Genomic DNA, 57,671 nt, shown 5'->3' with positions numbered 1-57,671 from the left:
ATCTGGTCGCTGGTAAAACTGACGAAATTTTCCCGCTGCAAATCCCCTTCGGCGACGTCCTGTCGACCGAACAACAAATGGTGCTTGCCGCAGAAAAACGCATAGCGCTGACGCAGGAACAATCGCTGTTCCAGGCGCGGTTGCGGACGGCGATTGAGGCTCAGGCCGAGGGTCGCGGTTTTTTCCTGGAGGGCGCTGACGATGTCGGAACTGCGCATCACCTCGACCTCCAGATCCACTCGCGGGTGCTGTCGGTGAAACTCCGCCAGAAAGTCGTCGAAGCGCTCGGAGAAGATCCGGCTGATGATCAGCAAGCGCACTTTGCCGATCACCTCATCGGCTGGCTGCTCCAGCACGCTGCTGACCTGAGACATTTGCCCATAGATTTCACCAGCCAGTTCAAAGATCTGTTCGCCGATTTCCGTCAGGGCAAAACGCGGCCCGCGCCGGGCGATCAATTGTCGGCCCAGTTGTTCTTCCAGACGCTTGAGCGCCTGGCTCACCGCTGGCTGCGTCAAGTGCAGGCGGGCAGCGGCGCGGCTGATGCTCAGCTCCTGGCCGATCACCCGAAAGGTGCGCAGCAGGTTCCAGTCCAGTCGGTCGTTGAGCAGGCGTTGCACATCGCGTTCGGCCATGTCGGCTCTCGATTATAAGTTGGCGTAATACTTCGCATAATAAATAGAAAATTGACTAATCATAGCCACCAGACGAAAAATCACCCTCAGACCGGCGCCGCCAGAGCGCCCCGGATTTGCCGTTTTCCTCCTGCCAAAAAAATAACCAAAGGAGCCCGACCCCATGAAGCCTCAAGCTTCGAATCAGCCGCGTCGTGCGGCAGCCGCTGCCTTCATCGGCACCATGATCGAGTGGTACGACTTTTACATCTACGCCACCGCCGCTGCGCTGGTGTTCGGCGCGTTGTTCTTTCCCTCCGACGACAAACTGTTCAGCACCATGGCCGCCTTCGGCACGTTTGCCGTGGGCTTTTTTGCGCGGCCGTTGGGCGGGATTATCTTCGGCCATATCGGTGACCGCATCGGCCGCAAGAAATCGCTGATCATCACTTTGTTGATGATGGGCGTGGTGACGGTGTGTATTGGCTTGCTGCCTACCTATGCGCAAATCGGCGCCGCTGCTCCGGTGCTGCTGATTCTGCTGCGCATCGTCCAGGGCATCGCCGTGGGTGGCGAGTGGGGTGGGGCGGTGTTGATGGCCGGCGAGCATGCGCCGAAAGGTCGACGTAATTTCTTTGCCTCGTTTGCGCAATTGGGCAGCCCGGCGGGTTTGATCCTGTCACTGCTGGCCTTCAGCGCCGTGACCCGTTTGCCCGAAGAAGACTTGATGAGTTGGGGCTGGCGCCTGCCGTTTCTTGCCAGTTCGCTGTTGCTGCTGGTGGGCCTGGCGATTCGCCTGGGTGTGAATGAATCGCCGGAGTTCCTCGCCAGCCGCGAGCTGGCCAGCAAAAACAAACGCAAGGAACAAGCGCCCGTCATGGAAGTGCTGCGCACCGCGTGGCGTCCACTGTTGTTGTGCATTGGCGCCAACACGCTGGGGATTGCCGGGGTGTATTTCACCAACACCTTCATGATCGCCTACACCACCCAACAACTGGCGTTGCCGCGCTCGCTGATTCTGGAGTGCCTGTTCTTCGTCGCCATCATTCAGTTCTGCATTCAACCGCTGGCGGCATGGGTGGCCGAGAAAATCGGTGCCACCCGTTTCCTGTGCCTGGTGTCGCTGCTGGCGATGGCTTCGCCTTATCCGATGTTCGTGCTGGTCAGCTCGGCACAAGCGCCGTTGATCATCCTCGGCATCGCCTTGGCGGTGGTGTGCATGGCGTCGTTCTACGCGGTGATTGCCGGGTACGTCAGCGGCATGTTCGAGACCCGCGTGCGCTACACCGCGATCTCTCTGGCCTACCAAATCTGCGGCGCTGTGGCCGGTGGCCTGACGCCGCTGATCGGCACGATGCTGGCGCACAAGTTCGCCGGCCAATGGTGGCCGATGGCGGTGTTCTACAGCCTGATCGCCGCGACTTCTCTGGTCTGCGTGCTGTCCCTTGCCCGTCGCCATGCCAACGCTGAACGCGTTGAGCTAGCCACCCCTTGAACCTGTAGGAGCCGACTTGCTGGCGATAGTGGTGCATCAGTCAGCGTGTCCGTTGATTGTACGGGTGCATCGCCAGCACGCCGGCTCCTACAGAGAGCGTCGTTTTGAATTTGCAGGAGAAACCCATGTTGAAGATTAAGGGCGAACGCCTTTGGGCGAGCCTGATGGCAATGGCCGAAATCGGCGCCACCGCCCGCGGCGGTAGCTGCCGCCTGGCCTTGACCGATGAGGACAAAGCCGGTCGCGAACTGTTTGCCCACTGGTGCCGTGAAGCCGGCATGACCCTGAGCGTGGATGCCATCGGTAACCTGTTCGCTCGCCGCGCCGGCACTGATCCCGACGCTGCCCCGGTGATGATGGGCAGCCACCTCGACACCCAACCCGAGGGCGGGCGTTTCGATGGCGTGTACGGCGTGCTCGCCGGTCTGGAAGTGGTGCGTTGCCTCAACGATTTGGGTATTCAAACCCGCAAGCCGTTGGAAGTGGCGGTGTGGACCAACGAAGAAGGCGCACGCTTCACCCCGGCGATGTTCGGCTCGGCGGTGTTCACCGGCATCATGCCGCTGGACTCGGCGCTGGCGGTGCGTGATGTCGATGGCATCAGCGTCGCCGAAGAACTGCAGCGCACCGGTTATTCCGGTGAGCGCCCATTGGGTGGTGCAGTGGATGCCTACTTTGAGGCGCACATCGAGCAAGGGCCGATACTCGAAGACAACGCCAAGAGCATCGGCGTGGTCAGCGGCGGTCAGGCGATTCGCTGGCTCGACGTGCGGGTCGAAGGCATGGCCGCCCACGCGGGCACCACGCCGATGCCGCTGCGCAAGGACGCCCTTTACGGCGTAGCGCGGATGATTCAGGCGATCGAAGGTCTGGCCGCTGATTTCGCCCCCGAAGGCCTGACCACGGTCGGCGAGTTGAGCATCAACAAGTCCTCGCGCAACACCATTCCGGGGCTGGTGAATTTCACCGTTGACCTGCGTCATCACCGCGATGAGGCCATTGAGGCCATGGAACAACAGGTCCGTGCGCGGTTGCAGGCGATTGCCGACGGTCGTGGCTTGAACCTGACCATCACCCCCCACTGGATCAGCCCGGCGACGCCGTTCGACGCTGACTGTGTGGCGGCGGTGCAACAGGCTGTCGATGCGCTGGGCTACGCTCAGCAATCGATTGTCAGCGGCGCCGGGCATGACGCGATTCACCTGGCTCGGTTCTGCCCGACGGCCATGGTGTTCATTCCGTGCGTCGGCGGCTTGAGCCATAACGAAGCCGAAGACGTGTTGCCGGAAGATGTGCGCCAAGGCACCGATGTGTTGCTCAACGCCGTACTGACCCGCGCCGAGAAAATCGACTGACCGCAGGCCCATGTGGGAGCGAGCAAGCCCGCTCCCTCAGTTTCAAGATCTTCGTTAACTGACAGGTATTCATTCCATGCGCAGTTTTTTCCACCCCGAACAATTGCTTCACCATCCACGCAGTTACTATTCCCGTGGCCAGATGCGCACACCGCAGGAAGTGCCGGAGCGGGCGCAGCGCCTGGTGCAGGCGTCTCATGCATTGGGTTTCAAGGTTGAACAACCGGCCGACGCCGGGCTCGATCCGTTGCTGGCGGTGCACGGTGCGCCGTACCTGACGTTCTTGCAGGAAGCCCATCAGCGCTGGAAAGAAATCCCCGAAGACTGGGGCGACGAGGTGATGTCGAACATCTTCGTGCGCGAGCCCAATGCCCTGCGCGGGATTCTCGCCCAAGCGGCGCGCTATCTGGCCGATGGCAGTTGCCCGGTCGGTGAACAGACCTGGCGTTCGGCCTACTGGTCGGCGCAAAGCGCGATTGCCGGCGCCCAGGCCTTGCTCGATGGCGAACCGGCGGCTTACGCCTTGTGCCGTCCACCGGGGCACCATGCCCGGGCCGAAGCGGCTGGCGGTTTCTGTTATGTGAACAACGCGGCGGTGGCGGCTCAGGTGTTGCGCGCCGGATTTGCCCGAGTCGCTGTGCTGGATACCGACATGCACCACGGCCAGGGAATCCAGGAGATTTTCTACGACCGCGATGACGTGCTCTACGTTTCGGTGCATGGCGATCCGACCAACTTCTATCCCGGTGTCGCCGGTTTTGCCGATGAGCGCGGCGTCGGCGCGGGTGAGGGCTTCAACCTCAACTTGCCGATGGCCCATGGTGCGAGCGAGGCGGATTTCCTGGCGCAACTGGATGTAGCGTTGGACGCTGTGACGGCATTTGGTGCCGAGGTGCTGGTGCTGTCGCTGGGCTTTGATATTTTTGAACTGGACCCACAGAGCAAAGTGGCGGTGACCCGCGAGGGATTCGCCGTGCTCGGTGAGCGTATTCGCAGTCTGGGGTTGCCGTGCCTGATTGTGCAGGAAGGTGGATATCACTTGGAGAGTCTGGAGGATAATGCCAAGGCGTTTTTTGTGAGTGCCGAGGTGTGGCAGCTCTGATTTATTCGTTGTCCTGGATGCCGCCATCGCTGGCAAGCCAGCTCCCACAGTGTCCGAGTAAAACCGCAGATTTGTGGTCGACGAGAAACCTGTGGGAGCGGGCTTGCCCGCGATGAACGATAACGCGGTCCACCTGACGGAACACAAGCGCCCTACGGCACTTGCCATAGCCCTGACGTTAACGTAAAGATTGCTCCAGGGCGCCGATGTTTGAAGGCGCAGGGCGGATGACCCGGAGCGCTTGATGACGCTGATAAAAACAAATTCCCCCAAACTGCATCGCGAAGCCCGGCTGGCCCGGGAAAAGCTGCATCAGGAAGGCGAAGTGCCGGACGGCGTCCTGCGAGCGGAAATCGATGCTTCGTGGCGGCGCAGCCTCAGCCATGGCGTGCATTTCAATGCCAAGCACGAGCTGGCGCTGGAATCGAGCGCCAGCGTCGACGTCTTGCTGGCGAGCAATCGCTTGCTGATCGACGCGGCACTGCCGGCCATCGATTATCTGGCCGAGCGTCAGGGCAAGGAGGGCTTGATCATCCTCGCCAACTCTGACGCCACCATCCTCGCCGTCGAAGGTCGCGCCGACCGCCTCAAGGGCAGCGGCTTGCAGGACATCACTCTCGGCGCCTGCTGGAGCGAAGCCGCACGCGGCACCAACGCCCTCGGCACCGCGCTGGTGGAAGCCCGGCCCACCCTGATCGATTGCGGCGAACATTACCTGGATCGCCTCAGCGATTTTTCCTGCACGTCGGTGCCGATTCATTGCCCTCAGGGCGATATTCTTGGCGTCCTCGACCTGACCCGCGAAGGTCCGCTCGGCCGCGCCCACGACAGCACCGCGTTGCTGGCGATGGCGGTCAGCCAGATTGAGAGCCGGGTGTTCAACGCCAGTTATCCGGACGAAATCGTCCTCGCATTCCACAGCCGTCGCCAATACCTCGAATCCCCGTGGCAGGGTCTGTTGGCGGTCAGCCTCGGCGGGCAGATTCTCGCCGTCAGCGCCCAGGCCTGCCAGCTGCTGCATACCGAGCGTTCGGCGCTGGTAGGCCGGCGTTGCGAAGAGTTTTTGGGGGGCGACGGCCTGCAATTGCTGGCACGCCTGCATCAGGGCGGTGCCGGCAGCCTGCAAACCGCCAAAGGCGAGTTTTTCTACAAGACCCTGCGCGCGCCGCAACGCACGATCAACGTCAGCAGCCCGCCGCGCAGCGTGGCGAAAACCGCCAAAGCGCAGCCGGATCTTGAATCCCTGGCCGGCAGCAATACCCGTTACGCCCGCGCCCTGCGCATGGCCCGACAAGGTCTGGCCAACGAGTTACCGGTCTTGCTGTTGGGAGAAACCGGCACCGGTAAAGAAGTCATCGCCCGCGCCCTGCACATGGCTGGCGCGCGCTGCGAAAAACCCTTTGTCGCGGTGAACTGCGCAGCAATCCCCGAAGGCCTGATCGAGTCCGAACTGTTCGGTTATCGCGAGGGCGCGTTCACCGGCTCGCGCCGTGGCGGCATGGTCGGTCGCTTGCAACAGGCCCATGGCGGTACGCTGTTTCTCGATGAAATCGGCGACATGCCTTTGGCTTTGCAGGCTCGTCTGCTGCGCGTTTTGCAGGACCGCAAAGTCGCGCCGTTGGGGGCTGGCGAAGAGCAGGACATCGACGTCGCACTGATCTGCGCGACCCACCGCGACCTCAAGCGTCTGGTCGAAGAAAAGCATTTTCGTGAAGACTTGTTCTACCGGGTCAACGGCATCAGTGTGATGCTGCCGGCGCTGCGTGAACGCGAAGATTTCGCGGCGCTGGTCAGTCGCATGCTGAGCAAACTCGACGCGCCGAACGTGGTGCTGCATGACGACCTCAATCGCCTGCTTGGCGGTTATCACTGGCCGGGCAACATCCGTCAATTGGAGATGGTCTTGCGCACCGCGCTGGCCATGCGCGAACCGGGTGACACGGTGCTGACGCTCGACCACTTGCCCGACAGCATGCTCGACGAACTGACCGCGACCGAACGGCCGCAGGCCGGCAGCATCCGTGAAAACGAACTGGAGATGATTCGCCAGTCCCTGGACAGCCATCAGGGCAACGTCTCGGCCGCCGCCGACGCCTTGGGCATCAGTCGCGCGACTCTATATCGCAAGCTCAAACAGTTGCGTTCGTGATGCAGCGCCTGATCGTTCGGCTGATCGACAGCCAGAACCCCGAGACCCTGCAAGCGGCGTTGCGTTGGCTCTACAGCTTTGTGCGACCGCATCGGTTGGCGATTGCCGGGCTGCTGGGGTTGTCGGTGTGCGCTTCGGCGCTGGTGCTGGTGCAGCCATGGCTGACCAAACTGCTGATCGACGATGGTTTGCTGGCGCGCAACTTCCCGATGCTGGTGCTGATCGCCGGGTTGATGATCGTCGCCGGGTTACTGGGCACGGCGCTGTCGGGGATCAACCGCTACCTGCACACGCGGTTGTCCGGGCGCATGCTGTTTGCCCTGCGTGATGATTTGTATCGGCACTTGCAGACCCTGTCGCCGAGCTTCTATGGCCAGCGTCGCATCGGCGACCTGATGTCGCGTCTCGATGGCGACGTGGCGGAGATTCAGCGCTTTGCCGTGGACTCTTTGTTTTCGGCGGTGTCCAGCGTGATCGGTCTGGTGGTGGCCGTGGCGATGCTGCTGACCTTGTCGTGGAAACTGTCGCTGTTGGCGCTGGTGCTGATCCCGCTCGACGTGCTCTGGCTACGCTGGATGCGGCGCAAGGTCGAGCGCGATGTGCGGCAACTGCGTGAGCGTTCGGCGGACATGTCGTCGTTCATGGTCGAGACGCTGCCGGTGATGAAATTCATCCAGTCGGCGGGTCAGCAGCAGCGCGAAGCACGACGTCTGGAATCGCTGGGGCAGGGCTACATGAGCCAATTGCTGCGCCTGCAAATCACCGAGTTTTTCACCCAGGCCGTGCCGGGTACGCTGACTTCGTTGTCCCGGGCCTGTGCGTTTTTGATCGGCGGATATTGGGTGGTGCAGGGCACCTGGCAACTGGGTGCATTGATCGCGTTTTCCACTTATCTGGGTATGGCCGTGGGGCCGGTGCAGAGCCTGCTCGGACTGTACGTGGCGGTTCAACGCATGACCGTCAGCCTCGGTCGGGTGATGGAGTTGCGTGGCGAAGAGCCGACCGTGCTGACACCGCAAACGCCGAAGCCGATGCCGACCTCTGGCGAGCTGCGTTTCGAGGATGTGCACTTCACCCATCCCGGTCGGCCCAGCACCTTGCGCGGTATCGAGGCGCGGATTCCCTACGGCTTGAAAGTCGCCCTCAGCGGCGGCTCCGGCGTGGGTAAATCGACGCTGATCGATTTGCTGCAACGCCACCATGATCCGCAGTCTGGCCGCGTGCTGTTGGGCGAAGTGGATGTGCGTGAACTGGACCTGTTCCAGTTGCGTCGGCGCATTGCGGTGGTCAGTCAGGACATCGTGCTGTTTCGCGGCAGCCTGGCCGACAACCTGGCTTATGCAGTGCCCGATGCCACCCGTGAAGCGATTGCCGAAGTGGCGCGGTTGGCGCAACTCGACAGCCTGATCGCGTCCTTGCCTGAAGGTCTGGACAGTCCATTGGGCGAGCGCGGCCAGCAGTTGTCCGGCGGGCAGAAACAACGCATCGCCATTGCCCGCGCGCTGTTGCAGGACCCTTTGATCCTGGTGCTCGACGAAGCCACCTCGGCGGTGGATGAAACCACCGAGCGCGAAGTGATCGAAGCCATCGACTGCCTGTTTGCCGGGCGCACCCGCATTCTCATCAGCCATCGTCCCTCGACCTTGGCCGATGCCGATTTGCGCTTTGAATTGATCGACGGTGTACTGGTGTCGAAAACGGTGCTGCATGAAGTCTGAGTTGCTTATCGGTGTGGTGGACAGCGGACACTCGGCGGCGCAACGGGTACAGGTTGTGGCAGGGCGCAGGTTTTCCCTGGTGGAAGACGGGCTCGCCCAAAGCGACTTGCGCGACGATCCACTGGGCCACGGCAGCGCGGTGATCGAAGCCATCGACCGGCGTGCACCCTCGGCGCTGTTTTGCGTGGCACAGGTGTTTGATCAGCGCGGGGTCACCAGCGCGTTGCAGATCGCCACGGCCATCGACTGGCTGGTGGCGCAGGATGTGCGCTTGATCAACCTGAGCCTCGGTCTGCGTCAGGATCGCAGCCTGTTGCGTGCGGCCTGTGCGGCGGCGGTGGCGCGTGGGGTTTTGCTCTGTGCGTCGAGCCCGGCCCAGGGCGAGGGCGTGTATCCGGCGAATTATCCACAGGTGCTGCGGGTCACCGGCGACGCGCGGTGCGCCGAACTCGAGTGGTCGTGGCTCAACAGCGCACAGGCGGATTTCGCCGCGTGTGTGCACGGCACTTATCCGGGGCAATCGGGGGCCAGTCTTGGTTGTGCGGCGTTGAGCGGGCACATCGCCGGTTTCCTGGTGGAACACCCTGAGGCGAGTAACGAACAAGTCATCGAATGGCTGCGACACAACGCACGTTATCGCGGCCCTGAACGGCGGTTCGCGCCATGACGATGGTTGTGGTGCTGGGCGCCGGACCGGCGGGCGCAGCGGTGGCCTTGGGGCTGCGGCGACTGGGTTATGCCGTTACGCTGGTCAGTGAATGGCGCCGGTTTGCGGCGCTGGAAGGCGTTTCCATTCGGGTGCTGGAGGCTTTGCGCGCTGCGGGCCTGCATCAGGCGTTGGCGGATGCGACGTTGCCCTCTCAACGTCAGGTGAACTGGAATGGCCAGCAGCACGCACAAAACATCGAATATTTGCTGGATCGACCGTCCTTTGATCGCGGCCTGCGCGAGGATTTGCGTGCGGCGGGGGTGGTGTTGATCGAAGGCCGGGTGCTTGCCGTGCAGTTGTCGACCTCAGGACATCAAGTGCAGATCGAAGGGCATGAGGTGCTGACCGCAGACTTTTTGGTCGAGGCCCGTGGGCGCCAGGCGCCAGCCCTCGGCAAAGGCCTGCGCGGGCCGGAGACGGTCAGCCTGCTCAATCGCTGGCAAGGCGCGCCGGGTCATACAGCCAGTGCCGTGGAAAGCCTGGCGGACGGCTGGGCGTGGATGGCACGCCGGGCCGACGGTCAGTGTTACTGGCAATGGACGGTGGACGTGGCCAGCGCAGGATTGCCGGGCAAGGCGCAATTGCTGGAGTACTGTCGCCAGCGGCGTCAGGAGTCGGCGGTGGCCCGGGCATTTTTCGGTGATGACCCCGAGGTTGATTTACAACTGCACGCCCGCAGCAGCACGGCGATTCTGAGCCCGCAGGTGTGTGGCGAAAACTGGATTCGGGTCGGCGATGCCGCCATGGCGGTGGACCCGCTGTCGGGCAACGGGATCTTTCAATCCTTATCGTCCGCGTTGCAGGCGCCGACGGTGATCAACACCTTGCTGCGCAAACCTGAGCGCGCGGCGTTGGCCCAGCGTTTTCATCAGCAACGAGTGGAGCAATTGTTTTTGCGCTTCGCCCGCATCGGCCGGGACTTTTATGCCGATGAACAGCGTTGGCTTGATCAACCCTTCTGGCAGGCACGGTGGAACTGGCCGGATGCCGAGGTGGCGCATGCCGAGGCGGATTTCAATGCGTTGAGAATTGAGCGGGCGCCGGTGTTGCGTGATGGATTTGTCGACGAGGCCGAGGTGGTGATCACGGTGGATCAGCCGCTGGGGATCTGGCATGTGCAAGGGGTTGAGGTGGCGGTGTTGGTGCGGCGGTTGCGCAATGAACCGGCTGAACAGGTGTTGACCGGGTTGACGGTTGAACAAGGAAGGATGGTCAGGAGTTGGTTGTTGGGGCAGGGCTACAAACCCTGAAACTCGGGTTGATTGGGCTGCCGTCATCGCTAGCAGGCTAGCTCCCACATTGGAATGCATTCCCCTGTGGGAGCTAGCCTGCTAGCGATGACGGACCGAAAAACGCCGCGATTACAGCTTGATCAACACCGACTTCAACTCGGTGTAATGCTCAATCGCCGCATAGCCCATCTCACGGCCAACCCCGGACATTTTGTAGCCGCCAAACGGCAGCGCCGGGTCCAGGGCGCTGTGGCAGTTGACCCACACCGATCCTGACTTGATGCGCGGAATCATCCGGTGCACCGCCGCCAGATCATTCGACCAGATACTCGCGCCCAAACCATAGGGACTGTCATTGGCCATGCGCAGCGCATCGGCTTCGTCATCGAACGGAATCGCCACCAGCACCGGGCCGAAGATTTCTTCCTGCACCAGCGAATGCTTTTGATCGACGTCGACAATCACCGTCGGCTTGACGAAAAAACCCGGGCCGAACTGCTCGCCGCCGCAAGCAATGGTCGCGCCGCTTTCGCGACCCTTTTCGATGTAGCCGTAGACGCGCTCTTGTTGACGCGCCGAAATCAGCGGCCCCATTTCGACACTCGGGTCCAGGCCGTTGCCGAGCTTCATGGCATTGGCGATACCGGCGATGTCGGCGACCACATTGTCGAAATGCTTGCGCTGCACATACAGCCTGGAACCTGCGCAGCAGACCTGGCCCTGGTTGAAGAAAATCGCGCTGGCGGCACCGGCAGCGGCGGTTTTCAGGTCGGCGTCAGCCATGACGATGGTGGGTGATTTGCCGCCCAGTTCCAGGGTGACCCGGGTCATGGAATCCATGGCGATCTTGCCGATCTGCTTGCCCACGGCCGTGGAGCCGGTGAAGGTCAGCTTGTCCACCAGCGGGTTGTGGATCAGGGCCGAACCGGCGGTGATGCCGGTGCCGGTGACCACGTTAAACACGCCTTCGGGGTAGCCGGCTTCCAGTACCAGTTCAGCGAGTTTCAGAGCGGTCAGCGGGGTTTCGTCGGCGGGTTTGAGCACCACGGTGCAACCGGTGGCCAGTGCCGGGCCGAGTTTCCAGCAGGCGAGCAGCAGCGGGAAATTCCAGGCAACGATGGCGCCGACCACGCCCACGGCTTCGCGGCGGATGAAACTGTGGAATTGATCGTGGGGCATCAGCGGCGCCGACACATCGACCGTCGAGCCTTCAATCTTGGTTGCCCAACCGGCCATGTAGCGCAGGAAATCGATGGACAGTTGCACGTCCATCACCTGGGCGACGACGGCGCTTTTGCCGTTGTTCAGGCATTCCAGTTGCGCCAGTAGCTCCGCATCGCGTTGCATCAGGTCGGCAAGTTTCCACAACAGGTTCTGCCGCTCCCGGGGGCGGGTGCGGGTCCAGGCTGAATCATCAAACGCCTGGCGGGCGGCGAGTACGGCACGGTCGACATCGTCTGGCGTGGCCCGTGGCACTACGCACAGCACTTCACCGGTGGCCGGGTTGTGCAGCGGCATGGTCTGGCCGTCGGCGGCCTCGACCCATTCGCCGCCGATGAGCATGCGCGGTGCGCGCTGGATGAAGGCCGAAGTGGCCGGGAGCAGGTTTGGAAGCGACATGTTGAAACCTCGTCTTGTTCGTGTGGCGAGGTCTTTCGCAACGGTTGTGCCAGTTGTGTTTATTTGATTGAAACCCCGATCGGATGGGCCTTTTGAGCTATTTGCCCGTGGCAGAGAAACAAGTGAGCGTCGCAAATTGCGACAGCAAAGATCAAAAGATCGCAGCCTTCGGCAGCTCCTACGCGAAAATCACTGTTCACCTGTAGGAGTTGCCGAAGGCTGCGATCCTTTGATCTTGATCCTATGCTTGTCTCAGGTTGCAACAGGTGTCGCGAAATTAAACGAGGAACGCAGATCCAGTCATCGGCCAAACCCAGAGTTTTTCAGGCAAATCATTGATTCAACTAGATATTCATAAGCTGGCACGCTCCGTGTATTGCTCATCGCAGACGTTTCTCTTGCCTCCGTCAGCGGCTCGCCGCCGACGGCAGAAACCAAAAAAACGATAAGCCACAAAAATAAGAAAGCACCGTGCGAGGTTCGACGTTGATGAAGAGAAGACTCCGATCAGGCATGAGCGCCGGCCTGTTGGCCGTGGCCGCTTGCGTGGCCCTGCATTCGCCTTACAGCCTGGCAGCCCGCGACGCCCAGACCATCCTCAAGGAAACCTGTCAGGGCTGTCACACCCCCGAAGCCGATAACGCCCTGAGCCGCATCAGCCACCAGCGCAAGACGCCGGAAGGTTGGCTGATGAGCATCGCCCGGATGCAGACCATGCACGGTTTGCAGATCAGCGATGAAGACCGCCGGACGCTGGTCAAATACCTGGCCGACACTCAGGGTCTGGCGCCGAGCGAAACCGATGGCGTGCGGTATGCCATGGAGCGCCGGCTCAATACCGTCGAGCAGTTCGACGACCAGACCAGCCAGATGTGCGGCCGCTGCCACTCCGGTGCGCGGGTTGCGCTGCAACGGCGTCCGGCCCAGGAATGGGAACGACTGGTGAACTTCCACCTCGGCCAATGGCCGTCGTTGGAGTACCAGGCGCTGTCCCGCGACCGCGACTGGTTCGATCTGGCCCGCAAAGAAATGGTGCCGTTACTGGCCAAGCGTTATCCGCTGGACAATCCGGCCTGGAAAAAATGGCAGAGCAGCGCGCCGAAAAGCGAGGCGCTGGTGGGCGACTGGAGCTTCAGCGGGCACTTGCCCGGCAAGGGCGAACTGGCCGGTGTGATGAGCGTGACCGCCGACGGCAGTGACACTTTCAAGGTCAGCGTCAAAGGCCAATACGCCGACGGTACGCCGTTTAATGGCGATGGCAGTGCAATCCTCTACACCGGCTACGAATGGCGCGGCAACGTCACCATCGACGGCGTGACCATGCGCCAGGTGTTCGCTGCCCAGGGCAACGCCATGCAAGGCCGGATGTTCGAGGCCGAGCACGATGAGCGCGGCCTGGATTTCGTCGCCGCCAAACAGGGCTCCCAGCGCTTGCTGGCGGTTCAGCCGGGTTATGTGAAGGCCGGCAGCGAAACCGAAGTGACGTTGATCGGCAGCGGCCTGAGCGGCAAACCGAACTTCGGCAAAGGCGTGGAAGTGGTCGAAGTCGTCTCGCAGAGTCCAGAGCAGATCAAAGTCAAACTCAAGGCCGCCGCCAATGCCCAACCGGGCTTGCGCGCCGTCACAGTCGGCACGCTGAAAGGCCCGAGCCTGTCGGTGTACAGCAAGATCGCTTCGGTCAAAGTGGTACCGGAATTCTCGGTGGCGCGGATCGGCGAGGGCGGTGGTTCGACGCCGAAAGTCCAGGGCCGTTTCGATGCGGAAGCCTGGGGCAAGGGCGCTGACGGCAAGCCGTATCGCATTGGCGTGTTCCCGGCGCAGTGGAAGGTCGAGGCCTTCGACGAACGCGCCAAGGAAGACGAAGACGTCAAGTTTGCCGGCACCATGCACGCCGACACGGGCGTGTTCACCCCGGGCGATGCCGGGCCGAATCCGGCGCGCAAAATGTCCACCAACAATGCCGGCAACCTCAAGGTGATCGCCGCCGTCGACGACGCAGGGAAATCCCTGACCGGCGAAGGCCACATGATCGTGACCGTGCAACGCTGGAACAATCCACCCATTCCATGAGTTGGCTGACAGCACTGGCTTCAGACACTTTTCGGAATGACCGCAAGCTCCGCCAAGCGGGGCCTGCACAGGAGGTTTGCAATGGGCGCTATCTTGAATCTGGTCGAACGCAACCTGCACGAAGTGCACGTCGATGCCGACCGCATGCTGTTCCACATCCCCAGCAGTTCGCTGTTCGCCAGCGATGAACTGACCGGGACCATCATCGATACCTTGCGCGGTCCGGGTTGTTCTTCGGACGACCTGATCCAGCGCCTGGCCGCGCGTTTCAACGGCGAGGAAATCACTGAGACGCTGCGCGAGTTGATGGCCCTGGAACTGGTCAGCGACGGCTCGCCGCTGACCCCGGACATCGCGACCAAACGCGTCGAGCGCACCGCGATCAACACCGTGGTTTTGAACGTCAACACCGGCTGCAACCTGAGTTGCACCTACTGCTACAAGGAAGACCTCGACAAGCCTTCCGCCGGCAAGAAAATGGACGTGGAAACGGCCATCGCTTCGGTGGAAATGCTGCTGCGCGAATCCCCGGATGAAGAGCGATTCACCGTGGTGTTCTTCGGCGGCGAACCGCTGAGCAACCGCAAGCTGATCGAGTACATGGTCGACTACTGCGAGAAGCGCTTTGCCGAGGCGGGCAAGTTCGTCGAGTTCGTCATGACCACCAACGCCACGCTGCTCACTGAAGAAACCGTGGACTACCTCAACGCCCATCGCTTCGGTCTGTCAGTGAGTATCGACGGGCCGAAAACCGTGCACGACCGCAACCGCATCACTGTGGGCGGACAGGGCACGTATGACGTGGTGCGGCGCAAGGCCGAGATGCTGCTGTCGCGCTACAACAGCCGTCCGGTCGGTGCGCGGGTGACCCTGACCACCGGCGTGACCGACGTCGAAACCATCTGGGATCACCTGTTCAATGAACTGGGTTTTGCCGAAGTCGGCTTCGCCCCGGTGACCTCTGGTGACATCAGCAGCTTCAACCTCTCCAGCGATGAACTGGTGCAGGTATTCGCCAACATGAAGGCCCTCGGTCGTCGTTATCTGGAAGCGGCGCTGGAGCACCGCAACATCGGTTTCTCCAACCTGCACCAGCTCATCACCGACATCCATGAAGGCCACAAGAAAGCCCTGCCATGCGGCGCGGGTTTGAAGATGCTGGCGGTGGATCACAAGGGCGAGCTGAACCTGTGCCACCGCTTCACCGGTTCGAGTTTGCCGACCTTCGGCAACGTCCACAGCGGCGTGAAGCAGGTGGAGTTGAACGACTTCCTGTCCCAGCGCCTGGACCGGACCAACACCGGTTGCGAGGACTGCCAGATCCGCAACCTGTGCTCCGGTGGTTGCTATCACGAGAGCTACGCCCGTTACGGCGACCCGACGCACCCGACTTATCACTACTGCGAACTGATGCGTGACTGGGTCGACTTCGGCATCGAGGTCTACACCCGGATCATGGCTCACAACCCTGCGTTCATCAGCAGCTACATCACTCCGCGCAAGGCTCACTGATATGAAACATCTCAAGGCAATCAATAACAAAGCGTTGAAGCTGGATCAGGCCGCGGACGAGAACCGCATTGAAGAAGTGGTGGCGATGAGCTCGGTGGCGGGCTGTGCTTCAACCACTGACCCAGGCTGGGAAATTGATGCGTTTGGCGGTGTGTCGTCGTTGTGCCAGCCGATGGAAGCCGACCTCTACGGTTGCTCCGACCCGTGCTGGTGGCCGGCCCAGGTGCCCGACATGATGAGCACCTACCCGGACTGGAACAAGGATGCCCAGGCGTCCAACGACAACTGGCGCAACCTCGGCACTGTCTTCCCCAAAGACAAGTGATCACAGAAGAAGGATTCCAGCATGCGTAACATCAAAGCCTGCGGCCTGGCCGCGTTCGCCATTCTGAGCAGCTGTTCTGTCAGTGTTCTGGCCGATGAAAACACTGCGCTGCAAGTCGGTCACGAATACATGGTGACCACCAACTACCCGAACAACCTGCACGTGATCGACCTGGCCACCGACACCCTGTTCAAGACCTGCAAGATGCCCGACGCCTTCGGTCCCGGCTCCGTGCAGTTGTCGCCGGACCGCAAGACCGCCTACGTGCTGAACAATCACTATGCGGACGTCTACGGTGTCGAACTGGACAACTGCAAGCAGGTGTTCCACGCCAGCATCACCCAGAAGCCGGGGGAGAAGGCCAAGTCGATGTTCGCCTTCACGGTCAGCCACGACGGCAAAGAGCTGTACACCGTCGCCAACCCGACATTGATGATGAACGATCGCTACGAAGTGCAGCAGCCGCGGCTCGATGTGTACAGGACCGACGCTGGCATCGATGCCAAACCGGTGCGCAGTTTCCCGGCGCCGCGCCAGTTGACCATCATGCAGAGCGGCGACGACGGCACGCTGTACGTGGCCGGGGCGGACGTTTACAAGGTCAATGTGCAGACCGGCAAGTTCGACGTGCTGATCCCCAGTCGGCACTGGAAACGCGCGAACTACAGCGCGCCGGACGTGCTCTACGTGTGGAACCAGCAGACGTATCGGCATGACTTCTCGCTGCTCTACACCGCGGCGAAGTTCAAGGACAAGAAACAGGACCCGGCCACCGCCGAATACCTGTACGGCCTGTTCAGCGTGGACCTGAAGACCGGCAAGACCGAAACCACCGACTTCGGCCCCCTGACGGAAATCTACTTCAGCGGCATGCGCTCGCCCAAGGACCCGAACCTGATGTTCGGGGTGCTCAACCGGCTGGCCAAGTACGACATCAAGCAGAAGAAAATGCTTCAAGCGGCGACGCTTGATCACTCGTACTACTGTATTTCCTTCAACAAGGACGGCAGCAAAATCTACCTGGCCGGGACGTTCAATGACGTCGCGATTTTTGATGCCGACAGCCTGAAACAGACAGGCAGCATCAAGTTGCCGGGCGGGGACATGGCGATTACCACGGCGCAGATTTTTGTGCGGTAATTGCGGCGCCTAAACTGGCGCCATCGCTGGCAGGCCAGCTCCCACAGTGGATTTGCGGTGTGGTCACTATTGTGTGAACACCACCGAACCCTGTGGGAGCTGGCCTGCCAGCGATGGGGCCCTCAAAAACACTACAAAATAGCCGAAATCAAACCCCCGGCACCGGACAGCCCAAATCCCCCTCCTGGCATTTCAGGTAAGTCTTGAACGTCTCAACCCGCGCCTTGGTCAACTCGGTCACGCAATTGCCGTAGACCAGCGGATAAACACTCCCGCCTTCCACCCCGGACGCCGAGAATTTGCACTCGGCATCGCGAAACGCAATCCACGACCGCTGCGCGCCCACCAGCAGTTTCTTGCTGTCGGGATTGCCTTTCAGGCGCGTGGTGATTTGCTGATACAGCGCATTCAATTCTTTGTCGGCCGCCGCATGCTGCTGCGCCGCACACTGGTTCATCGTGGCCTGGTCGGTGGCGTTATCGCAGTCCACGGCGGCATGGGCCAGGGAGGTGAACAACAATGGCGTCAACGCCAGGAGAAAGCGTATTGGCATGGCAGAAACTCGCTGTGACGATGAAAGTTGCGGGCAGTGTAGCGAAGCCAGCGGCGATGTCAGTGACACGATTTCGACAACTGACATGCGTTCCATACAACTTTCGGGCTGGACATGTGGTCTTAGAGGCCTACTGTTGTTCAGTACAGGAGGTGACGTATGAAACCAGTACCCAATAGTTTTGAGCGCAAAATCACGCTCAAATCGCCGCGCTCCCACGTGTGGCGTGCATTGGTCGATGCCGAGGCGTTCGGTCAATGGTTCGGCGTTGCGCTCGAAGGCAGGCGTTTCATCGCCGGCGAGTGGACGCAAGGGCAGGTGACTTATCCCGGTTACGAACATGTGTTGTGGAATGTGCTGGTCGAGCGGGTTGAGCCGCAGACGTTGTTTTCCTTTCGATGGCATCCCTACGCGGTGAATCCTAAAATCGACTACTCCCAGGAGCCCACCACCCTGGTGAAATTCGAAATGCAAGATTTTGAGAACGGCACGTTGCTCAAGGTTTCCGAATCGGGCTTCGCTCACATTCCCGATGTACGCCAGAAAGAGGCGTATTACATGGACAGCCGTGGCTGGGAAGAGCAGTTGGGCCGACTCGAACAGTATCTTGTCGAAAGCGCCAAAGCCCGCGAGCGTGAGGGTGACTGAGGACAGTGTCTTCGGTCCTTGGCTGAAACGCTGGGCGCTGCTGCCGGACGGCCAGCCGGTCATCACGCCCGGCAGCCGTTTGCTGCCGGTGCGCCGTGGCGATACGCCGGCCATGTTGAAGATTGCCATCGACGATGAAGAAAAATTCGGCAATCTGTTGATGACCTGGTGGGACGGTGACGGCGCTGCGCGGGTTTACGCACAGCATGGCGACGCGTTGTTGATGGAGCGCGCCATGGGGCAGCGCTCGCTGATGCACATGGCCCTCAACGGCCAGGACGACGAGGCCAGCCGCGTTCTGTGTACAGCCTTGGCACGTTTGCATGCACCACGACCGACACCAGCGCCGCCACTTGTTGGCCTGGTGCCCTGGTTCGCTTCATTGCGGTCGACGGCGCAACTTCAGGGCGGTCGTTTTTCCCAGTGCCTGGCCACCGCTGAGGTTTTGCTGGCTGAACCGCAAGACGTGGTCGTGTTGCACGGTGACATGCATCACGACAATGTCCTCGATTTTGGCGCTCGAGGCTGGCTGGCCATCGATCCCAAGCGAGTGACCGGTGAACGCGGTTTCGATTACGCCAACTTGATCTGCAATCCCGAGTTGCCCACCGCAACGAACCCGCAACGTTTCGAACGGCAAGTCAAAGTAGTGGCCGAGGCGAGCGGGCTTGAGCAGCGGCGATTACTGCAATGGGTGTTGGCGTTTGCCGGATTGTCGGCAGCCTGGTTTCTTGAAGATGACGATGCCCAAGCGGCGCAAGGTCAGCTGCAGGTCGCAAAACTCGCGGCCTCAAAGCTTGATGCCTGAGGCGTCTAAGGGTTTTCGGAAGGGGTGTTATAGCGAATGTCTTACACGCCGTAACAACTATGTCGTCTATTGCAGATTGGATCCGATGCGTATTCTGGCCCCATCCACTGAAGCACAAGGAGTGCTCAGGATCATGGATGATCGGCCATTTGCAAGGATTGCTCACGACAGGGAGTCGTAATGGTCTTGGAAAAACCCGCTTCGGCGGGTTTTTTTATGGGCGTATGAAAAGCCTGGTTGCGGGAATTACATCCCGCAGCCGTGGTTTTTTATCGCAGGTCGAGTTTCGCCGCCGCACGTTCGGTGATTTCTGCGCGCAGTTTCAACGAGCTGGCAGCACGTTTGCGGGCCTCTTCCAATACGCTGGCCGGCGCAGTATCCGGGCTGCCTGACTGGAACGCTGGAGCCGGTGCGTATTCCAATTGCAACTGCACCAGCTCGGCGGTGGCTTGATCGAACAGCTCTGCCGCCAGGGTCAGGGCAAAATCGATGCCGGCAGTGATGCCGCCACCGGTCAGCAAATTCCCGTCGCGCACCACCCGGTCCTTCACCGCAATCGCCCCCAGCGGCGCCAGCAGTTCGTGATAGGCCCAGTGCGTGGTGGCGCGTTTGCCTTTCAGCAGTCCCGCTGCGCCGAGCACCAGCGCGCCAGTGCAGACTGACGTCACGTAACGCGCATTTGCGGCCTGGGCATTGATGAACGCCAGCGTTTGCTCATCTTCCATGAGCGGCCCGACGCCACCGCCACCGGGCACACAGATCACATCCAGCGCCGGGCAGTCGTCGAAGGTGACCGTCGGTTTCAGCATCAGGCCGGTACTGGCAGTGACGGGCATCAAGTCCTTCCAGATCAGATGCACTTTCACATCCGGCAACGAGGCCAGCACGTCGTAAGGACCGGTAAGGTCGAGTTGCTGCACCTGTGAAAACAACAGAAAACCGATCTGCAAGGTCATGGTGTTTTTCTCTGGAAGTGGGTGGACGACTTCACTGTAGGCGCCTAGGATTTGGCGTATGCGCCAATCACCCCACGAATTACGCCAAATGCCGAAAACCATTCATGTGCTCGCCTTCGCCAATGTGCAATTACTCGACGTCACCGGGCCTTTGCAGGTGTTCGCGTCCGCCAATGACATCGCCCGTCAACAAGGTGCACCTGCACCGTATGCGCCGTCAGTGATTGCCAGTGGCGGCGGGGCGGTGATGTCGTCGGCGGGTTTGGCATTGTTGGCCGAATCACTGCCCGAGCAGAGCAGCGACACGTTGATCATCGCCGGTGGCTGGGGCGTTTACGCGGCGGCCGAGGACCCATCACTGGTGGCGTGGGTGCGTGAGCACTCGGCGGGGTGTCGACGGGTTTCATCGGTGTGCACCGGGGCGTTTTTGCTGGCGGCCAGTGGCTGGCTTGATGGTCGGCGCGTGGTCACGCACTGGACCCGGTGCGAGCAGTTGGCGCAGCAGCATCCGCAACTTCAGGTCGAACCCAATCCGATTTTCATCAACGACGGCCCGGTCTGGACCTCGGCCGGGGTTACCGCTGGCATTGATCTGGCGCTGGCAATGGTCGAAGCCGATCTGGGCCGGACCATGGCCCTGGAAGTCGCCCGGCAATTGGTGGTGTTTCTCAAGCGCCCTGGTGGCCAGTCGCAATTCAGCGTCACCCTGTCTTTGCAAAAAGAAGGCAGCCGCTTCGACGACCTTCATGCCTGGATCAGCGAAAACCTCACCAAGGATCTTGGCGTTCCAACCCTGGCGCTTCAGGCCGGCATGAGCGAACGCAGCTTCGTGCGCCATTACCGCGCCGATACTGGCCAGACCCCGGCTCGGGCCATCGAGCTGATCCGGGTCGAAACCGCACGGCGCCTGCTCAGCGATACCGGCGTGCCGATCAAACGGGTCGCCGTGCAATGCGGCTTCGGCAGCGAGGAAACCCTGCGCCGCAGTTTCCTGCGGGCCATGGGCGTGACGCCTCAGGCCTATCGTGAGCGTTTTTCGGTCAGTGTTGCGGCAGAAGGACAGTCGGTCTATTCAACGGCTTCCACTTCCGCCACCTGATTGAAATACTTCGCTCGATCCGGGGTAAACGTCACCACCATTTTCGTGCGTGAACAAGTCAGGGCCCGTTCTTCGCTCAAGTTCACATCCAGGTCTTCCCCGCGTAAACCCTGCCATTGCGCCAGGTATTTGAGGGAACCGTATTTTTCGAGTTTTTTCAGGCTGCGGCTGACGCCACCTTTCCAGCCCAGTACCGGCAGTTCGCCGGCGAGGCATTGTTGGGCGAGGTCGGGGAAGCGGGCGGCGCGTTGGCGGCCGACTTCCCAGCATTTGATCAGGCCCTTGTCGGAGGCTTCCCACAGTTGGTCGCGGTTGAGGCCGGTGCGAAGGGGCAGGTCGATGCTGCGGTGGATGTGTTGGGACATTCTGATTCCTTGAATTCGGGTGGGTAGGACAGCTCCGCTGTACCCGTTGATCGGGGATGTTAGGTGGGGTTGTAACGACTGGCAACAGGGTATGTGCGGGTGTTGCTCGGCGTTTTTGTTTAAAGCATGTAGGGCATGGCGGCCGCCGAACCCGAAACAAAGCGCAGTAAACTGGTCGTTTAAAGTCCACTCAAGGTTGCCAAAAACTCTTCTCGCCACTCAATTTCCGATCCAGAAAACACGCCGCGCTGATCAGCGCCAAATGTGTCAGCGCTTGCGGGGTGTTGCCCATGTGTCGCGCGTGGCTGTCGAACTCTTCGGCGTACAGCCCCAGCGGGTTGGCATAGCGCAGCAATTGCTCGAACTCCAGATGAGCCTTTTCCACCCGGCCGGCGCGAGCCAGGCATTCGACGTACCAGAAGGAACACGCGGCGAAGGCGCCTTCGGTGCCCGGCAGGCCGTCGATGTGGGTGTGTTGGTTGTGGTAGCGATAAACCATGCCGTCGCGCACCAGGTTCTTTTCGATGGCGTCGAGGGTTGCCAGCCAGCGCGGATCCTTGGCGCTGACAAAGCGCACCAACGGCATCAGCAACATTGAACCGTCGAGGCCGGTGCCGCCGATGTGCTGGACGAAATGCCCGCGTTCTTCATCCCAGAAGTTGTCCCAGATATCGGTGTAAATGGCCTGGCGCGTCTGGTCCCAACGAGCGAACGGGGCGGGCAGTGAACGTTTCGAGGCGAGCCGGATTGCGCGGTCCAGTGCGACCCAGCACATCAGGCGCGAGTGCAGAAAGTGATGCTGCTCGCCGCGCATTTCCCAGATGCCGACGTCTTCCTGCTGCCAGGTTTCGCACACCTGATCGACCACTTCCACGGTGTGTTTCCAGCCCTCATGGGAAATGGCCTCACCGTATTTGTTGACCAGGTACACCGCGTCCATCAGTTCGCCGAAAATGTCGAGCTGGACCTGCGCGTAAGCCAGGTTGCCGATGCGCACCGGTTTCGCACCGCCGTGGCCGGACAGGTGCGTGAGTTCGATTTCCGGCAGTTCCTGTCGACCATCGATGCCATACAGAATGTTGAGTTTCATCGGCTGGCCTCGACAGTCGCTGACCCGTCCGCGCAACCAGCGCATGTAGGCGTTGGCTTCTTCGACGAAGCCCAAACGCATGAAGGCGTAAACGGTGAACGAGGCGTCGCGGATCCACGTGTAGCGGTAATCCCAATTGCGTTCACCGCCGGTGGTTTCGGGTAACCCAAAGGTGGCGGCGGCGAGGATCGCACCGTGTTTGCGCGAGGTCAGCAGCTTCATTGCCAGGGCCGAGCGGTTGACCATTTCTCGCCAGCGCCCGCGATAGTTGGATTGGCCGATCCAGTCGCGCCAGAATTTCAGTGTGCGTTCCAGGCACAATTGCGCAGCGCCTTCCTTAAAGCGCGGATCGTCGACGGCACCGAGCAGGAACTCGGCCGTCTGGTCCTGTTCGAGGGTGAATTCGGCGACGGCAGCATTGGCCTCAATCCGTAACGGCTGATCCGCCGCCAGGCGCAGGGACGGCTGATCGGCGGCCTCGAAAATCACGGTCTTTTTATCCACACGGGCGCGGGTCGTGGCGCGGGCATAGTCGTGCCGCACGGCGCAGTGCAGGTGAAAGGTGGCCTTGCCACTGACCACTCGGACCCGGCGCATCAGCACCGGCAGGTCGTCCTCGCTGTCGCCGATGGGCAGCAGGTCAGTGACTTCGACCACGGCGCGATCGCTGAGCCAGCGGGTTTGCAATACGTTGGTGTCCGGCAGGTAAATCTGTTCGCGGCGGGCGTCGGGTAAATCCGGCGACAACTGGAAAATACCGGCCTCGGGGCTGTCCAGCAGCGAGCAGAAAATCGACGGGCTATCGAATTCCGGCCAACAGAAAAAGTCTACGCTGCCCTTGTCATTGACCAGCGCGGCACTGCGCATGTCGCCGATGATGCCGTGGGCGTCGATGGGGCTTTGGCGTTCGGGGTGATCAGTCATTGGCACGGGGCTCTGGGAGTTGAGGGCCTAAGTAGCTGACTGGTTCTGGCGGGCTGGAGTTCATTTTGGGGTAACTGCTTTGCCCCCATCGCCAGCAGGCTGGCTCCCACATTGGATGGGTATACATCAGTCATTGTGGGAGCCAGCCTGCTGGCGATAGGGCCTTCACATTCAACCAACAATTCCCCGCTTTCCCGCCAATCAGCGTTTATGGCAACGTGCAGGCCCCTGACGAGACCTGCACCCATGGCCAACCCCTACCGCGAACTGTTCAAAGCCCCGGGCGCCCGTGCTTTTGTGCTGGCCGGGATGATCGCGCGCATGCCGATTTCCATGACCGGCATCGGCCTGATCACCATGCTTTCACAGCTGCAGGGTGGCTATGGGTTGGCTGGCGCGGTGGCCGCGACGTTTGCGTTGGCCACGGCGTTTTGTGCGCCGCAGGTGTCGCGGCTGGTGGACCGTTTTGGCCAGCGGCGAATTTTACCGGTGTCGGCGCTGATCGGTGGCGGGGCCTTGCTGTTGGTGTTGCTGTGCACACGATTGCAGGCGCCGAACTGGACGTTGTTCGTGTTCGCGGCAATCGCCGGTTGCATGCCGAGCATGTCGGCGATGGTGCGGGCGCGCTGGACCGAGCTGTATCGCGGCCAACCGCAACTGCAAACCGCCTATGCCCTGGAGTCGGTGCTGGACGAAGTCTGCTTTATTGTCGGGCCGCCGTTGTCGGTGGGGCTGTGCGTGGTGGCGTTTCCCGAGGCCGGGCCATTGGCTGCATTGCTGATGCTGGCGATCGGGGTCACGGCGTTTGTCTCGCAACGCAGCACCGAGCCGCCGGTGCATCCCCATGAAGAACATCACGCCAGGTCGATCATTCGCTCCGTGGACATCCAGTTGCTGATGCTGTTGATGGTCGCGATGGGCACCATCGTCGGCGTGGTGGACGTGGTCAGCGTGGCGTTCGCGCAACAACAGGGCCAACCGGCGGCGGCGAGCATTGTGCTGTCGGTGTATGCCATCGGTTCGTGCATGGCCGGTTTGGCGTTCGGTGCCTTGCGCTCGAAAGTGCCGCTGCCGCGTTTGTTTCTCTACGGCGGGATCGCTACGGCGGTGACGACGTTGCCGCTGTTGCTGGCGGTGAACATTCTCGGGTTGTCACTGGCGGTGTTCGTTGCCGGGCTGTTCTTTGCGCCGACGCTGATTGTGGCGATGGCGTTGGTGGAGCAGATCGTACCGGCGGCCAAACTCACTGAAGGCCTGACCTGGTTGGTCACCGGTTTGAGTATTGGCGTGGCGATTGGTGCGGCGGGGTCGGGCTGGATGGTGGATGCGTTCGGTGCCAGAAGCGGGTTTTGGCTGGCGATTGGCGCGGGGGCGGTGGTGCTTGGGTCTGCGGTACAGAGTTATCGCCACTTGAAAGCCTGACCCGATGGGAGCGGAGTTTTCCGCTCCCGGGTCTGGATCGCGTTTAAACCATCAGGCGCCGAAGCCGCCGTCGATGGTCAGGCTCGCGCCGGTGATGTAACCCGCCTCAGGGCCTGCGAGGTAGGCGACGAAACTGGCAATCTCTTCAACCTTGCCGTAGCGCCCGACAGCCATCAGTTGCACCAGGCTCTCGGCGAAGTCACCGTCGGCCGGGTTCATGTCGGTGTCGACCGGGCCTGGTTGTACGTTGTTGACGGTGATGCCTTTAGGGCCCAGGTCACGGGCCAGGCCTTTGGTCAGGCCCACCAGTGCCGATTTGCTCATGGCGTACGGACCACCACCGGCGAAGGGCATGCGATCGGCGTTGGTGCTGCCGATGTTGATGATGCGACCGCCTTCGGTCATGTGGCGGGCGGCAGCCTGGGTGGCGACGAACACGCTGCGCACGTTGATGGCCAAGGTCTGGTCGAAATCTTCGAGTTTGAAATCTTCAAGCGGTGCAACCGCCAGCACGCCAGCGTTGTTGACCAGGATATCCAGGCGACCAAAGGTTTTTACCGTTGCGTTCACGGCGTTGCGGATGGCTTCGGCGTCGGCGCTGTCGGCCTTGATGGCGAGGGCTTTGCCGCCATCAGCGATGATGCTGTTTTGCAGTTCTTCAGCCTTGGCTGTGGAGCTGACGTAGGTGAAAGCTACTGTCGCGCCTTGCGCGGCCAGGCGTTTGACGATGGCGGCGCCGATGCCGCGGGAACCACCTTGAATCAATGCCACTTTGCCGCTGAGGTTCTGAGTAGTCATTTCGATCTCCAAAGTCCCGAGGCGAGATGTCCCGGTTGATGGAGCCTAGTATCGATTGAGGATTGCAGGCTGTGTAGACGGTAATTGCTATAGTCTGTGTAAACCAAAAGTTTATAGTGGTTCACCATGGAAACCTTCAGCAGTATCGAATGCTTCGTGCGCAGTGCCGAAGTCGGCAGCTTCGCCGAAGCGGCACGGCGCCTGAGCCTGACACCGGCCGCCGTGGGTAAAAGTGTGGCGAAACTGGAAGCGCGACTCGGCGTTCGGTTGTTCCAGCGCAGCACTCGCAGCCTGACGCTGACCGAGGCCGGTCAACTGTTTTTGAGTCAGGTCAGTGCCAGCCTGACCAACATACAGAATGCCGTCGCCCATCTGGCCAACGCCCAAGGCCGACCGGCGGGTACCTTGAAGGTCAGCATGGGCACGGTATTCGGGCGGTTGTATGTGGTGCCGCTGCTCGGTGAGTTTCTGCGCCGCTATCCGGAGATCAATCCAGACTGGCATTTTGACAATCGCCAGGTCGACCTGATTGGTCAGGGATTCGACGCGGCAATCGGGGGTGGATTCGAGCTGCCCCCAGGCGTGGTTGCGCGCAAGCTGGCACCGGCGCATCGGGTATTGCTCGCGTCTGCCGAGTATTTGCAGGAGCACCCGGCGATCACCGAGCCCGAGGATCTTCAGCATCACGATGGCATCCTGATTCGGTCGCCGCAAACCGGGCGAGTGCGCTCCTGGCAGTTGACCGGCCACAGCCCCCAGCACTGTCGTCCGTTGACGCTCAAGGTGCGCATGACCATGAGCGACTCGGATGCCGCTTGCGCCACCGCCGCCCAAGGCCTCGGCATTGCGCTGGTGAGTATGCCGTTTGCAGCGAATTATCTGGAGGCGGGCACGTTGCAGCGAGTGCTACCGGACTGGTACATCGATGACGGCAGTATTTCGATTTATTACGCCGAGCACAAACTGTTGCCGGGCAAGACCCGGGCGTTTGTCGATTTCATTATTGAGCAGTTTGCGGAGCAGGGGTTGGGGCAGCGGTTCAGTGCGATTTGAGACTGGTTTGAGACCGAGGTGCTGCCATCGCTAGCAGGCTAGCTCCCACACTGGATCTGCGGCGTTCGCAAACTCCTTGTGGGAGCCAGCCTGCTGGCGATAAATGATGACGCGGTCTACCGCCCAAACCGCCCCGGCCAGCCAATGATATTCTTCGGCCGCGGTGTCGCATACGTCCGCACTTTCGACGTCGACAATCCCAACCGCACCAACGACTCGGCAATGGTTACTGCCGCCGTCACACCATAAATTACCGGCACGCCGGTGCGCAGACGAATCTGCTCATCCAGCCCGGCCATGCCGCCGCAGCCCAGGCAGATCACTTCGGCTTTGTCCTGGGTCACAGCCAACTCCGCCTGGTGCACGATGGCCTCCAGCGCGCGTTGCGGTTCGTGTTCCAGTTCCAGCACGGCCAAACCGCTGGCACGCACTGAGGCGCAGCGATCCCAGAGCCCGGAGAGTTTCAGGCGATCCTCGATCAGTGGCACGGTCCGATCAAGCGTGGTGACCACCGAATAGGCGTGGCCCAGAAACATCGCGGTGCTCGCCGCGGCATCCGTGATGTCCACCACTGGTACGTTGAGCAATTCTTGCAAGCCTTCGCGGCCGTGTTCACCGTAACCGGCCTGGATCACTGCATCGAAAGGCTGGTCGTAGGCCATGACCCGATCCATGACGGCAATGGCGGCGAGGTAGCTTTCGAAGTTGCCTTCGATGGAATCGGCACCGAAGTAGGGCGTCAGGCCAACGATTTCCGTGCCGGGCGCGGCCACTGCCTGAGCCGAGCGGGCGATGGCCTGGGTGATGGATTCGGTGGTGTTGACGTTGACCACGAGAATTCGCATGGGAAGTCCTTATAGCGGGTGGTTCTGCGGCCCGACGCTGCCGGGCCGCGATGGATTTAATGGCTGACGTTATCGACGGCGATGGCTTCACCGCTGACGTCGGCGTAGTGCGGCTGGCGTTTGGTGATGATCAGATAGAGCATCCCTGCAATCGCAGCGCCAATCAGCCAGGAAAACGGTGAAATGCTGTGGAAACCCGGCATCAGTGCCAGGACGATGGCGATCAAGGCGGCGGGAATGAACGCCGCGACGGCGCGCAAATTGACCCCGCGGCTGTAGTAATAAGCGCCGTTGGGGTCTTCGCTATACAACTGCGGCACGTTGACCTGACCTTTTCGTACCAGCCAGTAGTCGACCATGATCACGCCATACAACGGGCCGAGCAGCGCGCCGAGGCCGGACAGGAAATACACGATCACCAGCGGGCTGTTGTAGAGGTTCCACGGCAGGATCAGCACGGCAATGGTCGCGCTGATCAACCCGGCGCGGCGGAACGTCAGGTATTTGGGCGCCAGGTTGCTGAGTACAAAAGCCGGGGCGACGAAGTTGGCCATGATGTTCACCGCCACGGTGACGATCAGGAACGCCAGGCAACCCAGGACCAGGAAGATCGTGTTGGGGATCGAGGCGATGATCTCCGTAGGACTTTCAATAATGTGGCCATTGATCTGGAATTGCGCGCCACACAGCAGGACGGTGATGGCCGCGAACACCAGAATGTTGACCGGCAAGCCCCAGAAGTTGCCGACCTTGATGGTCTTGCGGCACGGCGAGGAACGGGCGAAGTCGCAGAAATTCAGGATCAGCGTGCCGTAGATCGCCAGCCACAGCGCGCCGCCGGCAAAGATATTGCGCCACATCTCGCCACCGGTCAGTGGTTCGCGGATTGACCAGGCGATCGTCGCGTTGGCCTGAAAGTACATCCACGCGGCGAGGGCGGCGACGGTCAGCAGAATCACCGGCCCGGCAAACGCCTCATAGCGGCGCACCATTTCCATGCCGTAAGCGAGGATCGCCAACTGCACGAACCAGATCGCCACGAAGCACACCCAGCCCAGGGTCGACAGACCGAGAATCGAGTCATGGTCGTATTCGGCGAAGCCGGGATGGATGGCCGTCAGCAAGACGCGAAAGACCACCGAGGCCAGGTATGTCTGAATCCCGAACCAGGCGATGGCGATAACGGCCCGGATCAACGCAGGAATCTGCGCCCCGTGAATGCCGAAACTGATCCGGCTGATGACCGGAAACGGCACACCGGTTTTCTGGCCCATGTAGCCGGAAAGGTTCATGAAGAAGTACACCAGCGCCGCGCCGATCCCCAGCGACAGCAGAATCTGCCAGCCACCCAGTCCCAGCGCATACAGGCCTATGGCGAACGAGTAGTTGGCGATGTTGTGCACGTCGTTGGTCCACAACGCGAAGATGCTGTAGCGGCCCCAGCGCCGACCTTCGGCTTTGGTCGGCGCCAGGTCTTTGTTGTGCAGGCGTGGGCTGAGCACCACAGGCGATTGCAGCGTTTGATCCACAGCGGGTGGGGTGGCGTGGGAGGAGGGCAGATCCAGCGCAATATTGTTGTTTGAGAGACTTGTACGCATTCCGGCAGGCTCCTGATGCTCGACGCCGCGATGACTGTGCATGAGCGCATGGCTCGACAAATCTTCGTCGCGGTGTAGCGAATATCATTGGTTACGGGGCATCTGCAGCCTGTACGGGAAAGGGCGCTTCAGGCTTGCGGATCTTAAGTGTGTGTATGTTTTGAGGTAATTGTATACAAAACATGTATGCACTTAAGCGACTTCCATGCCAGTGGCAGGATCTATGAAAAGCACTGCTCATTTCGTTTGGTTATGGCGTTTCGCCAAGTTGCTGAAAAATAAAAAATATAAATTGACCGTTTGAACAGGTATTTATTTTTCACGGGCAGGTCTGGCGAGCGCAGATGAATCACGTCGGGAAAGAAATGTAACTTTTGGGGGCGTGGAAACAAAAAAGTGCACACATAAATGGCACCTTCGGTGACATTCGTGTGTACACATTTTTTGGGGCGTCCGATGCGGACCAATGTGGGAGCTAGCCTGCTGGCGATGGCAGTTGATCAGTCAACGTTATAATCACTGATATACCGCCATCGCTAGCAGGCTAGCTCCCACAGGGATTTCACAGGGCAGAAAAGTAAGGGTTACGCTTTGCTGATGATATTGCCCGCATGCAACCCGCATTCTTTCTGGGTCGCTTCTTCCCACCACCAGCGGCCTTCGCGCTCATGTTGGTTCGGCAGGACCGGACGGGTGCACGGTTCGCAGCCGATGCTGATAAAGCCGCGTTCGTGCAGGCTGTTGTAGGGCAACTCCAGCATGCGGATGTAACCCCAGATCTCTTCGCTGGTCATTTGTGCCAGCGGGTTGAACTTGTACAGGGTGCGTTCCGGGGTGGAGAACGCGGTGTCGATCTCCATCACCGCGACGGCGCTGCGGGTGCCAGGGCTCTGGTCGCGGCGCTGGCCGGTGGCCCAGGCGTTCACGCCTGAGAGCTTGCGTCGTAGCGGTTCGATCTTGCGGATGCCACAGCATTCGCCGTGACCGTCCTTGTAGAAACTGAACAGTCCTTTTTCCTTCACGAACGGTTCGAGTTTGGTGTAGTCCGGCGACACCAGTTCGATGTCGATCTTGTAGTGCTCGCGCACCTGATCGATGAAGCGATAGGTCTCCGGGTGCAAGCGGCCGGTGTCGAGGCTGAACACTTTGACGTTCTTGTTCAGCTTCCAGGCCATGTCCACCAGCACCACATCTTCGGCGCCGCTGAAAGATATCCACAGTTCATCACCGAACTCGGCAAACGCGAGTTTCAGGATGTCCTGGGCGGATTTGTTGGCATAGGTCGTGGCGAGTTCCACGACGTCGAACGTTGGGCTCATCAGGGCGGCTTCCTACAGGTCGGTGGCGCTGGGCGCTCTATATGGGGCCGATGGTAACAAAAACCTGCGCCGGTCGGGGCGTCCTGTGCGTTGCGCGGTGGGGGCGGAGTCGCTAGAGTTCGGCAGTCTTTTAACTCGCTCGACCAATAAACAATACAAATGGGAGTGTCTTGTGGAAATTGCCTGTCTGGATCTTGAAGGTGTGCTGGTTCCGGAAATCTGGATCGCCTTCGCCGAAAAAACCGGGATCGAATCCCTCAGGGCCACCACCCGGGACATTCCCGACTATGACGTGCTGATGAAGCAGCGCTTGCGGATTCTCGACGAGCACGGCCTGAAACTCTCCGACATCCAGGAAGTGATCGCCACGCTCAAGCCGCTGGACGGTGCCATCGAATTCGTCGACTGGCTGCGCGAGCGCTTTCAAGTGGTGATTCTGTCGGACACGTTCTACGAGTTCTCCCAGCCGCTGATGCGTCAGCTGGGCTTCCCGACCCTGCTTTGCCATCGCCTGATTACCGATGACACCGGGCGGGTGACGAGCTATCAGTTGCGCCAGAAAGACCCCAAGCGTCAATCGGTCCTGGCGTTCAAGAGTCTCTACTACCGGGTGATTGCGGCGGGGGACTCCTACAACGACACCACGATGCTGGGTGAGGCGGATGCGGGGATTCTGTTCCATGCGCCGGATAACGTGATTGCCGAGTTCCCGCAGTTCCCGGCGGTGCACACGTTTGAAGCGCTGAAGCAGGAGTTCATCAAGGCTTCGAATCGCCTGTAGGAGTTGCCACAGGCTGCGATCTTTTGATCTTGATCTTAAAAAATCGAAAGATCGCAGTCTCGTTTCACTCGACAGCTCCTACAGGGGCAGGGTGTCAGAGGTTTTGCAGGGTATCGAGCAGCACCTTCACTTTGGTGATCGATTCCTGATACTCGGCCTGCCACTCGGAATCGGCAACAATCCCGCCGCCGCCCCAGCAACACACCTGCCCATCCTTGACCAGCAAGCTGCGAATGGCGATGGAGCTGTCCATCTCCCCGCGCACGTCCAGATACAGCAACGAGCCGCAATACAGTCCGCGTCGGGTTGGCTCCAATTCGTCGATGATTTGCATCGCCCGGATTTTTGGTGCGCCGGTGATAGAGCCGCCGGGGAAGCTGCCAGCGATCAGGTCCAGTGCATCCCGGTCATCCGCCAGTTCGCCGGTTACGCTGCTCACCAGGTGATGCACGTTCGGATAACTTTCCAGGCTGAACAACTCCGGCACCGTGACCGAACCGGTGCGGCAGGTACGACCGAGGTCGTTGCGCAGCAGGTCGACGATCATCAGGTTTTCTGCGCGATCCTTGGGGCTGGCCAACAGTTCTGCGGCGTTTGCTGCGTCTTCGGCAGGGTTCAGACCTCGCGGGCGAGTGCCCTTGATCGGACGGGTTTCGACGTGGCCTTCGCTGACTTTGACGAAGCGTTCTGGCGACAGGCTCAGTACCGCACCGCCGTCAGGCAGGCTTTGGAATCCGGAGAACGGAGTAGGGCACGCTAGCCGCAATGCGCAATACGCCGTCCATGGGTCACCTTGGCACGGTGCGCGAAAACGCTGGGCGAAGTTGACCTGATAGCAGTCACCGGCCTGGATGTACTGCTGAATCCGCTCAATCGCCTGGCGATACTGATCGGCACTCAGATCGGCATGCATCGGCGCTTGCAACTTGAAAGGGCCGTGCACTGCGGTGGACCGCTGGCTGAACAGCTGGATCAGGCGCTGGCGCTCGCTCTCGGCCACGGTCGGGTGAAACACCAACTGGCTTGTCAGCTGCTGGTGATCGCTGATCAGCGCCCAGGCGTACAGGCCGAACCGCGCATCCGGCAATTGCAGGTCGTCTTGCGCCTGGCTTGGCAGGTTCTCCAGATGGCGACCGAAGTCATAGCTCAGGTAACCGATCAAACCGCCGGCGAACGGTAGCTCATGGCCAACCGTTGCTTCACCGAGCCGTGCCAGATTGTCGCGAAGGCGTTGCAGGAAATCGCCGCCGCTTTCGTCGGGCGATACCGTCAGTTGTTCCAGCGGCCAGGCGCTGAGCAAGTCATAGCGCCCGCGGTCGGCACTCGGGCGGCCGCTGTCGAGCAGCACGGCACCAGGGGCATGACGAATGGCCGCAAAGTACTCGGCGGGGTTGGCGCAATAGGGTAGCGGGTGTACGGAACAGGTCAGCATGGGCGGGGTAGATCAGCCATCGAGGCGGGGTGGCGATTGTAGTCCCCTCGGGGAATTGCTCCTAGAGGGGATGTGTGGGATCAACCTTCAACCGGCGGAATATGCCCAAACATTTCCTGCACGAACGCCACGCGCTCTTCCACGGTTTCGGTAACACCACGAGCCTTCAACTCTTCCAGGCGCGCCTCGACCGCATGGGTGCGCAACGTCAGGCCGCAATCGTTGGCGATCTGAATGTTCAAGCCCGGACGGGCGTTGAGCTCCAGAATCAACGGGCCTTTCTCCTGGTCCAGCACCATGTCGACACCGATGTAACCCAGCCCGCACAGCTCATAGCAACCAGCGGCGAGTTTCATGAAACCGTCCCAGTAGGGCAGTTGCACGCCGTCTACCGCGTTGGTGGTGTCCGGGTGTTTGGTGATGATGTTGTTCAGCCAGGTGCCGCGCAGGGTCAGGCCGGTGGCGAGGTCGACACCCACACCGATGGCGCCTTGGTGCAGATTCGCCTTGCCGCCGGACTGCCGGGTCGGCAGGCGCAGCATGGCCATCACCGGGTAGCCCATCAGCACGATGATGCGGATGTCCGGCACGCCTTCGTAGCTGATGCTCTTGAAGATCTGGTCGGGGATCACGCGGTATTCGATCAGCGCCCGGTCACGGTGGCCACCCAGGGAATACAGGCCGGTGAGGATGCTGGAAATGTGGTGCTCGATTTCTTCGTGGGCGATGATCTTGCCGGACACCGTGCGGTAGCGACCCTCGAAGCGGTCGGCGACGACAATGATGCCGTCACCGCCCGCGCCTTGGGCCGGCTTGATCACGAAGTCGTTGCGCCCGCCGATGATCTCGCCGAGCTTGTCGATTTCCTTTTCCGTGGAGATCACGCCATACAGTTCCGGCACATGAATGCCGGCGGCGATCGCGCGTTCCTTGGTGATGATCTTGTCGTCGACAATCGGGTACAGACTGCGCTTGTTGTACTTGAGCACGTAGTCTGCGTTACGCCGATTGATGCCCATGATGCCCCGGGCTTCCAGGGCCTTCCAGGTTTTCCAGAAGCCGAACATCAAGCGTCAGCCTTTTTCAGGAAGGCCTTGAAACGCACCAGCTCGGTCAGGCGGTAACCGCGATAGCGACCCATCGCCAGCATGAAGCCTACCAGGATCAACAGGATCGCCGGGAACGTGAACACGAAGTACACCAGTTCCGGCACGCTCATGATCAAGTGCGCCAGGGAAGCGGCGAACAGTGTGCCGATCGCCACTTTCATGGCATGGCCCCCGCCGCGCTCTTCCCAGGTGATCGACAGGCGTTCGATGGTCATGGTCAGAATCACCATCGGGAACAGCGCAACCGACAGTCCGCGTTCCAGGCCCAGTTTGTGGCTGAACAGGCTGATGGCCGCGATCAGCACCACCACGAACGTCAGCACCACCGACAGCCTCGGCAGCATTTGCAGCTTGAGGTGTTCAAGGTAGGAGCGCAGCGACAGACCCAGTGCCGTGATGATCGTAAACAGCACGATGCCGAACCCGAGCTGGGTTTCGCGGAAGGCCAGGGCAATCAGTACAGGCGTGAACGTGCCGAGTGTCTGGATGCCGATCAGGTTGCGCAGGATCAGGATCACCAACACGCCGATCGGGATCATCACCATGATCATGAACGTCTGCTGGGTTTGCAGCGGCAGGCCGTACAGCGAGTATTCGAGGAAATTGGCGTCAGTGTTTTCATCCGTCAGCTTGGCCAGGCGAATGGCGTTCATTTCGCTGTTGTTCATGCTGAAGGTGACAGTGGCTTTCTTACCGCCGTCGACGGTGATCAAGTTCTCGTCGCCGGTCCACCACAGCAGGCGGTCGGTCGGCAGGCCTTGCTCGCCGGTTTCCGGGTTGAAGTACAGCCAGTCGGTGCCGTTAAAGCTGCGCAGCCAGAGTTCGGGTGTTTGCGGCTGGTCGGCCACCAGGCGAATGGTGTGGACCTTCTCCACTGGCACGTGCGCGATAGACAGCAGCAGTTCGACGATCTTCGCCTTGTGCGCCGGCGTCGGGTCGCCGGCCAGCAGCATCTTGGCGTTGTCGTCGTTGCTGTTGTTGACACGCTTGATCGCTTCGCTGATGAAGGTCTCGACGTCGGCCGAATGCTGGCGGATCGGTGCGAGCAGCGCTTCGGCGGCGAGTTTCTCCGGGCCTTCCACGGCAATGCTGTCGCGGAAGGTCGGGCCTTTGATCTTGGCTTTTTCAGCGGTGTAGCGCTTGGTCAGCACCAGGCGGTAATAAAGCGTCTGGTTGCCCTTGGCCCGACGTGCCGACCAGGTGACCTTGCGGTTGCCGTCGACCCGGTTCACGGCCACGCCGTAGTTATTGGAGATGAAACTCTCGTTGAGGCTCACGTAGTCGCGGCTCAGCGGCGGCACGAACATCTGGATCTTGACCGGGTCTTTGGCACTGGCGACGAACTCGACCTTGGCGTCGATGTTCCACAAGTCGTCGGTGGCGTCTTCGGTCACGGGAATGCCGAGCACGAAGATCTGATAGGCCGTAACTGAAATGCCCAGCACCACCAGGATGGCGATCAGCATTTTCAGATGAAGGGTAAGAGAGCGCATTGGAATTACTCTGCGGTATGAGCGTCGGTAGCGCAGGCGGGTTTGCCGGCAGCGTATTTAAGACTGGGATCGACCAGCGCATCGAAGCGTTTAAGCGCTTCGGAGCCAATCAAGAGCGGGTATTGGAAGGCACTTCGGTCCGTAAGGTTCACTTCGATACTGCGTAAAGCCGAGCCCATGCAGATATCCAGCTCGATCACCGGACGGGCGGTGTACTTCTTGCCCTCTTCGGGATCGTAGTCGCCGGCCCGGCGCTTGATCTTGCTGACGCGGGCCAGTGGCCGTTCAATCGGGTGCGAATGGGCGGCATCGATGGCCAGGTAGAAACGTACCCAGGACTCGCCATTGCGCTTGAAACGCTTGATGTCGCGGGCACTCAGCGAGGCGGTTTTCGCCCCGGTGTCGAGTTTCGCGGCCACTTCCAGGTCGATTCCGCCCAGGGCTGCGTATTCATTGAGGCCGTAAACGGTCTTTTCCCCCGCCGCTGCAAACCCCGGCAGGCAAAGAAGATAAAGAAAGGTGGGAAAGGGCTTGAGTCTCATAAATCCTGGTGCGCAGCGGGCCGTACTTCGATTCAAGACCCTGGCATTGCTGCGCAAGCTCCTTCGTATGCCTATCAGGGTTTTATGACAGGCAGTGCAGATGTGACAACAAATGCGGGCGGCATTCTAGCACGGTGGTTTGTTGGCGCCACCGCTGGCGGGTGGCTATAACCCATAGGGTTGCTTTGTTATGGTGCGGCCGGTTATTAGACGATTGTCGACAATATCCATTTATCCTTTGACTATGCCCTGCGTATTCGCTAGTTTTTGCGGCATTGGCTTTCAAGGTGTCGACAATATGCTGGATCAACTCGATCCCCCGGTTTCTACGCAAGACGATTCGGAGACGCTTTCCGAGAACGTCTTCCGCCGCATTCAGGCGGCCATCGTCAAGGGCGATATCGCGCCGGGCAGCAAAATCTCCGAACCGGAGCTGGCCCGCACCTACGGCATCAGCCGCGGCCCGCTGCGTGAGGCCATCCACCGTCTGGAAGGCCAGCGCCTGCTGGTGCGCGTACCGCACGTCGGCGCACGGGTGGTTTCGCTCAATCACGCGGAGCTGGTCGAGCTCTACGAAATTCGCGAATCCCTGGAAGGCATGGCCTGCCGTCTGGCGGCCGAGCGCATGAGCGTCGAAGAAATTGACGAACTGCGTCGGGTGCTGGAAACCCATGAACGCGACGAGGCGTTTCAGGCTGGCCGTGGCTATTACCAGCAGGAAGGCGATTTCGACTTCCATTACCGAATCATCCAGGGCAGCGGCAACCGCACGCTGACCCAGATGCTCTGCGGCGAGCTCTATCAACTGGTGCGCATGTACCGCATCCAGTTTTCCACCACGCCTAATCGCCCGCATCAGGCGTTTGCCGAGCACCACCGAATTCTCGATGCCATCGCCGACCGTGACGGTGAACTGGCCGAGTTGTTGATGCGCCGTCACATCGGCGCCTCCAAACGCAACATCGCCCGTCATTACCAGGACGGCGCCAACCCGACAGCCAAACGAGGTGAGTCATGAGTTTCAACAAGAGCACTCCAGGCCAGCGTTTCCGCGATGCGGTCGCCAGCGAGCATCCATTGCAAGTGGTCGGCGCGATCAACGCCAACCACGCGCTGCTGGCCAAACGCGCCGGTTTCAAGGCGATCTACCTGTCGGGTGGCGGGGTGGCCGCGGGCTCTCTCGGCGTGCCGGACCTGGGCATCACCGGCCTGGATGACGTGCTGACCGACGTGCGTCGCATTACCGATGTCTGCGATTTGCCTTTGCTGGTCGATGTCGACACCGGTTTCGGTTCTTCGGCGTTCAACGTTGCTCGCACCGTCAAGTCGATGATCAAGTTCGGCGCGGCCGCGATTCACATCGAAGACCAGGTTGGCGCCAAGCGCTGCGGTCACCGTCCTAACAAAGAAATCGTGTCCCAGCAGGAAATGGTCGACCGCATCAAGGCTGCCGTTGATGCGCGTACCGATGACAGCTTCGTGATCATGGCCCGTACCGACGCCCTGGCGGTCGAAGGTCTGGAGTCTGCCCTGGATCGCGCCGCTGCGTGCATCGAGGCCGGTGCCGACATGGTGTTCCCGGAAGCCATTACCGAACTGGACATGTACAAGCTGTTCGCCAACCGCGTGAAAGCGCCGATCCTGGCCAACATCACCGAATTCGGCGCGACGCCGCTGTACACCACCGAGCAACTGGCTGCGGCCGACGTGTCGCTGGTGCTGTACCCGCTGTCGGCCTTCCGTGCCATGAACAAGGCCGCGGAAAACGTCTACACCGCGATCCGCCGCGACGGCACGCAACAGAACGTCATCGACACCATGCAGACTCGCATGGAGCTTTACGATCGCATCGACTATCACACCTTCGAGCAGAAGCTCGATGCGTTGTTTGCCGCTAAAAAATGAAGGTCAAAAGATCGCAGCCTTCGGCAGCTCCTGCATGAATCGCGCTCCCCTGTAGGAGCTGTCGAGTGCAACGAGGCTGCGATCTTTCGAGAACCACCCGAATAACCTGATGAAGCACAATTTGCCGATTCCCTAACAAATTCAAGAAAATTGGAGGCAGAAATGGCCGAAGCAAAAGTACTCAGTGGCGCCGGGCTCCGTGGCCAGGTCGCCGGGCAAACCGCACTGTCCACCGTGGGCCAGTCGGGTGCCGGTCTGACTTATCGTGGTTATGACGTTCGTGAACTGGCGGCTGACGCACAGTTCGAAGAAGTCGCTTACTTGCTGCTGTACGGTGAACTGCCGAGCAAAGCGCAACTCAATGCCTATATCACCAAGCTGAGCAAGCTGCGTGACCTGCCGCAGGCGCTGAAAGAAGTGCTGGAACGCATCCCCGCCGACGCCCACCCGATGGACGTGATGCGCACCGGCTGCTCGTTCCTGGGCAACCTTGAGCCGGAGAACAACTTCTCCGAGCAGCACGACAAGACCGACCGTCTGCTGGCTGCATTCCCGGCGATCATGACCTACTGGTATCGCTTCAGTCATGAAGGCAAGCGCATCGATTGCGTGAGCGACGAGCAGTCCATCGGCGGCCACTTTCTGCACCTGCTGCACGGCAAGAAGCCGAGCGAGTTGCACGTCAAAGTGATGAACGTTTCGCTGATTCTGTACGCAGAGCACGAGTTCAACGCATCGACTTTCACCGCCCGCGTTTGCGCCTCGACCCTGTCCGATCTGTATTCCTGCATCACCGCGGCCATCGGTTCGCTGCGCGGCCCGTTGCACGGCGGCGCCAACGAAGCGGCGATGGAAATGATCGAGCGCTTCTCGTCGCCGGAAGACGCGATCAAAGGCACCTTGGGCATGCTGGAGCGCAAGGACAAGATCATGGGCTTCGGCCACGCGATCTATAAGGACAACGATCCTCGCAATGAAGTGATCAAGGGCTGGTCGAAAAAACTCGCTGACGAAGTGGGCGACACGGTGTTGTTCCCGGTTTCCGAAGCCATCGACAAGACCATGTGGGAGCAGAAGAAACTGTTCCCGAACGCCGACTTCTACCATGCCTCGGCGTACCACTTCATGGGCATTCCGACCAAGTTGTTCACACCGATTTTCGTCTGCTCGCGCCTGACCGGCTGGGCCGCCCACGTGTACGAACAACGCGCCAACAACCGCATCATCCGTCCAAGCGCCGAATACACCGGCGTCGAACAGCGCAAGTTCGTGCCAATCGAACAACGCTGAATGGTGGGAATGCCTGCACAGCTCACTGAATGAACCGGTGACCCTGTAGGAGCTGCCGCAGGCTGCGATCTTTTGATATTGCTTTTTGAAGATCAAAAGATCGCAGCCTGCGGCAGCTCCTACAGGCGATCGAAGTCAGCTCAGGAACTGTGCCAGGCCCACCTTTTGAAACTACCGTGACCCGAGTCCTGACCGATGAACACTGAATTCCGCAAATCGCTGCCCGGCAGCCAACTGGATTACTTCGACGTCCGTGCGGCAGTCGAGGCCATTGAGCCTGGCGCCTACGACACCCTGCCGTACACCTCTCGCGTACTGGCGGAAAACCTTGTGCGTCGCTGCGACCCGGCCACGCTCACCGAATCCCTGAAGCAATTCATCGAGCGCAAACGCGACCTCGATTTCCCGTGGTTCCCGGCCCGCGTGGTGTGCCACGACATCCTCGGCCAGACCGCACTGGTCGACCTCGCTGGCCTGCGTGATGCCATCGCCCTGCAAGGCGGTGACCCGGCGCAAGTGAATCCGGTGGTGCCGACGCAACTGATCGTCGACCACTCCCTGGCCGTCGAGCGCGGTGGCTTCGATCCGGAAGCGTTCGAGAAGAACCGCGCCATTGAAGACCGTCGTAACGAAGACCGTTTCCACTTCATCAACTGGACCAAGAAGGCGTTCAAGAACGTCGACGTGATTCCGCCGGGCAACGGCATCATGCACCAGATCAACCTGGAGAAAATGTCTCCGGTGATCCAGGTGCGTGACGGCGTGGCTTTCCCGGATACCTGCGTCGGCACCGACAGCCACACCCCGCACGTCGATGCGCTGGGCGTGATCGCCATCGGTGTCGGTGGTCTTGAAGCCGAGAGCGTAATGCTCGGTCGTGCCTCGTGGATGCGCCTGCCAGAGAGCGTTGGCGTCGAGCTGACCGGCAAGCTGCAACCGGGCATCACCGCCACCGACATGGTGCTGGCGCTGACCGAGTTCCTGCGCAAGCAAAAAGTGGTTGGCGCATGGCTGGAATTTTTCGGCGAAGGCGCATCGGCGCTGACCCTCGGCGACCGCGCGACCATCTCCAACATGGCCCCGGAATATGGCGCCACCGCGGCGATGTTCTACATCGATCAGCAGACCATCGACTACCTCAAGCTGACCGGCCGTGAAGACGAGCAAGTGCAACTGGTCGAGAACTACGCCAAGGCCACAGGCCTGTGGGCCGACAGCCTGAAGGGCGCGCAATACGAGCGCGGCCTGACCTTCGACTTGTCCTCGGTGGTGCGCAACATGGCCGGCCCGAGCAACCCGCACGCCCGTGTCGCGGTGTCGGATCTGGCCGCCAAAGGCATCTCTGGCCAGTGGGACGATGTGCCGGGCCAAATGCCGGACGGCGCGGTAATCATTGCCGCCATCACCAGCTGCACCAACACCAGCAACCCGCGCAACGTGATCGCCGCCGGCCTGCTGGCGCGCAACGCCAACAAGCTCGGCCTGACACGCAAGCCATGGGTCAAATCGTCCCTGGCGCCGGGTTCGAAAACCGTCGCGCTGTATCTCGACGAAGCCGGCCTGACCAAAGAACTGGATCAGCTTGGTTTCGGCGTCGTGGCCTTCGCCTGCACCACCTGCAACGGCATGTCCGGGGCACTGGACCCGGTGATCCAGCAAGAGATCATCGATCGCGACCTGTACGCCACTGCGGTACTGTCCGGCAACCGTAACTTCGACGGCCGGATTCACCCGTACGCCAAGCAAGCGTTCCTCGCGTCGCCGCCTCTGGTGGTCGCTTACGCCATCGCCGGCACCATCCGATTCGACATCGAAAAAGACGTGCTGGGCGTGGTCGACGGCAAGGAAATTCGCCTGAAAGATATCTGGCCGAGCGACGAAGAAATTGACGCCGTGGTGAAAGCCTCGGTGAAACCTGAGCAGTTCCGTCAGGTGTACATCCCGATGTTCGCCATCCACGAAGACACCGGCCCGAAAGTCACGCCGCTGTACGACTGGCGTGAAATGAGCACCTACATCCGCCGTCCGCCGTACTGGGAAGGCGCACTGGCCGGCGCGCGTCCGCTCAAGGGCATGCGCCCGCTGGCGGTGCTGCCGGACAACATCACCACCGATCACTTGTCGCCATCCAACGCGATCATGCTCGACAGCGCCGCTGGCGAATACCTGGCGAAAATGGGTTTGCCGGAAGAGGACTTCAACTCTTACGCGACGCATCGTGGTGACCACCTGACCGCGCAGCGCGCGACCTTCGCTAACCCGAAACTGTTCAACGAAATGGTCCAGGAAAACGGCAAGGTCAAGCAGGGTTCGCTGGCCCGTGTCGAGCCGGAAGGCAAAGTGATGCGCATGTGGGAAGCCATCGAAACCTACATGGACCGCAAGCAGCCGCTGATCATCATCGCCGGTGCCGACTACGGTCAGGGTTCGTCCCGCGACTGGGCCGCAAAAGGCGTGCGTCTGGCCGGTGTCGAAGCGATTGCCGCCGAAGGTTTCGAGCGCATTCACCGCACCAACCTGGTGGGCATGGGCGTGTTGCCGCTGGAGTTCAAACCAGGCACTAACCGTCACACTCTGGCGATCGATGGCAGCGAAACCTACGACGTCATCGGCGAGCGCACTCCGCGTGCCGAGCTGACGCTGGTGATCCATCGCAAGAACGGTGAGCGCGTCGATGTGCCGGTGACTTGCCGCCTCGACACCGCTGAAGAAGTGTCGATCTACGAGGCCGGCGGCGTGTTGCAACGCTTCGCCCAGGACTTCCTCGAAGAGTCGGCGGTTGCCGTTTAATACAGCTGTGCAAACACGGGACTTTAAGTCCCGTGTCTGTTTTCAAGGTTAGGAGTAAGCGCACATGGCTCACGCAGCTCAGATCAAGATTCCAGCAACTTACATGCGCGGCGGCACCAGCAAAGGCGTATTTTTCAGCCTCAAGGATTTGCCTGAAGCGGCCCAGGTTCCAGGCTCGGCCCGCGATGCATTGCTGTTGCGCGTGATCGGTAGCCCCGACCCGTACGACAAGCAAATCGACGGCATGGGTGGCGCGACGTCCAGCACCAGTAAAACCGTGATCCTGTCGAAAAGCACCAAGGCTGATCACGACGTTGATTACCTGTTCGGCCAGGTCTCTATCGACAAGCCTTTCGTGGACTGGAGCGGCAACTGCGGCAACCTGACCGCGGCAGTCGGCTCGTTCGCGGTCAGCAACGGCCTGGTCGACGCCAGCCGCATCCCGCACAACGGCGTCGCCGTGGTTCGCGTATGGCAGGCCAACATCGGCAAGACCATCATCGCCCACGTGCCGATCACCAACGGTGAGGTGCAGGAAACCGGCGATTTTGAACTCGACGGCGTGACCTTTCCGGCCGCCGAAGTACAAGTTGAATTCCTCGATCCGGCAGCGGACGAAGAGGGCGGTGGCGGTTCGATGTTCCCCACCGGCAACCTCGTCGATGACCTCGAAGTACCCGGCGTCGGCACCTTCAAGGCGACCCTGATCAACGCCGGCATCCCGACGATTTTCGTCAACGCCGAAGACATCGGCTACAAGGGCACCGAGCTGCAAGGCGCGATCAACGGCGATCCGAAAGCGCTGCTGATGTTCGAAACCATCCGAGCTTATGGCGCGCTGCGCATGGGCCTGATTTCCAACGTCGACGAAGCCGCCAAGCGCCAGCACACGCCGAAAGTGGCCTTCGTGGCCAAACCGGCGGATTACGTTTCGTCCAGCGGCAAAGCCATTGCGGCAGGCGATGTCGACCTGCTGGTACGTGCACTGTCGATGGGCAAGCTGCACCACGCGATGATGGGCACGGCGGCCGTCGCCATCGGCACGGCGGCGGCGATCACCGGCACGCTGGTTAACCTCGCCGCTGGTGGTACCGAACGCAACGCGGTGCGCTTCGGGCATCCGTCCGGCACCTTGCGCGTCGGCGCCGAAGCCAGTCAGGTCAACGGTGAATGGACCGTGAACAAAGCCATCATGAGCCGCAGTGCGCGGGTGTTGATGGAAGGCTTCGTTCGCGTTCCGGGTGACTCTTTCTAAGCAACAAAAACCCTGTAGGAGCTGCCGAAGGCTGCGATCTTTTGATCTTGATTCTAAAAAACAAAGTCAAAAGATCGCAGCCTGCGGCAGCTCCTACAAGTGATCTGATTTCAACACAAGAAAGCAGTGATACACCGAGATTCCTGAACCGAGGTTCCATCAACGACCCACTTCATAGAGTGAATCGAACATGAGTGCCAACGTCGACCTGAACAACCGCCCCGACTACGACAAGGTCCTGCAGGACATTGCCGATTACGTCCTCAACTTCAGGATCGAGTCAGCAGAGGCGCTGGATACCGCGCGCAACTGCCTGATCGATACCTTGGGTTGCGGTCTGCTGGCCCTGCGTTTTCCCGAGTGCACCAAGCATCTGGGGCCCATGGTCGAAGGCACCGTCGTGCCGTTCGGTGCCCGGGTGCCGGGGACCAGTTACCGACTCGATCCGGTGAAGGCAGCGTGGGACATTGGCTGCATCGTGCGCTGGCTCGACTACAACGACACCTGGCTTGCGGCGGAGTGGGGGCATCCGTCGGATAACCTCGGTGGCATTCTTGCGGTGGCTGACCATTTTTCACAAAAGCGTCTGGCCAATGGCGAAGCACCGCTGACTGTTCGTATAGTTCTTGAAGCGATGATCATGGCCCATGAGATTCAAGGCGTGATCGCCCTGGAAAACTCGTTCAACCGTGTCGGCCTCGATCACGTCATTCTGGTGAAAGTGGCCTCGACCGCAGTCACCGCCAAACTGATGGGGGCCAATCGCGAGCAGTTGTTGTCAGCGTTGTCCCACGCGTTTGCCGACGGACAGGCGTTGCGCACGTATCGGCATGCGCCGAATGCTGGTTCGCGCAAGTCGTGGGCGGCGGGAGATGCGTCCAGTCGTGGCGTGCGTTTTGCGGACATGGCGATGCGCGGCGAGATGGGCATTCCCGGCGTGTTGAGCGCTAAGCAATGGGGTTTTTACGACGTGTTGTTCAGCCACACCAACAATGACCTGGCGCTCAAGCCTGAGGACAAACGGGCTTTCAGTTTTTCGCGGCCGTACGGCAGTTATGTGATGGAAAACGTGTTGTTCAAGATCAGTTTTCCGGCCGAGTTCCATGCGCAAACGGCCTGCGAGGCGGCGGTGACCTTGCACCCGCAGGTGCGCAATCGCCTGCATGAAATCGACAGGATCGTCATCACCACGCACGAGTCGGCGATCCGCATCATTTCCAAGGTCGGTCCGCTGGCCAATGCCGCTGATCGCGATCACTGCATCCAGTACATGACGGCCGTGCCGTTGGCCTTCGGTAATCTGGTGGCCGAGTACTACGAAGATGATTTCCACAAGGCGCATCCGATCATCGATGTGCTGCGCGACAAGATGGTGATTGTTGAGGAACCGCGTTTCACCCGTGAGTATCTGGAGGCCGATAAACGCTCGATTGCCAACGCGGTACAGGTATTTTTCAAGGATGGGTCAAGCACCGAAAACGTGGTGGTGGAATACCCGATTGGCCATCGTCGGCGTCGGGTCGAAGGCATTCCGTTGCTGGAGGATAAATTCAGGGCGAACTTGCTGACACGTTTCACCGGGCAGCGCAGCGAGGAGATTTTTGCGTTGTGCAAGGATCAGCAGAAGCTTGAGGCGACACCAGTGAACCGGTTTGTGGATTTATTCGTGATTTAGACAGACCTCCGTAGGAGCTGCCGCAGGCTGCGATCTTTTGATTTTAAAAGACAAGATCAAAAGATCGCAGCCTGCGGCAGCTCCTACATAAGCAGAAGCGTGGCTTCAATTATTTGAAACGCCGCTCCACACCTTTCTCCACGAGAATCTTCGCGGAGATTTCTTCCACCGAGAAATGCGTGGAGTTGATGTGTGGGATGTTTTCGCGACGGAACAGGTTTTCCACTTCGCGCACTTCGAACTCGCACTGGGCGTAGCTCGAATAGCGGCTGTTGGGCTTGCGTTCGTTGCGGATCGCGGTGAGGCGGTCGGGGTCGATGGTCAGGCCGAACAGTTTGTGTTGATGGGCGCGTAGCGCATTGGGCAGTTGCAGGCGCTCCATGTCGTCTTCGGTCAGCGGGTAGTTGGCCGCGCGGATCCCGAACTGCATCGCCATGTACAGGCACGTCGGCGTCTTACCACATCGCGACACGCCCACTAGTATCAGGTCGGCCTTGTCGTAATAGTGCGTGCGGGCGCCATCGTCGTTATCGAGGGCGAAGTTAACCGCCTCGATACGCTCCATGTAGTTGGAGCTGGTGCCGATGGAGTGGGATTTGCCCACGGTATAGGAAGAATGCTCGGTCAGTTCCTGCTCAAGCGGTGCCAGGAACGTCGAGAAAATGTCGATCATGAAACCATTCGAGGTAGCGAGAATCTCACGAATGTCCTGATTGACGATGGTGTCGAAGATAATCGGACGAAAGCCGTCGGTTTCGGCGGCTTTGTTGATTTGTTGTACCATGGCTCGCGCTTTGTCCACGTTGTCGATGTACGGCCGCGTGACTTTGCTGAAGGTAATGTTTTCGAACTGCGCCAGGAGGCTTTGGCCGAGGGTTTCGGCGGTAATGCCCGTGCCATCGGAGATAAAGAAAGCAGATCGTTTCATTTGCACCTTGGGCCTTAAGCTAGTAACGAATCTTGGATATGATAGGCGCGATTTGCCGGCCGCCATTGGCCCGCATTCTCACTTATTTTCCAGGTCCAGGCCATATAGCCGGCAAATGCCCAATTAAGCAGCCGGTTTCTGAGCTTTTCCAACACAGTTAGTGGAGAGATCACCTTGGTAGAGTACGTAGTTTCCCTCGACAAGCTCGGCAAACACGACGTTGAGCACGTGGGGGGCAAGAACGCATCCCTGGGCGAGATGATCAGCAACCTTGCAGGTGCCGGTGTATCGGTGCCAGGTGGCTTCGCCACGACCGCTCAGGCGTATCGTGATTTCCTGGAACTGAGCGGCCTGAATCAGCAGATTCACGACGCCCTTGATGCCCTCGACGTCGACGACGTGAATGCCCTGGCCAAGACCGGTGCCCAGATCCGTCAATGGATCATGGAAGCCGAGTTTCCGGAAAAACTGAACGCTGAAATCCGTACCGCGTTCGCCGCGCTGTCCGCCGGCAACCCTGACGTGGCCGTGGCCGTGCGTTCTTCCGCTACCGCCGAAGACTTGCCGGACGCCTCCTTCGCCGGCCAGCAGGAAACCTTCCTGAACATCCGTGGTGTCGAAAACGTCATTCGCGCCGCCAAAGAGGTGTTCGCTTCTCTGTTCAACGACCGTGCGATTTCCTACCGCGTGCACCAGGGCTTCGACCACAAACTGGTCGCCCTGTCGGCTGGCGTGCAGCGCATGGTCCGCTCCGAAACCGGCACCGCCGGCGTGATGTTCACTCTCGATACCGAATCGGGCTTCCGTGACGTGGTGTTCATCACCGGCGCCTATGGCCTGGGTGAAACCGTCGTACAAGGTGCGGTGAACCCGGATGAGTTCTACGTCCATAAAGGCACGCTGGATGCAGGTCGCCCGGCGATCCTGCGCCGCAACCTGGGCAGCAAAGCCATCAAGATGATCTACGGCGACGAGGCCAAGGCCGGTCGTTCGGTCAAGACCGTCGACGTCGACAAGGCTGACCGCGCACGTTTCTGCCTGACCGACGCTGAAGTCAGCGAGCTGGCCAAGCAGGCGATGATCATCGAGAAGCACTACCAGTGCCCGATGGACATCGAGTGGGCCAAGGACGGTGACGACGGCAAGCTGTACATCGTGCAGGCCCGTCCGGAAACCGTGAAGAGCCGCACCCAGGCCAACGTCATGGAACGTTACCTGTTGAAAGAAACCGGCACCGTGCTGGTTGAAGGGCGTGCCATTGGCCAGCGCATTGGCGCCGGCAAGGTCCGCATCATCAAGGACGTGTCCGAGATGGACAAGGTCCAGCCAGGCGACGTACTGGTCTCCGACATGACTGACCCGGACTGGGAACCGGTCATGAAGCGCGCCAGCGCCATCGTCACCAACCGTGGCGGTCGTACTTGCCACGCGGCGATCATCGCCCGTGAGCTCGGTATCCCGGCGGTAGTAGGTTGCGGCAACGCCACCCAGCTGTTGAAAGACGGCCAGGGCGTGACCGTTTCCTGCGCTGAAGGCGACACCGGTTTCATCTTCGAAGGCGAACTGGGTTTCGACATCAAGAAGAACTCCGTGGACGCCATGCCGGATCTGCCGTTCAAGATCATGATGAACGTCGGCAACCCGGACCGCGCCTTCGACTTCGCGCAGCTGCCGAACGCCGGTGTGGGCCTGGCCCGTCTGGAATTCATCATCAACCGCATGATCGGCGTGCACCCTAAGGCACTGCTGAACTACGACGGCCTGCCGCTGGACATCAAGGAAAGCGTCGACAAGCGTATCGCCGGTTACGACGATCCGGTCGGTTTCTACGTCGAGAAACTGGTTGAAGGCATCAGCACCCTGGCCGCTGCGTTCTGGCCGAAAAAGGTCATCGTGCGCCTGTCGGACTTCAAGTCCAACGAATACGCCAACCTGATCGGCGGCAAGTTGTACGAGCCGGAAGAAGAGAACCCGATGCTGGGCTTCCGCGGCGCTTCGCGTTACATCAGCGAATCGTTCCGTGACTGCTTCGAACTCGAGTGCCGCGCCCTCAAGCGTGTGCGCAACGAGATGGGCCTGACCAACGTCGAAATCATGGTGCCGTTTGTCCGTACCCTGGGCGAAGCGAGCCAGGTAGTCGACCTGCTGGCCGAAAACGGCCTGGCCCGTGGCCAGAACGGCCTGCGCGTGATCATGATGTGCGAATTGCCGTCCAACGCCATTCTGGCGGAAGAGTTCCTGGAGTTCTTCGACGGTTTCTCCATCGGTTCCAACGACCTGACCCAGCTGACCCTGGGCCTGGACCGTGATTCCGGGATCATCGCCCACCTGTTCGACGAGCGTAACCCGGCGGTCAAGAAGCTGCTGGCCAACGCCATTGCCGCCTGTAACAAGGCCGGCAAGTACATCGGCATCTGCGGTCAGGGTCCTTCGGACCACCCGGACCTGGCCAAATGGCTGATGGAGCAGGGCATTGAAAGCGTTTCGTTGAACCCGGACTCCGTACTGGAAACCTGGTTCTTCCTGGCGGAAGGTCAAGCTTCGGCCTGATCCGGTGTGAAAGGGCCGCTTCTGCAAGGGGCGGCCTTTTTGAGGTTCAAGCAGGGCGGGCTCCATCTGGATGCCGCCCTTTTTTGTGCAAGAGATTATGCAAAGCAGCAGCAACCTATTTCCTGTCGCCCTGATCAGTGCCGAACGGCGCGGTGATCTGAGCGAAGACGTGTACCGATTGAAACCGGCCAACAGCCCGGACCCGAGTGTCGAGCTGGCGGTCACCCGCCTGGGCATGGCCGATGAGCCTGCCGTGCGCGGCGTGCCGGTGATCCTGTTGCACGGCAGTTTTTCCAACCGGCGTTTCTGGTTCTCCCCCAAAGGTTTGGGGTTGGGTGCTTATCTGGCGCGCCTGGGGTTCGATGTCTGGATCGCGGAAATGCGCGGTCACGGCCTCTCCCAGCGTAACCAGAACTATCGCAAGAACCGCGTGGCGGACTATGCACGCTACGATCTGCCCGCCATTGGCGCGTTCGTGCGTGAGCAAAGCGGCCAGGTCCCGCACTGGATCGGCCATTCGCTGGGCGGCATTACCCTGGCGGCCGCGTTGGGCGGTGAATACATCGGTGAACCCGTAGTCGCTTCTGCCGCGTTCTTTGGCACGCAAGTCAGCCGCACCTATTGGCCGTTGAAAATTCCACCGGTGGAGTGGGGCGGACGTTTCATTCTCAAGCGCTTTGCCCAATTGTCCGGCTCACGTCTCAAGCGCGGCCCGGAGGACGAGCCGATAGGCCTGGCCCTGGAAAGCATGCGCTGGTATGGCTTGTTCGGGCGCTTCGGCGATGCCGACAAGGACTGGTGGGCTGGCTTGGCCGATTTGAAAATGCCAGTGCTCGCGGTGAGCGCGGCGGGCGATCATCAGGATCCAGCCTGGGCTTGCCGCAAGTTGTTCGACCAGGTCGGTTCCGAGCTCAAACAGTTCATCAACCTGGGGCGCGAGCAGGGTTTCGCCGACAATTTCGGTCACGTCGAAATGCTTGTCAGTAAAGCCGCCCAGGCTGAGGTCTGGCCATTGGTGGCGCGCTGGCTGGCAGATCAGCAAACGCCGTTGCTCGGTGAAAAAGCGGATCTGGCCACGGCGATCTAAGCTAGGCGCTCTATCAAGGGCATTTCGCTCTGATCGGCTTGCGGCTAAGATATGACGCATTGAGCTGTTCTGGTCATTTTCGATGACTGATTCATCAGTGATGTTCGTGCTGTCTCCCTTATTACAGGAGTTTCTCGATGAACCATTACCTCACGCCTGACCTGTGCGACGCTTATCCGGAGCTGGTGCAGGTGCTGGAACCGATGTTCAGCAATTTCGGCGGCCGTGATTCCTTCGGCGGCGAAATCGTGACCATCAAATGCTTCGAAGACAACTCGCTGGTCAAGGAACAAGCCGAACTCAATGGCAACGGCAAGGTGCTGGTGGTCGATGGCGGTGGCTCTCTGCGTCGTGCGCTGCTGGGTGACATGATCGCCGAGAAAGCCGCGAAAAACGGCTGGGAAGGGCTGGTGATCTACGGTTGCATCCGTGACGTCGACGTCATCGCGCAGACTGATTTGGGAGTCCAGGCCCTGGCCAGCCACCCGATGAAAACCGACAAGCGCGGTCTCGGCGACCTCAACGTTGCCGTGACCTTCGCCGGGGTGACCTTCCATCCAGGTCACTACATCTACGCAGACAACAACGGCGTGATCATCTCGCCGAGCCCACTGAAGATGCCTGAATAAACCCCGATTGACTGAAGGAATGCGGATGTTCGAGGAAGAAAACGCGCAATGGGGGCTGGTACACGCCCTGGTGCTTGACGGTAAAGGCGGCGCGCGTTCGATAGCCCGGACAGAACTCGATGAATTGCAGCTACAGGCCCATGAAAGCCTGTGGCTGCATTGGGATCGCAGTCACCCGCAAACCCAGACCTGGTTGCGTAAATCCAGCGGTTTGAGTGAGTTCAGCTGTGATCTTCTGCTGGAAGAAAATACCCGTCCGCGTCTTTTACAGCTTTCCGACAGCGAACTGCTGCTATTTTTGCGTGGGGTAAACCTCAATCCAGGCGCCGAACCCGAAGACATGGTCTCGGTGCGGATCTTCGGCTCTGCCCAGCGGGTCATTTCCTTGCGGTTGCGGCCGCTGCGCGCCACTGAAGAATTGCTGGCACAGCTGGAAGAGGGCAAGGGGCCGAAAACTGCTTCTGAACTGATTCTTTATATGGCGCAGTACCTCACCAACAAGGTGCAGGATCTGGTCAGTTGCCTCTCGGAAGTGGTCGATGAGGAAGAAGAAAAGCTCGATGCCGACGAACGGTATGCACCCGAGCATGGAGCCATTTTGCAGATCCGTCGCCGGGCAGCTGCGTTGAAGCGGTTTCTCGCTCCGCAGAGGGATATTTTTGGTCAGTTGACACGGATCAAATTGCCCTGGTTTGTCGAAGATGATGGCGATTACTGGAACGAATTGAACAACAGCCTGACCCGCTATCTTGAAGAGCTCGAATTGACTCGAGAGCGCGTGGGGCTTGTGCTGGAGGCCGAAGATCGGCGTTTGAGCGTGCGCATGAATCGCACGATGTACCGCTTCGGTGTCATCACCGGGATTTTTTTGCCGATGAGTTTTCTGACCGGACTTTTGGGGATCAACGTCGGTGGCATTCCGTTCTCTGCGAGCCCGTATGGATTCCTGATCGCTTGCCTGTTGGTAGTTTCGGTGGCACTGGGGCAGTGGTGGTTGTACCGACGTTTGCGCTGGGTCTGAAGGAGCACCATGTGACCCAGGCAAATTTCACCGCGTCTTTCACAGACATCACGAGAGGTGCGTATGCACGATCCGTTTGAACAGTCTTTGCGTGACATGCTCAAGGCATCCCCGTCCACTCGGGACGACGATGCATGCCTGGATCGTGTACTGAAAACCGCCAACCGCCAGGTCGGCGCCGGTGATTTGTTCAGCCTGCTGGGCCGTTGGTTGCCCGCGCTGATGATCGCCCTCAATAATGGATCGGCCCACGTTGCGCCGGTGTCCCGTCTTCGTAAACCTACCGTTCGCACTGCTGATAAGGCTGATTGAATATGGAACTTGACCTCTGGACACAGAGCCTCGTCACTGCAATGACTGCGTTATGGACCAAAATCGCCAACTTCATTCCGAACCTGTTCGGCGCACTTGTTGTGCTGCTGTTGGGTTTTGTCGTGGCCAAATTGCTGGACACGCTGCTTTCCAAATTGCTCGCCAAACTGGGCCTTGATCGCCTGATGGGCGGCACCGGCCTGACCAAGCTGTTGTCCCGCGCCGGCCTGCAAGTGCCGATCTCGACATTGATCGGCAAAATCGTCTATTGGTTCGTTTTGCTGATTTTTCTGGTTTCTGCCGCAGAATCCCTTGGACTTGAAAGAGTTTCAGCTACGCTGGATATGCTAGCGCTGTATTTGCCGAAGGTATTTGGTGCCGCGCTGGTGTTGCTGGTAGGTGTCTTGCTGGCCCAACTGGCCAACGGACTGGTACGCGGAGCGGCAGAAGGCGTAGGCCTGGACTACGCTTCGGGGCTGGGGCGAATTGCCCAGGGCCTGGTGATCATCATCAGTATTTCGGTGGCGATCAGTCAGTTGGAGGTCAAGACTGACCTGCTCAACCATGTGATCGTAATCGTTTTGATTACCGTTGGTCTGGCAGTTGCGCTGGCCATGGGATTGGGAAGCCGGGAAATTGCCGGTCAGATTCTTGCGGGAATCTATGTGCGTGAGTTGTATGAGGTTGGGCAACAAGTGCGAGTTGGAGAGGTCGAAGGGCAGATTGAAGAGATCGGCACGGTTAAAACCACATTGCTGACCGATGAGGGTGAGCTAGTCTCTCTCTCCAATCGGATCCTACTTGAGCAGCATGTGAGTAGCCGCTAACCCGGCAAACCCTGCTAATGTATGCCGCCGCAAAATGCCGCCTGATGCTGGCTGCGGCGGACATTGACCTGACTGTCGGCCCGACTTGTTTTGAATAAAGCCCAATCGCTATCCATGCGCTACGACCCCCGCGAGCTCTCTGATGAGGAGTTGGTCGCGCGCTCGCATACCGAGCTGTTTCACGTAACGCGCGCCTATGAAGAATTGATGCGACGTTACCAACGAACATTATTTAACGTCTGTGCACGATATCTCGGGAACGATCGCGACGCAGACGATGTCTGTCAGGAAGTCATGTTAAAGGTGCTGTACGGCCTGAAGAACTTCGAAGGCAAATCGAAGTTCAAGACATGGCTATATAGCATCACGTACAACGAGTGTATTACGCAGTATCGGAAGGAACGGCGAAAGCGTCGCTTGATGGACGCCTTGAGTCTGGACCCCCTTGAGGAAGCGTCTGAAGAAAAGGCGCCGAAACCCGAGGAGAAGGGCGGACTTGATCGCTGGCTGGTGTATGTGAACCCGATTGACCGCGAAATTCTGGTGCTACGATTTGTCGCAGAGCTAGAGTTTCAGGAGATCGCAGACATCATGCATATGGGTTTGAGTGCTACAAAAATGCGGTACAAACGCGCTCTAGATAAATTGCGTGAGAAATTTGCAGGCATTGCTGAAACTTAGTTCGGCGCAAATATCTCTTACGTGTAGGCAAGTTCTGATAGACTTGCCGCCGAGTTGTCCCCCGGTTTGCGGGACTGCTTCACAATCACCAGATGGGGATTTAACGGATGAAACTGAAAAACACCTTGGGCTTGGCCATTGGTTCTCTTATTGCCGCCACTTCGTTCGGCGCTCTGGCACAGGGCCAAGGCGCAGTTGAAATCGAAGGCTTCGCAAAGAAAGAGTACTTTGACAGCACTCGTAACTTCAAAAACGACGGCAACCTGTTCGGTGCTTCGGTTGGTTACTTCGTAACCGACGACGTTGAACTGCGTCTGGGTTACGACGAAGTGCACAACGTACGTTCCGATTCCGGCCAGAACATCAAGGGCGCCAACACCGCTCTGGACGCTCTGTACCACTTCAACAACCCAGGCGACATGCTGCGTCCTTACGTCTCGGCCGGTTTCTCCGACCAGAGCATCGACCAGAACGGTTCGAACGGTCGTGACCGTTCCACCTTCGCCAACGTTGGTGGCGGCGCCAAGCTGTACTTCACCGACAACTTCTACGCTCGTGCCGGCGTTGAAGCTCAGTACAACATCGACCAGGGCAACACCGAGTGGGCTCCTAGCGTCGGTATCGGTGTGAACTTCGGTGGCGGCTCCAAGCCTGCTGCTGCTCCAGTTCCAGCACCAGCTGAAGTTTGCTCCGACAGCGACAACGATGGCGTTTGCGACAACGTTGACAAGTGCCCGGACACCCCAGCCAACGTAACTGTTGACGCTGATGGCTGCCCAGCAGTTGCTGAAGTTGTACGTGTTGAGCTGGACGTGAAATTCGACTTCGACAAGTCGGTAGTCAAGCCAAACAGCTACGGCGACATCAAGAACCTGGCTGACTTCATGAAGCAGTACCCATCCACCACCACTACTGTTGAAGGTCACACTGACTCCGTCGGTCCTGACGCTTACAACCAGAAACTGTCCGAGCGTCGTGCAAACGCCGTTAAGCAAGTTCTGACCAACCAGTACGGTGTTGAATCGTCCCGCGTTCAGTCTGTTGGCTACGGCGAATCCCGCCCAGTTGCTGACAACAAAACTGACGCTGGCCGCGCTGTAAACCGTCGCGTAGAAGCGCAGGTTGAAGCTCAAGCTAAGTAATTAGCTCGCCGCTCTGAGAAAAGCCCGGCTTAGGCCGGGCTTTTCTTTGTCTGCGATTTGGTGTTCCAGCGTGGTTTTATGCGGTGATATCGAAAGATCGCAGCCTGCAGAAGCCTACACAGATACCGCTTGCAACCTGTAGGAGCTGCCGAAGGCTGCGATCTTCTGATCTACTTCGCAGGCCGCAACCGCGCCAATGACCAAAATGGCCGGGCTTTTCAGCTCGAAGTCATGGGCATCTTTTTCCATTGCGGTCAGATCGCTTCGGCATTCGCGCTGATGCGGCAGTGAAGCGTTTTCGATCATCACCACTGGCATATCCGCCGCCATCCCGCCTGCCAGCAGTTGCTCACGGATTTCACTGAGTTTGGCTACGCCCATGTAAATCACCAGGGTCGTACCGCCCTGAGCCAGTGCCTGCCAATTCAGGCTGCTGCCGTCCTGAGTGTGCGCTGTGACCAATGTCACGCCGCGCGCCACACCCCGTAGCGTCAGCGGTATATCGCATTGCGTTGCACCGGCCAGCCCGGCCGTGATGCCATTGACCAGCTCGACTTCAACACCGCGCTCGCGCAGCCACTGCGCCTCTTCACCGCCACGACCGAAGATGCACGGGTCGCCACCCTTGAGGCGCGCCACGCATTTACCCTGACGCGCATAACGCAGCATCAGGCGATGAATGAACGCTTGCGGCGTCGAGCGGCAGCCGCCACGTTTGCCCACGGGAATGACGCGCGCGTTGTGGCAATGTTCGAGGACGGCGGTATTCACCAAATCATCGATCAGCACCACGTCGGCCTCGTTCAATGCCCTGACGGCCTTGAGGGTCAGCAATTCCGGATCACCGGGCCCTGCGCCTACCAGCCAGACTTTTGCGCTCATCGTGTTTTCCTCATTTGGAATGACATCAGCCATGAAATACTGCAAACAGCAGCGCCAGATTCGCCATCAATGACAGCAGCGCCAACGTCCTCCATACCTTCAACGGCTCACGCTCCAGCAACGGTCGTGGCCGCACGTTCAAACTGTGTCGCTCGCCCTGTTCCATCAGCAGCAGCCATTCTTCTGCCGTTTCAAAGCGCTTTTGCGGATCGGCCGCAACGGCGCGTTGCAGGCTTTGCGTCAGCCACTCCGGCAGATCGGGGCGATAGCGGCTGGCGCTGACCGGCACGCCGAAACGCGGGCGTTGGAACGCTTCGATTTCGCCGTAGGGGAAGTGCCCGGTCAGCAGGTAATACAAGGTCACGCCAACTGCATAGAGATCCTGTTGTGACGTCGGCACCTCGCCGCGAAACGCTTCTGGAGCAATGAAGCTCGGAGTGCCAGGCAGGGCGCACGGCTGGTCTTCAGACAGGCCGGGGCAGTAGGCGAGACCGAAATCCAGCAAGCGCAATTCACCGTCATCCCCCAATAGCAGGTTCTCCGGTTTGATGTCTCGATGGAGGATCTGCCGTCGATGCAGCAAGCCGACCGCGCGAAGCAAGCGTTCGGCGAGGTCTTGCCATTGCGCCAGCGGCAGCGGCCCGACCTGTTCATGCAGTTGCGCCAGGGTTGAGCCCGAATATTCGCGCATCACGTAGTACAAATGCTGACGCTGACCGACGGCATGCACTTCCGGAAAATGCCGCCCGGCCACGCGCTTGAGAAACCATTCTTCCGACAGCAAGGCTTGACCGGCCTGAGGATCGTCTTGCAAACGACCGGGCAGGGTTTTCAGCAGCCAGGGTTGTTGCTGGTTGTCACGCACCCGATAGAGCAGCGATTGCTGGCTCTGGGCGAGTATGCCTTCTACCTGCCAGCCCTCGAAATCTTGCCCGGGTTTCAGTGCTGGCGGCAGTGGCCATTGCTGCAGATGAATCAAGGCATCGCCAATATTGGTTTCGCCGAGGGCATCGACCCGCACCAGTAGAGCGCTGGCGTTGTCCTGGCTGCCGGCCAGGTGCGCGGCGCTGACCAGCGTCTGCGCGGCGCTATCGAGATTCGGTTGATCGCGCAGGATCGCGGCAATGGCGGTGTCGCCCAATACGGCCCAGATCCCGTCGCTAACCAGCACGAAGCTTTCGTCCAGGCGCAGTTCACCGTCAAGAAAGTCCAGCACCAGGTGTTGATCCAGTCCCAACGCCCGCTTGAGCACATGTTGCATGCCCGGTTGATCCCAGACGTGATCTTCGCTGACGCGCTGCAATTGATCGGCGTGCCAGCGATATACTCGGCAGTCGCCGACATGGGCCAGGGTAAACCGCCTGCCTCGCAGCACCAGAGCGCTCACAGTGGTCAAAAGCGGTTGCCCGCCACCGTTGGCCTGCAACCAGCGGTTCTGCGCCAGCAGCAGGCGATCAAGGGCTTGGGCGACACCCCAGGTTTCCGGCGTCGCGTAGTAATCCAGTGCCAGAGCCTGCAAAGTCGAACGGGCGGCCAGGCCACCATCGGCGCACTGGCTGACGCCGTCGGCGATGGCGAACAGGTAGCCCTTGCTGGCCGCCAATGGCGGGGCAGGAGTCACCAGGCGCAGGGCATCCTGGTTTTCTTCGCGCGGGCCTGTGGCGCTGGCCTCGGCGAAACTCAATTGCAGGCTCATCAGGACCTCAAACCCGTGCAGCGGTCACGGCAGCCGAACCCCAAGTGGTTCTCCAGCGGCGTTTTACACCGTGCAGACCGAACCAGGCGAGAACCGCGAGGCTGGCGAACAACCACAGGGCCAATTGGTAGCTGCCGGTGCTTTGCTTGATTGCACCCATGCCTGCTGCCAGGGCAAAGCCACCGATGCCGCCAGCCATGCCGATCAGGCCGGTCATCACGCCGATCTCGCGGCGAAAACGCTGCGGGACCAACTGGAAAACCGCACCGTTACCTGCGCCTAAACCGAGCATGGTGCAAACGAACAGCGCCAGTGCCGCGTAGGAACTCGGCAGGTTGAAACCGACCGCCGCGATGCAGATTGCCGCCACGGTGTACATGCCGAGCAAGGTGCGGATGCCGCCGAAGCGATCCGCCAGGGCGCCGCCCAGGGGACGCATCAGGCTGCCACCGAAGACACAGGCGGCGGTGTAGTAACCGGCGGTTACCGGGCTCAGGCCGTATTGGTCGTTAAAGTAGCCGGGCAGGGCGCTGGCAAGGCCGATGAAGCCGCCGAAGGTCACACTGTAGAAAAACATGAACCACCAACTGTCACGGTCACCCAGCGCCTTGAAATAGTCGGCCACCGACTTGGCTTTTGGCCGTTCAGGGGCATTCTTGGCCAGCCAGGCGAATACGATCAGGGTCAGGATCAACGGAATCAGGGCGAAGCCGAATACGTTGCTCCAGCCAAACGCGGCGGCCAATACCGGCGCAATCAGTGCGGCCAGCACGGTGCCCGAGTTGCCCGCACCGGCAATGCCCATCGCTTTGCCTTGGTGCTGCGGCGGATACCACTGCGACGCCAGAGGCAGGGCCACGGCAAATGATGCGCCCGCCATGCCGAGGAACAGCCCCAGCAGCAACGCTTGCTCATAGGTGTGGATGCCGAGTTTCCACGCCCCGAACAGGGCGCAGATCACAATGACCTGGCCTATCAGGCCCGCGGTTTTCGGCGACAGTCGATCAGCGAGCATGCCCATCACAAAGCGCAGCACCGCGCCGGCCAGGATCGGCGTGGCCACGACAAGACCGCGCTGTTGGGTGGTCAGGTGCAAGTCCCCGGCGATCTGCACGGCCAACGGGC

The 57,671-nt window shown here is 60.1% G+C and carries 49 protein-coding genes (2 of these 49 cut by a window edge); 31 read left to right on the top strand and 18 right to left on the bottom strand.

The features are described 5' to 3' along the window. Positions 1 to 635 carry the 5' portion of a LysR family transcriptional regulator gene (locus KVG88_RS24485; RefSeq protein ID WP_150705495.1) on the bottom strand. The gene continues 313 nt to the left of window position 1, outside the view, so the window shows 635 of its 948 coding nt (coding positions 1-635); its start codon is at positions 633 to 635; the stop codon falls past the left edge of the window. A 163-nt stretch (positions 636 to 798) separates the two neighbouring features. On the opposite strand from KVG88_RS24485, the gene KVG88_RS24480 reads away from it, so the two are divergent. The 7 genes from KVG88_RS24480 to qhpG all read left to right on the top strand — a co-directional run bounded on the left by KVG88_RS24480 (position 799) and on the right by qhpG (position 10,392). After that, positions 799 to 2,109 carry an MFS transporter gene (locus KVG88_RS24480; RefSeq protein ID WP_217872984.1) on the top strand — a complete coding sequence of 437 codons (1,311 nt, stop codon included), beginning with the start codon at positions 799 to 801 and terminating at the stop codon, positions 2,107 to 2,109. Between the two features lie 125 nt (positions 2,110 to 2,234). Continuing rightward, a complete protein-coding gene (locus tag KVG88_RS24475; protein ID WP_217872983.1) occupies positions 2,235 to 3,464 on the top strand; it encodes a Zn-dependent hydrolase in 1,230 nt (409 codons plus the stop codon). A 76-nt stretch (positions 3,465 to 3,540) separates the two neighbouring features. Further along, a complete protein-coding gene (locus KVG88_RS24470) occupies positions 3,541 to 4,566 on the top strand; it encodes a histone deacetylase family protein (protein WP_217872982.1) in 1,026 nt (341 codons plus the stop codon). A gap of 244 nt (positions 4,567 to 4,810) precedes the next feature. After that, the gene (locus tag KVG88_RS24465; protein WP_217872981.1) at positions 4,811 to 6,715 is read left to right on the top strand and encodes a sigma-54-dependent Fis family transcriptional regulator; all 1,905 of its coding nucleotides are present in this window, start codon (positions 4,811 to 4,813) and stop codon (positions 6,713 to 6,715) included. Then, positions 6,715 to 8,433 carry an ABC transporter ATP-binding protein gene (locus tag KVG88_RS24460; RefSeq protein WP_217872980.1) on the top strand — a complete coding sequence of 573 codons (1,719 nt, stop codon included), beginning with the start codon at positions 6,715 to 6,717 and terminating at the stop codon, positions 8,431 to 8,433. Before KVG88_RS24465 ends, KVG88_RS24460 begins: the two co-directional genes overlap by 1 nt. Beyond that, entirely contained in the window at positions 8,423 to 9,100 is a 678-nt protein-coding gene (qhpE, locus tag KVG88_RS24455) for a subtilisin-like serine protease QhpE (RefSeq protein WP_217872979.1), read from the top strand. The genes KVG88_RS24460 and qhpE overlap by 11 nt, the downstream gene beginning before the upstream one ends. Further along, positions 9,097 to 10,392, top strand: a complete 1,296-nt coding sequence (gene qhpG / locus KVG88_RS24450) for a flavin-dependent monooxygenase QhpG (RefSeq protein ID WP_217872978.1) — start codon at positions 9,097 to 9,099, stop codon at positions 10,390 to 10,392. The genes qhpE and qhpG overlap by 4 nt, the downstream gene beginning before the upstream one ends. A 111-nt stretch (positions 10,393 to 10,503) precedes the next feature. Here qhpG and KVG88_RS24445 read toward each other — a convergent pair whose 3' ends face one another. Further along, complete coding sequence (locus KVG88_RS24445) at positions 10,504 to 11,994, bottom strand: aldehyde dehydrogenase family protein (RefSeq protein WP_217872977.1); 1,491 nt, start codon at positions 11,992 to 11,994, stop codon at positions 10,504 to 10,506. Positions 11,995 to 12,483: 489 nt separating this feature from the next. Here KVG88_RS24445 and peaA point away from each other — a divergent pair, with 489 nt between their 5' ends. From peaA to peaD, 4 genes are all read left to right on the top strand, one after another. Continuing rightward, positions 12,484 to 14,064 (top strand): quinohemoprotein amine dehydrogenase subunit alpha, encoded by a 1,581-nt coding sequence (gene peaA, locus KVG88_RS24440; protein ID WP_217872976.1) that lies wholly within the window; start codon positions 12,484 to 12,486, stop codon positions 14,062 to 14,064. A gap of 81 nt (positions 14,065 to 14,145) precedes the next feature. Beyond that, positions 14,146 to 15,576 carry a quinohemoprotein amine dehydrogenase maturation protein gene (gene peaB, locus KVG88_RS24435; RefSeq protein WP_150700994.1) on the top strand — a complete coding sequence of 477 codons (1,431 nt, stop codon included), beginning with the start codon at positions 14,146 to 14,148 and terminating at the stop codon, positions 15,574 to 15,576. Between the two features lies 1 nt (position 15,577). Beyond that, entirely contained in the window at positions 15,578 to 15,901 is a 324-nt protein-coding gene (gene qhpC / locus KVG88_RS24430; protein WP_008016081.1) for a quinohemoprotein amine dehydrogenase subunit gamma, read from the top strand. Positions 15,902 to 15,922: 21 nt separating this feature from the next. Beyond that, positions 15,923 to 17,041 (top strand): quinohemoprotein amine dehydrogenase subunit beta, encoded by a 1,119-nt coding sequence (gene peaD, locus KVG88_RS24425; protein WP_217872975.1) that lies wholly within the window; start codon positions 15,923 to 15,925, stop codon positions 17,039 to 17,041. A gap of 148 nt (positions 17,042 to 17,189) precedes the next feature. On the opposite strand, the gene KVG88_RS24420 is transcribed toward peaD, so the two are convergent. Further along, positions 17,190 to 17,594: a lysozyme inhibitor LprI family protein gene (locus KVG88_RS24420; RefSeq protein ID WP_217872974.1), complete on the bottom strand. Its 405-nt coding sequence runs from the start codon at positions 17,592 to 17,594 to the stop codon at positions 17,190 to 17,192. Between the two features lie 159 nt (positions 17,595 to 17,753). Between KVG88_RS24420 and KVG88_RS24415 the strand changes: the two genes are divergently transcribed. Both KVG88_RS24415 and KVG88_RS24410 read left to right on the top strand, forming a co-directional pair. Next, positions 17,754 to 18,242, top strand: a complete 489-nt coding sequence (locus KVG88_RS24415) for an SRPBCC family protein (RefSeq protein WP_217872973.1) — start codon at positions 17,754 to 17,756, stop codon at positions 18,240 to 18,242. After that, a complete protein-coding gene (locus KVG88_RS24410) occupies positions 18,235 to 19,050 on the top strand; it encodes an aminoglycoside phosphotransferase family protein (RefSeq protein WP_367616856.1) in 816 nt (271 codons plus the stop codon). Before KVG88_RS24415 ends, KVG88_RS24410 begins: the two co-directional genes overlap by 8 nt. 269 nt (positions 19,051 to 19,319) lie before the next feature. Here the strand turns inward: KVG88_RS24410 and inhA are convergent, their stop codons facing one another. Beyond that, positions 19,320 to 20,006: an isonitrile hydratase gene (gene inhA / locus KVG88_RS24405; RefSeq protein ID WP_217872971.1), complete on the bottom strand. Its 687-nt coding sequence runs from the start codon at positions 20,004 to 20,006 to the stop codon at positions 19,320 to 19,322. 88 nt (positions 20,007 to 20,094) lie between these two features. Between inhA and KVG88_RS24400 the strand changes: the two genes are divergently transcribed. Further along, positions 20,095 to 21,105 (top strand): GlxA family transcriptional regulator, encoded by a 1,011-nt coding sequence (locus KVG88_RS24400; protein ID WP_217872993.1) that lies wholly within the window; start codon positions 20,095 to 20,097, stop codon positions 21,103 to 21,105. Here KVG88_RS24400 and KVG88_RS24395 read toward each other — a convergent pair. After that, positions 21,075 to 21,470, bottom strand: a complete 396-nt coding sequence (locus tag KVG88_RS24395; protein WP_150701000.1) for a hypothetical protein — start codon at positions 21,468 to 21,470, stop codon at positions 21,075 to 21,077. The genes KVG88_RS24400 and KVG88_RS24395 overlap by 31 nt on opposite strands. A 190-nt stretch (positions 21,471 to 21,660) precedes the next feature. Further along, entirely contained in the window at positions 21,661 to 23,484 is a 1,824-nt protein-coding gene (locus tag KVG88_RS24390) for a glycoside hydrolase family 15 protein (RefSeq protein ID WP_217872970.1), read from the bottom strand. 246 nt (positions 23,485 to 23,730) lie between these two features. Between KVG88_RS24390 and KVG88_RS24385 the strand changes: the two genes are divergently transcribed. Continuing rightward, on the top strand, positions 23,731 to 24,906 hold the full coding sequence (locus KVG88_RS24385; protein ID WP_217872969.1) for an MFS transporter: 1,176 nt from the start codon (positions 23,731 to 23,733) through the stop codon (positions 24,904 to 24,906). Between the two features lie 51 nt (positions 24,907 to 24,957). Here KVG88_RS24385 and KVG88_RS24380 read toward each other — a convergent pair whose 3' ends face one another. Further along, on the bottom strand, positions 24,958 to 25,704 hold the full coding sequence (locus KVG88_RS24380; protein WP_217872968.1) for a 3-oxoacyl-ACP reductase family protein: 747 nt from the start codon (positions 25,702 to 25,704) through the stop codon (positions 24,958 to 24,960). Positions 25,705 to 25,830: 126 nt separating this feature from the next. Here KVG88_RS24380 and KVG88_RS24375 point away from each other — a divergent pair, with 126 nt between their 5' ends. Then, positions 25,831 to 26,757: a LysR family transcriptional regulator gene (locus tag KVG88_RS24375; RefSeq protein WP_217872967.1), complete on the top strand. Its 927-nt coding sequence runs from the start codon at positions 25,831 to 25,833 to the stop codon at positions 26,755 to 26,757. A 116-nt stretch (positions 26,758 to 26,873) separates the two neighbouring features. On the opposite strand, the gene KVG88_RS24370 is transcribed toward KVG88_RS24375, so the two are convergent. The 3 genes from KVG88_RS24370 to KVG88_RS24360 form a co-directional block, all read right to left on the bottom strand. Then, positions 26,874 to 27,602 (bottom strand): aspartate/glutamate racemase family protein, encoded by a 729-nt coding sequence (locus KVG88_RS24370; protein WP_217872966.1) that lies wholly within the window; start codon positions 27,600 to 27,602, stop codon positions 26,874 to 26,876. Positions 27,603 to 27,658: 56 nt separating this feature from the next. Further along, a complete protein-coding gene (locus KVG88_RS24365) occupies positions 27,659 to 29,200 on the bottom strand; it encodes an NCS1 family nucleobase:cation symporter-1 (RefSeq protein ID WP_217872965.1) in 1,542 nt (513 codons plus the stop codon). 584 nt (positions 29,201 to 29,784) lie between these two features. Then, entirely contained in the window at positions 29,785 to 30,519 is a 735-nt protein-coding gene (locus KVG88_RS24360; protein ID WP_150701007.1) for a phosphoadenylyl-sulfate reductase, read from the bottom strand. Positions 30,520 to 30,691: 172 nt separating this feature from the next. Here KVG88_RS24360 and thrH point away from each other — a divergent pair, with 172 nt between their 5' ends. Beyond that, the gene (thrH, locus tag KVG88_RS24355) at positions 30,692 to 31,300 is read left to right on the top strand and encodes a bifunctional phosphoserine phosphatase/homoserine phosphotransferase ThrH (protein WP_150701008.1); all 609 of its coding nucleotides are present in this window, start codon (positions 30,692 to 30,694) and stop codon (positions 31,298 to 31,300) included. 94 nt (positions 31,301 to 31,394) lie between these two features. Here the strand turns inward: thrH and pabB are convergent, their stop codons facing one another. The 4 genes from pabB to rloA form a co-directional block, all read right to left on the bottom strand. Continuing rightward, a complete protein-coding gene (gene pabB, locus KVG88_RS24350) occupies positions 31,395 to 32,732 on the bottom strand; it encodes an aminodeoxychorismate synthase component I (protein WP_150701009.1) in 1,338 nt (445 codons plus the stop codon). A gap of 80 nt (positions 32,733 to 32,812) precedes the next feature. Continuing rightward, on the bottom strand, positions 32,813 to 33,799 hold the full coding sequence (locus KVG88_RS24345; RefSeq protein WP_150701010.1) for an alpha-L-glutamate ligase-like protein: 987 nt from the start codon (positions 33,797 to 33,799) through the stop codon (positions 32,813 to 32,815). Beyond that, entirely contained in the window at positions 33,799 to 35,334 is a 1,536-nt protein-coding gene (gene rloB / locus KVG88_RS24340; protein ID WP_150701011.1) for an osmotic stress tolerance membrane protein RloB, read from the bottom strand. The genes KVG88_RS24345 and rloB overlap by 1 nt, the downstream gene beginning before the upstream one ends. Before the next feature lie 5 nt (positions 35,335 to 35,339). After that, the gene (gene rloA, locus KVG88_RS24335) at positions 35,340 to 35,876 is read right to left on the bottom strand and encodes a retropepsin-like aspartic peptidase RloA (protein ID WP_150701012.1); all 537 of its coding nucleotides are present in this window, start codon (positions 35,874 to 35,876) and stop codon (positions 35,340 to 35,342) included. 298 nt (positions 35,877 to 36,174) lie between these two features. Here rloA and KVG88_RS24330 point away from each other — a divergent pair, with 298 nt between their 5' ends. From KVG88_RS24330 to prpD, 6 genes are all read left to right on the top strand, one after another. After that, the gene (locus tag KVG88_RS24330; protein WP_150701013.1) at positions 36,175 to 36,894 is read left to right on the top strand and encodes a GntR family transcriptional regulator; all 720 of its coding nucleotides are present in this window, start codon (positions 36,175 to 36,177) and stop codon (positions 36,892 to 36,894) included. Continuing rightward, complete coding sequence (gene prpB, locus KVG88_RS24325; RefSeq protein WP_150701014.1) at positions 36,891 to 37,781, top strand: methylisocitrate lyase; 891 nt, start codon at positions 36,891 to 36,893, stop codon at positions 37,779 to 37,781. Before KVG88_RS24330 ends, prpB begins: the two co-directional genes overlap by 4 nt. Positions 37,782 to 37,943: 162 nt before the next feature. After that, positions 37,944 to 39,071 (top strand): bifunctional 2-methylcitrate synthase/citrate synthase, encoded by a 1,128-nt coding sequence (prpC, locus tag KVG88_RS24320; RefSeq protein ID WP_150701015.1) that lies wholly within the window; start codon positions 37,944 to 37,946, stop codon positions 39,069 to 39,071. Positions 39,072 to 39,266: 195 nt separating this feature from the next. Continuing rightward, the gene (gene acnD, locus KVG88_RS24315) at positions 39,267 to 41,861 is read left to right on the top strand and encodes a Fe/S-dependent 2-methylisocitrate dehydratase AcnD (protein WP_217872964.1); all 2,595 of its coding nucleotides are present in this window, start codon (positions 39,267 to 39,269) and stop codon (positions 41,859 to 41,861) included. Between the two features lie 64 nt (positions 41,862 to 41,925). After that, positions 41,926 to 43,116, top strand: coding sequence for a 2-methylaconitate cis-trans isomerase PrpF (gene prpF, locus KVG88_RS24310; RefSeq protein ID WP_217872963.1), 1,191 nt, complete (start codon positions 41,926 to 41,928; stop codon positions 43,114 to 43,116). A gap of 190 nt (positions 43,117 to 43,306) precedes the next feature. Next, on the top strand, positions 43,307 to 44,791 hold the full coding sequence (gene prpD / locus KVG88_RS24305; protein WP_217872962.1) for a 2-methylcitrate dehydratase: 1,485 nt from the start codon (positions 43,307 to 43,309) through the stop codon (positions 44,789 to 44,791). 109 nt (positions 44,792 to 44,900) lie between these two features. Here the strand turns inward: prpD and ppsR are convergent, their stop codons facing one another. After that, on the bottom strand, positions 44,901 to 45,719 hold the full coding sequence (ppsR, locus tag KVG88_RS24300) for a posphoenolpyruvate synthetase regulatory kinase/phosphorylase PpsR (protein WP_075949118.1): 819 nt from the start codon (positions 45,717 to 45,719) through the stop codon (positions 44,901 to 44,903). Between the two features lie 174 nt (positions 45,720 to 45,893). Here ppsR and ppsA point away from each other — a divergent pair, with 174 nt between their 5' ends. From ppsA to KVG88_RS24260, 8 genes are all read left to right on the top strand, one after another. Further along, positions 45,894 to 48,269 carry a phosphoenolpyruvate synthase gene (gene ppsA, locus KVG88_RS24295; protein ID WP_150701019.1) on the top strand — a complete coding sequence of 792 codons (2,376 nt, stop codon included), beginning with the start codon at positions 45,894 to 45,896 and terminating at the stop codon, positions 48,267 to 48,269. 97 nt (positions 48,270 to 48,366) lie between these two features. Continuing rightward, positions 48,367 to 49,356 carry an alpha/beta fold hydrolase gene (locus KVG88_RS24290; protein ID WP_217872961.1) on the top strand — a complete coding sequence of 330 codons (990 nt, stop codon included), beginning with the start codon at positions 48,367 to 48,369 and terminating at the stop codon, positions 49,354 to 49,356. 137 nt (positions 49,357 to 49,493) lie between these two features. Further along, a complete protein-coding gene (gene rraA / locus KVG88_RS24285) occupies positions 49,494 to 49,985 on the top strand; it encodes a ribonuclease E activity regulator RraA (protein ID WP_150701021.1) in 492 nt (163 codons plus the stop codon). 25 nt (positions 49,986 to 50,010) lie between these two features. Continuing rightward, a complete protein-coding gene (cmaX, locus tag KVG88_RS24280) occupies positions 50,011 to 51,006 on the top strand; it encodes a divalent cation transporter CmaX (RefSeq protein WP_150701022.1) in 996 nt (331 codons plus the stop codon). A gap of 63 nt (positions 51,007 to 51,069) precedes the next feature. Beyond that, positions 51,070 to 51,318 carry a CrfX protein gene (locus KVG88_RS24275; protein ID WP_150701023.1) on the top strand — a complete coding sequence of 83 codons (249 nt, stop codon included), beginning with the start codon at positions 51,070 to 51,072 and terminating at the stop codon, positions 51,316 to 51,318. Positions 51,319 to 51,320: 2 nt separating this feature from the next. Then, positions 51,321 to 52,145, top strand: a complete 825-nt coding sequence (locus KVG88_RS24270) for a mechanosensitive ion channel family protein (RefSeq protein ID WP_028621382.1) — start codon at positions 51,321 to 51,323, stop codon at positions 52,143 to 52,145. Positions 52,146 to 52,235: 90 nt separating this feature from the next. Next, positions 52,236 to 52,826, top strand: coding sequence for an RNA polymerase sigma factor SigX (gene sigX / locus KVG88_RS24265; protein ID WP_075949123.1), 591 nt, complete (start codon positions 52,236 to 52,238; stop codon positions 52,824 to 52,826). A gap of 107 nt (positions 52,827 to 52,933) precedes the next feature. Continuing rightward, positions 52,934 to 53,968, top strand: coding sequence for an OmpA family protein (locus tag KVG88_RS24260; RefSeq protein WP_150701024.1), 1,035 nt, complete (start codon positions 52,934 to 52,936; stop codon positions 53,966 to 53,968). Between the two features lie 114 nt (positions 53,969 to 54,082). On the opposite strand, the gene cobA is transcribed toward KVG88_RS24260, so the two are convergent. The 3 genes in view from cobA to KVG88_RS24245 are tightly spaced (at most 25 nt apart) and all read right to left on the bottom strand, a layout consistent with a single transcriptional unit that may run on beyond the window. Then, positions 54,083 to 54,850 (bottom strand): uroporphyrinogen-III C-methyltransferase, encoded by a 768-nt coding sequence (gene cobA / locus KVG88_RS24255; RefSeq protein ID WP_217872960.1) that lies wholly within the window; start codon positions 54,848 to 54,850, stop codon positions 54,083 to 54,085. 25 nt (positions 54,851 to 54,875) lie between these two features. Then, positions 54,876 to 56,546 carry a bifunctional protein-serine/threonine kinase/phosphatase gene (locus KVG88_RS24250; protein WP_217872959.1) on the bottom strand — a complete coding sequence of 557 codons (1,671 nt, stop codon included), beginning with the start codon at positions 56,544 to 56,546 and terminating at the stop codon, positions 54,876 to 54,878. Positions 56,547 to 56,553: 7 nt separating this feature from the next. After that, positions 56,554 to 57,671, bottom strand: the 3' portion of a protein-coding gene (locus KVG88_RS24245) for a nitrate/nitrite transporter (protein WP_150701027.1). 94 nt of this gene lie beyond the right edge of the window; 1,118 of the gene's 1,212 nt are visible here — the last part of the coding sequence; the start codon falls outside the window, past its right edge; the stop codon is at positions 56,554 to 56,556.

The sequence above is a fragment of the Pseudomonas azerbaijanoccidentalis genome, from assembly GCF_019145495.1.
Classification (GTDB): Bacteria; Pseudomonadota; Gammaproteobacteria; order Pseudomonadales; family Pseudomonadaceae; genus Aquipseudomonas; species Aquipseudomonas azerbaijanoccidentalis.
This window is presented reverse-complemented; position numbering and strand designations above follow the sequence as displayed.

Bases quoted from the DNA above. Each gene is read 5' to 3' on its own strand.
- KVG88_RS24480 (WP_217872984.1), top strand. From the start codon at position 799: ATGAAGCCTCAAGCTTCGAATCAGCCGCGTCGTGCGGCAGCCGCTGCC.
- KVG88_RS24475 (WP_217872983.1), top strand. From the start codon at position 2,235: ATGTTGAAGATTAAGGGCGAACGCCTTTGGGCGAGCCTGATGGCAATG.
- KVG88_RS24470 (WP_217872982.1), top strand. From the start codon at position 3,541: ATGCGCAGTTTTTTCCACCCCGAACAATTGCTTCACCATCCACGCAGT.
- KVG88_RS24465 (WP_217872981.1), top strand. From the start codon at position 4,811: ATGACGCTGATAAAAACAAATTCCCCCAAACTGCATCGCGAAGCCCGG.
- KVG88_RS24460 (WP_217872980.1), top strand. From the start codon at position 6,715: ATGCAGCGCCTGATCGTTCGGCTGATCGACAGCCAGAACCCCGAGACC.
- qhpE (WP_217872979.1), top strand. From the start codon at position 8,423: ATGAAGTCTGAGTTGCTTATCGGTGTGGTGGACAGCGGACACTCGGCG.
- qhpG (WP_217872978.1), top strand. From the start codon at position 9,097: ATGACGATGGTTGTGGTGCTGGGCGCCGGACCGGCGGGCGCAGCGGTG.
- KVG88_RS24445 (WP_217872977.1), bottom strand. From the start codon at position 11,994: ATGTCGCTTCCAAACCTGCTCCCGGCCACTTCGGCCTTCATCCAGCGC.
- peaA (WP_217872976.1), top strand. From the start codon at position 12,484: ATGAAGAGAAGACTCCGATCAGGCATGAGCGCCGGCCTGTTGGCCGTG.
- peaB (WP_150700994.1), top strand. From the start codon at position 14,146: ATGGGCGCTATCTTGAATCTGGTCGAACGCAACCTGCACGAAGTGCAC.
- qhpC (WP_008016081.1), top strand. From the start codon at position 15,578: ATGAAACATCTCAAGGCAATCAATAACAAAGCGTTGAAGCTGGATCAG.
- peaD (WP_217872975.1), top strand. From the start codon at position 15,923: ATGCGTAACATCAAAGCCTGCGGCCTGGCCGCGTTCGCCATTCTGAGC.
- KVG88_RS24420 (WP_217872974.1), bottom strand. From the start codon at position 17,594: ATGCCAATACGCTTTCTCCTGGCGTTGACGCCATTGTTGTTCACCTCC.
- KVG88_RS24415 (WP_217872973.1), top strand. From the start codon at position 17,754: ATGAAACCAGTACCCAATAGTTTTGAGCGCAAAATCACGCTCAAATCG.
- inhA (WP_217872971.1), bottom strand. From the start codon at position 20,006: ATGACCTTGCAGATCGGTTTTCTGTTGTTTTCACAGGTGCAGCAACTC.
- KVG88_RS24400 (WP_217872993.1), top strand. From the start codon at position 20,095: ATGCCGAAAACCATTCATGTGCTCGCCTTCGCCAATGTGCAATTACTC.
- KVG88_RS24395 (WP_150701000.1), bottom strand. From the start codon at position 21,470: ATGTCCCAACACATCCACCGCAGCATCGACCTGCCCCTTCGCACCGGC.
- KVG88_RS24390 (WP_217872970.1), bottom strand. From the start codon at position 23,484: ATGACTGATCACCCCGAACGCCAAAGCCCCATCGACGCCCACGGCATC.
- KVG88_RS24385 (WP_217872969.1), top strand. From the start codon at position 23,731: ATGGCCAACCCCTACCGCGAACTGTTCAAAGCCCCGGGCGCCCGTGCT.
- KVG88_RS24380 (WP_217872968.1), bottom strand. From the start codon at position 25,704: ATGACTACTCAGAACCTCAGCGGCAAAGTGGCATTGATTCAAGGTGGT.
- KVG88_RS24375 (WP_217872967.1), top strand. From the start codon at position 25,831: ATGGAAACCTTCAGCAGTATCGAATGCTTCGTGCGCAGTGCCGAAGTC.
- KVG88_RS24370 (WP_217872966.1), bottom strand. From the start codon at position 27,602: ATGCGAATTCTCGTGGTCAACGTCAACACCACCGAATCCATCACCCAG.
- KVG88_RS24365 (WP_217872965.1), bottom strand. From the start codon at position 29,200: ATGCGTACAAGTCTCTCAAACAACAATATTGCGCTGGATCTGCCCTCC.
- KVG88_RS24360 (WP_150701007.1), bottom strand. From the start codon at position 30,519: ATGAGCCCAACGTTCGACGTCGTGGAACTCGCCACGACCTATGCCAAC.
- pabB (WP_150701009.1), bottom strand. From the start codon at position 32,732: ATGCTGACCTGTTCCGTACACCCGCTACCCTATTGCGCCAACCCCGCC.
- KVG88_RS24345 (WP_150701010.1), bottom strand. From the start codon at position 33,799: ATGTTCGGCTTCTGGAAAACCTGGAAGGCCCTGGAAGCCCGGGGCATC.
- rloB (WP_150701011.1), bottom strand. From the start codon at position 35,334: ATGCGCTCTCTTACCCTTCATCTGAAAATGCTGATCGCCATCCTGGTG.
- rloA (WP_150701012.1), bottom strand. From the start codon at position 35,876: ATGAGACTCAAGCCCTTTCCCACCTTTCTTTATCTTCTTTGCCTGCCG.
- KVG88_RS24330 (WP_150701013.1), top strand. From the start codon at position 36,175: ATGCTGGATCAACTCGATCCCCCGGTTTCTACGCAAGACGATTCGGAG.
- prpB (WP_150701014.1), top strand. From the start codon at position 36,891: ATGAGTTTCAACAAGAGCACTCCAGGCCAGCGTTTCCGCGATGCGGTC.
- prpC (WP_150701015.1), top strand. From the start codon at position 37,944: ATGGCCGAAGCAAAAGTACTCAGTGGCGCCGGGCTCCGTGGCCAGGTC.
- acnD (WP_217872964.1), top strand. From the start codon at position 39,267: ATGAACACTGAATTCCGCAAATCGCTGCCCGGCAGCCAACTGGATTAC.
- prpF (WP_217872963.1), top strand. From the start codon at position 41,926: ATGGCTCACGCAGCTCAGATCAAGATTCCAGCAACTTACATGCGCGGC.
- prpD (WP_217872962.1), top strand. From the start codon at position 43,307: ATGAGTGCCAACGTCGACCTGAACAACCGCCCCGACTACGACAAGGTC.
- ppsR (WP_075949118.1), bottom strand. From the start codon at position 45,719: ATGAAACGATCTGCTTTCTTTATCTCCGATGGCACGGGCATTACCGCC.
- KVG88_RS24290 (WP_217872961.1), top strand. From the start codon at position 48,367: ATGCAAAGCAGCAGCAACCTATTTCCTGTCGCCCTGATCAGTGCCGAA.
- rraA (WP_150701021.1), top strand. From the start codon at position 49,494: ATGAACCATTACCTCACGCCTGACCTGTGCGACGCTTATCCGGAGCTG.
- cmaX (WP_150701022.1), top strand. From the start codon at position 50,011: ATGTTCGAGGAAGAAAACGCGCAATGGGGGCTGGTACACGCCCTGGTG.
- KVG88_RS24275 (WP_150701023.1), top strand. From the start codon at position 51,070: ATGCACGATCCGTTTGAACAGTCTTTGCGTGACATGCTCAAGGCATCC.
- KVG88_RS24270 (WP_028621382.1), top strand. From the start codon at position 51,321: ATGGAACTTGACCTCTGGACACAGAGCCTCGTCACTGCAATGACTGCG.
- KVG88_RS24260 (WP_150701024.1), top strand. From the start codon at position 52,934: ATGAAACTGAAAAACACCTTGGGCTTGGCCATTGGTTCTCTTATTGCC.
- cobA (WP_217872960.1), bottom strand. From the start codon at position 54,850: ATGAGCGCAAAAGTCTGGCTGGTAGGCGCAGGGCCCGGTGATCCGGAA.
- KVG88_RS24250 (WP_217872959.1), bottom strand. From the start codon at position 56,546: ATGAGCCTGCAATTGAGTTTCGCCGAGGCCAGCGCCACAGGCCCGCGC.